At 52.0% G+C, this 57,671-nt stretch carries 53 protein-coding genes (2 of these 53 running past the window's edge); 30 read left to right on the forward strand and 23 right to left on the reverse strand.

Annotated features, from left to right (window positions below; translation table 11 throughout):
- Positions 1-123, reverse strand: partial view of a TetR/AcrR family transcriptional regulator gene (locus AB7038_RS05455; protein ID WP_368889381.1) — the 5' end (the start) only. Its footprint begins 507 nt before the window's first position; only the first 123 of its 630 coding nucleotides appear in the window; it begins with the start codon at positions 121-123; its stop codon lies off the left edge, out of view.
- 87 nt (positions 124-210) lie between these two features.
- Between AB7038_RS05455 and AB7038_RS05460 the strand changes: the two genes are divergently transcribed.
- On the forward strand, positions 211-915 hold the full coding sequence (locus AB7038_RS05460) for a DAPG hydrolase family protein (protein ID WP_368889380.1): 705 nt from the start codon (positions 211-213) through the stop codon (positions 913-915).
- Positions 916-965: 50 nt separating this feature from the next.
- Here AB7038_RS05460 and rdgC read toward each other — a convergent pair whose 3' ends face one another.
- Complete coding sequence (gene rdgC / locus AB7038_RS05465) at positions 966-1,874, reverse strand: recombination-associated protein RdgC (RefSeq protein WP_004240426.1); 909 nt, start codon at positions 1,872-1,874, stop codon at positions 966-968.
- Between the two features lie 179 nt (positions 1,875-2,053).
- Here rdgC and mak point away from each other — a divergent pair, with 179 nt between their 5' ends.
- Complete coding sequence (gene mak / locus AB7038_RS05470; protein ID WP_349418608.1) at positions 2,054-2,962, forward strand: fructokinase; 909 nt, start codon at positions 2,054-2,056, stop codon at positions 2,960-2,962.
- Between the two features lie 136 nt (positions 2,963-3,098).
- Here the strand turns inward: mak and AB7038_RS05475 are convergent, their stop codons facing one another.
- The 3 genes from AB7038_RS05475 to sbcD form a co-directional block, all read right to left on the reverse strand.
- Positions 3,099-3,701, reverse strand: coding sequence for a nitroreductase family protein (locus tag AB7038_RS05475; RefSeq protein ID WP_369452898.1), 603 nt, complete (start codon positions 3,699-3,701; stop codon positions 3,099-3,101).
- A gap of 195 nt (positions 3,702-3,896) precedes the next feature.
- Positions 3,897-7,583, reverse strand: coding sequence for an AAA family ATPase (locus AB7038_RS05480; protein WP_369452899.1), 3,687 nt, complete (start codon positions 7,581-7,583; stop codon positions 3,897-3,899).
- Positions 7,580-8,869, reverse strand: a complete 1,290-nt coding sequence (gene sbcD / locus AB7038_RS05485) for an exonuclease subunit SbcD (RefSeq protein WP_369452900.1) — start codon at positions 8,867-8,869, stop codon at positions 7,580-7,582. The genes AB7038_RS05480 and sbcD overlap by 4 nt, the downstream gene beginning before the upstream one ends.
- A 279-nt stretch (positions 8,870-9,148) precedes the next feature.
- On the opposite strand from sbcD, the gene phoB reads away from it, so the two are divergent.
- The 3 genes from phoB to brnQ all read left to right on the forward strand — a co-directional run bounded on the left by phoB (position 9,149) and on the right by brnQ (position 13,051).
- Positions 9,149-9,838: a phosphate regulon transcriptional regulator PhoB gene (phoB, locus tag AB7038_RS05490; protein WP_004236414.1), complete on the forward strand. Its 690-nt coding sequence runs from the start codon at positions 9,149-9,151 to the stop codon at positions 9,836-9,838.
- A gap of 30 nt (positions 9,839-9,868) precedes the next feature.
- Positions 9,869-11,164 (forward strand): phosphate regulon sensor histidine kinase PhoR, encoded by a 1,296-nt coding sequence (gene phoR / locus AB7038_RS05495; protein WP_369452901.1) that lies wholly within the window; start codon positions 9,869-9,871, stop codon positions 11,162-11,164.
- A 555-nt stretch (positions 11,165-11,719) separates the two neighbouring features.
- The gene (brnQ, locus tag AB7038_RS05500) at positions 11,720-13,051 is read left to right on the forward strand and encodes a branched-chain amino acid transport system II carrier protein (RefSeq protein WP_368889375.1); all 1,332 of its coding nucleotides are present in this window, start codon (positions 11,720-11,722) and stop codon (positions 13,049-13,051) included.
- Positions 13,052-13,163: 112 nt separating this feature from the next.
- Here the strand turns inward: brnQ and AB7038_RS05505 are convergent, their stop codons facing one another.
- Positions 13,164-13,766 carry a peroxiredoxin C gene (locus AB7038_RS05505; protein WP_072869437.1) on the reverse strand — a complete coding sequence of 201 codons (603 nt, stop codon included), beginning with the start codon at positions 13,764-13,766 and terminating at the stop codon, positions 13,164-13,166.
- A 204-nt stretch (positions 13,767-13,970) separates the two neighbouring features.
- Complete coding sequence (locus AB7038_RS05510; RefSeq protein WP_368889374.1) at positions 13,971-14,558, reverse strand: ACP phosphodiesterase; 588 nt, start codon at positions 14,556-14,558, stop codon at positions 13,971-13,973.
- 110 nt (positions 14,559-14,668) lie between these two features.
- Here AB7038_RS05510 and queA point away from each other — a divergent pair, with 110 nt between their 5' ends.
- From queA to thiL, 10 genes are all read left to right on the forward strand, one after another.
- Entirely contained in the window at positions 14,669-15,745 is a 1,077-nt protein-coding gene (gene queA / locus AB7038_RS05515) for a tRNA preQ1(34) S-adenosylmethionine ribosyltransferase-isomerase QueA (RefSeq protein WP_369452902.1), read from the forward strand.
- Between the two features lie 97 nt (positions 15,746-15,842).
- Positions 15,843-16,967, forward strand: coding sequence for a tRNA guanosine(34) transglycosylase Tgt (gene tgt / locus AB7038_RS05520; protein ID WP_368889372.1), 1,125 nt, complete (start codon positions 15,843-15,845; stop codon positions 16,965-16,967).
- 101 nt (positions 16,968-17,068) lie between these two features.
- Positions 17,069-17,404, forward strand: coding sequence for a preprotein translocase subunit YajC (gene yajC, locus AB7038_RS05525; RefSeq protein ID WP_004236424.1), 336 nt, complete (start codon positions 17,069-17,071; stop codon positions 17,402-17,404).
- Between the two features lie 35 nt (positions 17,405-17,439).
- The gene (gene secD / locus AB7038_RS05530) at positions 17,440-19,287 is read left to right on the forward strand and encodes a protein translocase subunit SecD (RefSeq protein WP_368889371.1); all 1,848 of its coding nucleotides are present in this window, start codon (positions 17,440-17,442) and stop codon (positions 19,285-19,287) included.
- Between the two features lie 10 nt (positions 19,288-19,297).
- Positions 19,298-20,266, forward strand: coding sequence for a protein translocase subunit SecF (gene secF, locus AB7038_RS05535; RefSeq protein ID WP_368889370.1), 969 nt, complete (start codon positions 19,298-19,300; stop codon positions 20,264-20,266).
- A gap of 111 nt (positions 20,267-20,377) precedes the next feature.
- On the forward strand, positions 20,378-20,827 hold the full coding sequence (nrdR, locus tag AB7038_RS05540; protein WP_004236428.1) for a transcriptional regulator NrdR: 450 nt from the start codon (positions 20,378-20,380) through the stop codon (positions 20,825-20,827).
- Between the two features lie 5 nt (positions 20,828-20,832).
- Positions 20,833-21,942 (forward strand): bifunctional diaminohydroxyphosphoribosylaminopyrimidine deaminase/5-amino-6-(5-phosphoribosylamino)uracil reductase RibD, encoded by a 1,110-nt coding sequence (ribD, locus tag AB7038_RS05545; RefSeq protein ID WP_368889461.1) that lies wholly within the window; start codon positions 20,833-20,835, stop codon positions 21,940-21,942.
- Between the two features lie 121 nt (positions 21,943-22,063).
- The gene (ribH, locus tag AB7038_RS05550; protein ID WP_025151762.1) at positions 22,064-22,534 is read left to right on the forward strand and encodes a 6,7-dimethyl-8-ribityllumazine synthase; all 471 of its coding nucleotides are present in this window, start codon (positions 22,064-22,066) and stop codon (positions 22,532-22,534) included.
- Positions 22,535-22,560: 26 nt separating this feature from the next.
- Complete coding sequence (nusB, locus tag AB7038_RS05555; protein ID WP_004240412.1) at positions 22,561-22,974, forward strand: transcription antitermination factor NusB; 414 nt, start codon at positions 22,561-22,563, stop codon at positions 22,972-22,974.
- Positions 22,975-23,071: 97 nt separating this feature from the next.
- Positions 23,072-24,061 carry a thiamine-phosphate kinase gene (gene thiL / locus AB7038_RS05560; RefSeq protein WP_368889369.1) on the forward strand — a complete coding sequence of 330 codons (990 nt, stop codon included), beginning with the start codon at positions 23,072-23,074 and terminating at the stop codon, positions 24,059-24,061.
- A gap of 69 nt (positions 24,062-24,130) precedes the next feature.
- Here the strand turns inward: thiL and dxs are convergent, their stop codons facing one another.
- Genes dxs through xseB form a run of 3 tightly spaced genes read right to left on the reverse strand, consistent with a single transcriptional unit; the run spans position 24,131 to position 27,270 of the window.
- Positions 24,131-25,999, reverse strand: coding sequence for a 1-deoxy-D-xylulose-5-phosphate synthase (gene dxs, locus AB7038_RS05565; protein WP_369452903.1), 1,869 nt, complete (start codon positions 25,997-25,999; stop codon positions 24,131-24,133).
- A gap of 57 nt (positions 26,000-26,056) precedes the next feature.
- Entirely contained in the window at positions 26,057-26,980 is a 924-nt protein-coding gene (gene ispA / locus AB7038_RS05570; protein WP_368889367.1) for a (2E,6E)-farnesyl diphosphate synthase, read from the reverse strand.
- A gap of 35 nt (positions 26,981-27,015) precedes the next feature.
- Complete coding sequence (gene xseB / locus AB7038_RS05575) at positions 27,016-27,270, reverse strand: exodeoxyribonuclease VII small subunit (protein ID WP_004236437.1); 255 nt, start codon at positions 27,268-27,270, stop codon at positions 27,016-27,018.
- Between the two features lie 212 nt (positions 27,271-27,482).
- Between xseB and thiI the strand changes: the two genes are divergently transcribed.
- Both thiI and AB7038_RS05585 read left to right on the forward strand, forming a co-directional pair.
- Positions 27,483-28,931 carry a tRNA uracil 4-sulfurtransferase ThiI gene (thiI, locus tag AB7038_RS05580; protein WP_004240408.1) on the forward strand — a complete coding sequence of 483 codons (1,449 nt, stop codon included), beginning with the start codon at positions 27,483-27,485 and terminating at the stop codon, positions 28,929-28,931.
- Between the two features lie 146 nt (positions 28,932-29,077).
- A complete protein-coding gene (locus AB7038_RS05585; protein WP_369452904.1) occupies positions 29,078-30,790 on the forward strand; it encodes a DUF7057 domain-containing protein in 1,713 nt (570 codons plus the stop codon).
- Positions 30,791-30,831: 41 nt separating this feature from the next.
- On the opposite strand, the gene yajL is transcribed toward AB7038_RS05585, so the two are convergent.
- Positions 30,832-31,449, reverse strand: a complete 618-nt coding sequence (gene yajL / locus AB7038_RS05590) for a protein deglycase YajL (protein ID WP_368889364.1) — start codon at positions 31,447-31,449, stop codon at positions 30,832-30,834.
- Positions 31,418-32,320 carry a 2-dehydropantoate 2-reductase gene (gene panE / locus AB7038_RS05595; protein ID WP_368889363.1) on the reverse strand — a complete coding sequence of 301 codons (903 nt, stop codon included), beginning with the start codon at positions 32,318-32,320 and terminating at the stop codon, positions 31,418-31,420. The genes yajL and panE overlap by 32 nt, the downstream gene beginning before the upstream one ends.
- Before the next feature lie 158 nt (positions 32,321-32,478).
- On the opposite strand from panE, the gene AB7038_RS05600 reads away from it, so the two are divergent.
- A complete protein-coding gene (locus AB7038_RS05600) occupies positions 32,479-32,970 on the forward strand; it encodes a YajQ family cyclic di-GMP-binding protein (protein ID WP_004236442.1) in 492 nt (163 codons plus the stop codon).
- Positions 32,971-33,012: 42 nt separating this feature from the next.
- On the opposite strand, the gene AB7038_RS05605 is transcribed toward AB7038_RS05600, so the two are convergent.
- The 9 genes from AB7038_RS05605 to AB7038_RS05645 all read right to left on the reverse strand — a co-directional run bounded on the left by AB7038_RS05605 (position 33,013) and on the right by AB7038_RS05645 (position 42,789).
- Positions 33,013-34,374: an MFS transporter gene (locus AB7038_RS05605; protein WP_369452905.1), complete on the reverse strand. Its 1,362-nt coding sequence runs from the start codon at positions 34,372-34,374 to the stop codon at positions 33,013-33,015.
- A 108-nt stretch (positions 34,375-34,482) separates the two neighbouring features.
- The gene (gene cyoE / locus AB7038_RS05610) at positions 34,483-35,367 is read right to left on the reverse strand and encodes a heme o synthase (RefSeq protein ID WP_024474585.1); all 885 of its coding nucleotides are present in this window, start codon (positions 35,365-35,367) and stop codon (positions 34,483-34,485) included.
- 11 nt (positions 35,368-35,378) lie between these two features.
- Positions 35,379-35,711 (reverse strand): cytochrome o ubiquinol oxidase subunit IV, encoded by a 333-nt coding sequence (locus AB7038_RS05615; protein WP_004236445.1) that lies wholly within the window; start codon positions 35,709-35,711, stop codon positions 35,379-35,381.
- Complete coding sequence (locus AB7038_RS05620; protein WP_107678502.1) at positions 35,711-36,325, reverse strand: cytochrome o ubiquinol oxidase subunit III; 615 nt, start codon at positions 36,323-36,325, stop codon at positions 35,711-35,713. The genes AB7038_RS05615 and AB7038_RS05620 overlap by 1 nt, the downstream gene beginning before the upstream one ends.
- Positions 36,315-38,306: a cytochrome o ubiquinol oxidase subunit I gene (gene cyoB, locus AB7038_RS05625; RefSeq protein ID WP_004240399.1), complete on the reverse strand. Its 1,992-nt coding sequence runs from the start codon at positions 38,304-38,306 to the stop codon at positions 36,315-36,317. Before cyoB ends, AB7038_RS05620 begins: the two co-directional genes overlap by 11 nt.
- Before the next feature lie 3 nt (positions 38,307-38,309).
- Positions 38,310-39,269: a cytochrome o ubiquinol oxidase subunit II gene (gene cyoA, locus AB7038_RS05630; protein ID WP_108656283.1), complete on the reverse strand. Its 960-nt coding sequence runs from the start codon at positions 39,267-39,269 to the stop codon at positions 38,310-38,312.
- Between the two features lie 357 nt (positions 39,270-39,626).
- Positions 39,627-40,385 (reverse strand): nucleoside-specific channel-forming Tsx family protein, encoded by a 759-nt coding sequence (locus AB7038_RS05635; RefSeq protein WP_004236449.1) that lies wholly within the window; start codon positions 40,383-40,385, stop codon positions 39,627-39,629.
- A gap of 241 nt (positions 40,386-40,626) precedes the next feature.
- Entirely contained in the window at positions 40,627-42,114 is a 1,488-nt protein-coding gene (ampG, locus tag AB7038_RS05640) for a muropeptide MFS transporter AmpG (protein ID WP_369452906.1), read from the reverse strand.
- Between the two features lie 93 nt (positions 42,115-42,207).
- Complete coding sequence (locus tag AB7038_RS05645; RefSeq protein WP_072869482.1) at positions 42,208-42,789, reverse strand: YajG family lipoprotein; 582 nt, start codon at positions 42,787-42,789, stop codon at positions 42,208-42,210.
- A gap of 178 nt (positions 42,790-42,967) precedes the next feature.
- Between AB7038_RS05645 and bolA the strand changes: the two genes are divergently transcribed.
- The 9 genes from bolA to AB7038_RS05690 all read left to right on the forward strand — a co-directional run bounded on the left by bolA (position 42,968) and on the right by AB7038_RS05690 (position 53,199).
- On the forward strand, positions 42,968-43,297 hold the full coding sequence (gene bolA / locus AB7038_RS05650; RefSeq protein WP_369452907.1) for a transcriptional regulator BolA: 330 nt from the start codon (positions 42,968-42,970) through the stop codon (positions 43,295-43,297).
- Between the two features lie 270 nt (positions 43,298-43,567).
- A complete protein-coding gene (gene tig, locus AB7038_RS05655; protein WP_072869487.1) occupies positions 43,568-44,878 on the forward strand; it encodes a trigger factor in 1,311 nt (436 codons plus the stop codon).
- A 265-nt stretch (positions 44,879-45,143) separates the two neighbouring features.
- Positions 45,144-45,764, forward strand: coding sequence for an ATP-dependent Clp endopeptidase proteolytic subunit ClpP (gene clpP / locus AB7038_RS05660; RefSeq protein WP_004240392.1), 621 nt, complete (start codon positions 45,144-45,146; stop codon positions 45,762-45,764).
- A 108-nt stretch (positions 45,765-45,872) separates the two neighbouring features.
- On the forward strand, positions 45,873-47,153 hold the full coding sequence (gene clpX / locus AB7038_RS05665) for an ATP-dependent protease ATP-binding subunit ClpX (RefSeq protein ID WP_072869489.1): 1,281 nt from the start codon (positions 45,873-45,875) through the stop codon (positions 47,151-47,153).
- 193 nt (positions 47,154-47,346) lie between these two features.
- Positions 47,347-49,704, forward strand: a complete 2,358-nt coding sequence (lon, locus tag AB7038_RS05670; protein ID WP_024474593.1) for an endopeptidase La — start codon at positions 47,347-47,349, stop codon at positions 49,702-49,704.
- 220 nt (positions 49,705-49,924) lie between these two features.
- Positions 49,925-50,200: a nucleoid-associated protein HU-beta gene (hupB, locus tag AB7038_RS05675; protein WP_004240390.1), complete on the forward strand. Its 276-nt coding sequence runs from the start codon at positions 49,925-49,927 to the stop codon at positions 50,198-50,200.
- A 157-nt stretch (positions 50,201-50,357) separates the two neighbouring features.
- Entirely contained in the window at positions 50,358-52,226 is a 1,869-nt protein-coding gene (gene ppiD, locus AB7038_RS05680) for a peptidylprolyl isomerase (RefSeq protein WP_368889357.1), read from the forward strand.
- A 152-nt stretch (positions 52,227-52,378) separates the two neighbouring features.
- Positions 52,379-52,711, forward strand: coding sequence for a ComEA family DNA-binding protein (locus tag AB7038_RS05685; RefSeq protein ID WP_368889356.1), 333 nt, complete (start codon positions 52,379-52,381; stop codon positions 52,709-52,711).
- Positions 52,712-52,788: 77 nt separating this feature from the next.
- A complete protein-coding gene (locus AB7038_RS05690) occupies positions 52,789-53,199 on the forward strand; it encodes an acyl-CoA thioesterase (protein WP_368889355.1) in 411 nt (136 codons plus the stop codon).
- A 51-nt stretch (positions 53,200-53,250) separates the two neighbouring features.
- Here AB7038_RS05690 and queC read toward each other — a convergent pair whose 3' ends face one another.
- Positions 53,251-53,949, reverse strand: coding sequence for a 7-cyano-7-deazaguanine synthase QueC (gene queC, locus AB7038_RS05695; RefSeq protein ID WP_369452908.1), 699 nt, complete (start codon positions 53,947-53,949; stop codon positions 53,251-53,253).
- A gap of 46 nt (positions 53,950-53,995) precedes the next feature.
- Positions 53,996-55,036: a PLP-dependent cysteine synthase family protein gene (locus tag AB7038_RS05700; RefSeq protein ID WP_369452909.1), complete on the reverse strand. Its 1,041-nt coding sequence runs from the start codon at positions 55,034-55,036 to the stop codon at positions 53,996-53,998.
- Positions 55,037-55,150: 114 nt separating this feature from the next.
- On the opposite strand from AB7038_RS05700, the gene AB7038_RS05705 reads away from it, so the two are divergent.
- The 3 genes in view from AB7038_RS05705 to AB7038_RS05715 are tightly spaced (at most 30 nt apart) and all read left to right on the forward strand, a layout consistent with a single transcriptional unit that may run on beyond the window.
- Entirely contained in the window at positions 55,151-55,627 is a 477-nt protein-coding gene (locus tag AB7038_RS05705; RefSeq protein WP_072869666.1) for an Lrp/AsnC family transcriptional regulator, read from the forward strand.
- 30 nt (positions 55,628-55,657) lie between these two features.
- The gene (locus AB7038_RS05710) at positions 55,658-57,397 is read left to right on the forward strand and encodes a SmdA family multidrug ABC transporter permease/ATP-binding protein (protein ID WP_368889353.1); all 1,740 of its coding nucleotides are present in this window, start codon (positions 55,658-55,660) and stop codon (positions 57,395-57,397) included.
- Positions 57,390-57,671 carry the 5' portion of a SmdB family multidrug efflux ABC transporter permease/ATP-binding protein gene (locus tag AB7038_RS05715; RefSeq protein WP_369452910.1) on the forward strand. Its footprint extends 1,515 nt past the window's final position, so 282 of the gene's 1,797 nt are visible here — the first part of the coding sequence; its start codon is at positions 57,390-57,392; its stop codon lies beyond the right edge, outside the window. The genes AB7038_RS05710 and AB7038_RS05715 overlap by 8 nt, the downstream gene beginning before the upstream one ends.

The raw sequence follows: 57,671 nt of genomic DNA on the forward strand, positions 1-57,671 counted from the left end.
AGAATATCCCTGTGATAACAACAGACTGAGTGATGCCTCCCGGATTTTTGTAATCAGTTCTTCTTCCGGAACAACCGGACGTCCCCGTCCCCGTGACTCTGCGGCCGGTTCATGATTAGCCATACGTGCGATCCTCAATTGACAAATGCCCGTTACAGGACAATATTAATTAGGAAACGAAAATCGTTTCTTAATTATGGAGTATACGATATGTCAGCGAAAAAACAAAACTTACCGTGGGCACTGAGTGATATTAATCAGTTATTATCCCCTGAGCCACTGAGAATGGAAATGGGTCTGGAACGCAGCGAAGAGGGGCTGCTGACGGTGTCTGTCAGAACAGATTTGCATGGTTGTAAAGGGCGGATGCTGGAGTGGTGGTTCACATTTTTTGAAACCACACAACATATCCGCTGGTGGCATCCGCATGATCATGTGGCACACCACGGCTGGGATTCTGTCTGGAAAAAAGGGGAGAGTTATATCGGGGCGACAATCCGCGCGGTTGAATCTCTCGGGCCGATCCCGCCGGTTGGTGCTACACTGAAATTCAATGATGCACAGGATTTCTTTGATGCGGATAAACTGGCTGCCGCGCGGCAGACTCATCAGATTTCCGGTGCGATTTGTGCTCATATCGGGTTCGGGGATGATGTGAAAACCGATACACTGGGTTACCCGATCGACGGCAAAATGCTGCATATAACCTATGATACAGAGTTCGGATGTGTATTACGCAGCCGGTTTTTACTCGGAGCGTCACTGGCGGATCCGCTGACGGAATTGCCGGATGAGATTGGTTTCGGGCTGATGAAGCATTGCTATAACGAGTTTACTTACTTGTCCCGTTTTCTGCCGTCACTCTATTATGGTGAGCACGGTAATGATGAAAAAGCGCCGTTACCGTGGGCATAACAGCGGATATCAGCGGGAGCCTGTTACCGGGCTTCCCGCAGATCTTATTTTCAGTGTTCCGCTTCACCGCCGAGGGCGGCGATAGTGTTGCTGATCAGCGCACTCAGTTCGCCGGTCATCAGGACAAAATCAGCATCAAACCGCTGAGCAAAATCCTCGCGGTCGATATCTTCATTTTTGTCTTTTAAATCATCGCTGTATTTCAGGCGTTTAAAGGAACCGTCGTCAGACATCAGGAACTGAATACGCTCTTCCCAGTCCAGTGCCAGTTTGGTGACACATTTTCCGGCTTCAATGCAGGTGGCGATTTCGTCTGATACCAGATCTTGTTTCTTACAGCGGATCACGCCGCCGTCTTCCAGAATGGCTTTCAGTTCTGCTTCATCCATCAGGGCAAAACCGGTTGGTAAATCACCGGAACGCACCCACTCGGTCAGCGTCAGCTCAATCGGATCTTTGGTGGTCAGCGGGATCACCGGCAGAGAGCCGAGTGTTTTCCGCAGCAGGGCAAGGTTATCTTCCGCCCGTTTGGCACTGGCGGCATCGACGATAATCAGGCCGCGTTCCGCATCGATCCAGATGGCGGTCTGGCTGAAACGGCTGAAGGCACGCGGCAGCAGCGCATGAACCACTTCATCTTTCAGGGAATCTTTTTCAGTTTTCTTCAGTTTGCGGTGCTGCTCATGTTCCAGCTTTTCAATTTTCGCCTGTAATTCCTGTTTAATCACCGGCGATGGCAGCATTTTTTCTTCTTTTTTGGCACAGATAAGGATCTGTTTACCGGCAGCGTGAGTCAGTGCATCACCCCGGGAGCCCATCGGCGAAACCCAGCCGGTTTTCATCATATCCTGACTGCCGCACGGCGTGAATGCCATGTGTTCCAGCTGTTTTTCCAGTTCATCGGCAGACAGCGGAAACGGTGAGCTAAGGCGGTAAACGAGTATATTTTTAAACCACATCGGACAGTCCTGTTTTATGATGCGCGGTCATTGCGCGGTGAGATTTGTATCCCGCTATGATAACGGATCTTGCCGCGTTGCTCTAATGCCTTCGCGCGGAAACTTGATTGTCAGGCCGCTGCCCTGCATTATCAGAGACATGAAAGACAGAGCGTAACTCCACAGCAGAAGGGGACAGTATGCGGATCGGTATTGATTTGGGCGGCACCAAAATTGAAGTGATTGCACTCAGTAATGAGGGGCAGGAATTATTCCGTAAACGGACGGATACGCCGCGTTTTGATTATCAGCAGACATTACAGGCGATTGCCGGGCTGGTACATGATGCAGAAACCGCCACCGGAGAAACCGGCACTGTCGGAGTGGGGATCCCGGGAACACTGTCGCCGGTCACCGGACGGGTAAAAAATGCTAATTCGGTCTGGCTTAACGGTCAGCCGTTCGATGCGGATCTCAGTGCATTACTGCAACGGGAAGTGCGGGTGGCAAATGATGCAAACTGCCTGGCGGTCTCCGAAGCGGTTGATGGTGCAGGCGCCGGGTTTCCGGTCGTTTTCGCAGTGATTATCGGTACCGGCTGCGGTGCGGGGATCGCGCTGAACGGCCGGGTTCACAGCGGCGGTAACGGTGTGGCCGGGGAGTGGGGGCATAACCCGCTGCCGTGGCAGGATGAAGCCGACCGGCTGTTTAAAGGCATGGCGGATTGCTATTGCGGCAAACAGGGCTGTACCGAATTGTTTATCTCCGGCACCGGTTTTATGGCTGATTATACCGCGCTGACCGGCGAGGTCTGCAAAGGTGCGGAGATCATCCGCCGTTTGTCGCAGGGCGATTTACCGGCTGAACAGGTGATGGTGAATTATGAGCAGCGGCTGGCAAAAGCGCTCGGCCAGGTCGTGAATATGCTGGATCCGGATGTGATCGTGCTGGGCGGCGGGATGAGTAACGTCGATCGCCTGTATCAGACGGTACCGGCGCTGATGCGCTCCCGTGTTTTCGGTGGTGAGTGCGATACGCCGATCCGTAAAGCGGTTCACGGCGACTCCAGTGGTGTCCGTGGCGCGGCGTGGCTGTGGCCGAAAGCCTGATAAAAAAAAGCCCGCACAGGGCGGGCAAGGCATATTTTAACACGATAACAGAAGGTAATAACGGCGCTTTATGACAGGTAAAGTGCCTGATGCGTCCGGGAACAGCCGCCGTTAATGCGCGGCTGAGTCCGGAAGATTAGTTGAAGATTCTGAAGCGGCTTTCATCATCCATAAAGGCTTTTTCACCGGCTTCCTGTTCAATGGAACCGAACACTAACTGCGCGCGCAGTTTCCAGTCAGCCGGGATATTCCAGGCTTTGCTGACCTGCTCATCAATCACCGGGTTGTAGTGCTGCAGGGATGCGCCGATATTTTCTTCAGACAGTGCAGTCCAGACAGCAAACTGAGCGATACCGCTGGCCTGTTCAGACCAGACCGGGAAGTTATCCGCATACAGCGCGAATTGTTCCTGTAAGCCTTTGACAACGGACTGGTCTTCAAAGAACAGTACAGTACCGGCACCGGACAGGAAGGCATTATCAATTTTACCTTCAGTCGCGGCAAATGCGTCTGCCGGTACAATGGCGCGTAGTGCATCTTTCACGATATTCCACAGTTTTTTGTGGTTCTCACCAAACAGCACCACGACACGTGATGATTGTGAGTTAAACGCAGAAGGGCTGTGTTTCACGGCTTCTTTGATGAGCGCGGCGATACGATCCTGAGAAACAGGCAGATTATTACCAAGGCTGTAAATTGTTCTGCGTTTTTTAATTAACTCGATAAATGAATTAGACATGTTACTCTCCGTTAAATTTTTTGTCGGAAAAACCGGTTTCCGCGCTCTCTTCAGTTCATGATGAACAGCATATAAGCAATGAATCAAAAAACATACCGAAAATATTTAACCTTATGTTTCAAAAAATTCGGCCAACAGAAAAATTTTCAATAAATATCATTGGATTAATCATTGCGTGCTGACGGAGCTAAAATGTCACGCCGTTGTAACACGATATTCCGGCGACAATTTACTGATCCCGAGTCCGTTCATTTTTCTGACAGAGATCTGCACCGCAATACGTTCTTTCATGGCTTCAATATGGCTGATAACGCCGATGGTTTTCCCGGTGGCGTTGAGGTTATCGAGTGCATCCAGCGCGATATCGAGTGTTTCCTGATCCAGCGTGCCGAAGCCCTCATCGAGGAACAGGGATTCAATCTGTGTCTTATGGCTGACGAGATCAGACAAGGCCAGCGCAAGCGCCAGGCTGACCAGGAACGTTTCCCCGCCGGAGAGGGTTTTGGTGTCACGCTGAGTATCTGCCTGCCAGGTATCGGTGATTTGCAGCTCCAGGCTGTCCGCTGTTTTGCGCTGCAATACGTAGCGGCCATGCAGTTTCTCCAGCCGGCGGTTCGCCAGATGGATCAGATAATCCAGCGTCAGCCCCTGGGCAAAGCGGCTGAATTTGGCACCATCGGCAGAGCCTATCAGCAGATTAAGACGGCTGCGGTCGGTGACGTCCTGCTGATGCCGGGTGATCTGATCCAGTAAATCGCGCTGCTGTACCCGCAGATTATCATCCGCCGTCAGCCGTCCGCGCAGTTCCCCCTGACGGCTGCTCAGTTCCCGCAGTTGCTGTACGGCAGCGGTATGTAATTCTGTCAGCTGCTGCCGGGACTGTTCACGGAACGGCTCCGGTTGGGCGGACAGATGCTGCTCCAGCGCGGTTCTGGCATCCCCGAGACTGGTGGCGGCTTTCAGCTGTGCCTGGTTAAGTGCGGTTTCCAGCGTCTGTAACTGCTGATGTTCCTCTTCACTGAGCAGGGCAGCGAGGAAATCATCCTCACCGGCAAACGGACTTTCTGCCAGTTGCTGCTGAAAAATCTGCTGATTGTGGTGCTGCTGCTCCTGTGCGTCCAGAATCTGCTGTTGCAGCCGCTTTTCCTCCCCTCTGAGCCCCGCGAGGTGCTGTTGCAGACTGTCGCGCTGCTGTGTCAGGGTTTTCAGACGGCTTTCCGTTTCCTGCTGCTGATTAAGCAGTTTCTGTAATTCCGTGCTGATATTTTTATCACCGAACAGTGCCTGCCGTTGTTCTGTGACGGCGTTGTGCTGTTGTTGCAGTGCAGCCAGTGCGGCAGATTGTTCTGCCAGCTGTGTGGCCAGTTTTGCCTGCTGTGCCTCCAGATTTTGCTGCTGTGCGGTCAGTTCCGCGAGTTGCTGTGCACTTTGCTGTATCTGCTGTTCATTTGCGGTGAACTGATCACTCTCCTGCTGACGCTGTGCCAGCCACTCAGTGGTTTCTGCCGGCGAAGGAATGGTGTAACCAAAGGCGGTCACTGTTTGTGTCAGCGAGGTTTCCAGCGTCTGTTGCTGCTGATAAAGCTGTGTCAGCCGGGTGGCCCGTTCCGCCTGCTGTTGTGTCAGGAACTGCTGTTCCTGAGTGTTGCGCTGTAATGCCTGTGACAGCCGCTCACACTCAGCTTCTTCCGCCTGTAACCGGTTTTGCAGTGTTAATACTTGTGTTTCCAGGACGCGGCGGGCTTCCTGAGCCTGCTGTTGCTGCTGATACAGCCCGTCATAATGCTGAGCGATGTCATTCAGCGATGCCGGGGAATCTGTCAGGGAGTCAAATTCGCCCTCAAGACAGATTTTCTGCCATTGTGCGGTATTAGCCGCGAGGGTTTCTCCGGTTTCCTGCAGTGTACTGCTCAGTTTTTCGTGTTGTGTACGGGTAAAGGCCAGCTGAGATTGTTTCGCTGCCAGTGTTTTCTCCGACTCTCTGATAGTGTGTGTCAGTGTTTCCAGGCGCTGCGCGGTTTCATCCGGTGTTACCTGCTGATAGTCCGTGACAGCAGGGTGATCGGTACTGCCGCACAACGGGCAGGGCTCTCCGGCCTGTAAACGCTGACGTTCCGTCTCCAGCCGGACAATGGTCTGCTCCAGCTGATAACGGGCTGTCAGGTCACGCAGATGTGTCTGCTGGTCGGCCAGGACCGGTTCCTGTTGTGCAATCCAGTCTGTCAGGACCTTAATTTCTTCCTGAAATACCTGCTGTTGTTGCAGAAGACTTTCCCGGTTACGGGTCAGCAGGGCGATTTCCGGTGCCAGTGATGCCAGCTTTTGCAGTAATCCGCGTTTTTCACCGATCTGTTGCAGTTGTGTGGTTAACTGCTGATCCGGTTCCGTTTGCCGGGCCTGCTGCAATGTGGTTTGTAAGGCGGTAAGCTCTGTTTTCAGCGGCAGAACAGACTGATTGCGGGCAGCCAGTTTATCTGTAATTTCTGTGTGTGCTGCAGTCAGTGATTGTTGCTGAATCTCACCCGCCTGCTGCTGTTCTGTCAGTGCAGAAATCTGAGCACGGTATTCCTGCCGGGTGTGCAGCTCATGTCGCCACTGAATAATTGCCGACGGAAGCTCTGCTTTCTGCACATTTTCCTGCCTGAACTGTGTGCTGCGTGCATAACTGTCACGGGTTTGCGCCAGTTGTTGCTGAAGTTGTGCTGACTGGTTTTGCAGTGCCTGCTGTTCCTGCAGCTGTGTCTGATAGTGTTGTTTCAGTGTATCAGACTGACTGTTCAGCAACTGCAGCCGGTTATCCAGCGGCCTGATGTCGTTCTCTGCCAGTGTTTCCAGTTGCTGATACTGCTGTTTCAGCCCGCAGAGTAACTGTTGTTGCTCCTCACACTGTTCGGCCAGCGGCTGCAGTGAGCGGGTGGTGCTCTCTGCTGTCTGTGCCAGTTCCTGCATACGGGCGGTCAGCTGAGTACATAACGCCGTGCTGCTCAGCACCGCTTCTTTGGCCGGGCGTAATTTTTCCGCCGGTTTGGCGCGGGCAAGACGGTCAAGCTGCGGCTGTGCATCCTGAATCTGCTGCAGAACAGCGGCATGCTGCTGCTGCCGCTGTTCTGTTTCTGTGTTCAGTGTGTCGCGGTGCTGCCACCACTGCAGCGCGGTCTGTAGCTGTGTCTGGCGGATAAGCTGAGCCTGCTCGTCCGTCTGCAGAGCAGTCAGTTCAGCCTGACATGCAAGTCGTTCATCATCTGTCATCAGCCGGATAGCTCCGGTCTGCGCTTCCAGCAGAGACAACGCCTGTTGCGCGGCTTTGTAGTCTTCATAAACCTGACGGGAAATCAGCCGGTAAATTTCCGTGCCGGTGAGTTCTTCCAGCAAATCTGCCCGTTCATTATCATCGGCATTCAGAAAGGCGGCGAAATTTCCCTGTGATAACAGGACAGAACGGGTAAAGCGGGCAAAATCCAGGCCGGTTATCTCAATAATACTCTCCCTGACCTGCGTCAGTTTGTCAGAGAGGATTTTTCCGGTGGCGCACTCAGCCAGTTCGGCCTTCGGCGGCTGAAGATTACCGTCGGCTTTATCTCTGGCGCGCCGCTGGCTCCAGAACGCGCGGTATGCCTTTCCTTTGACGGAAAATTCCACTTCGGCCAGACATTCCGCAGTATGGCGGGTCATCACATCATTCTGGGATGCGGATGTTTTTACGCGCGGGGTTTCATGGTAGAGCGCGAGACAGATAGCATCGAGTAAAGTAGTTTTCCCGGCACCGGTCGGGCCGGTGATGGCAAACAACCCGTTTCCGGCAAAGGGTTCTGCCGTAAAATCAATCTTCCATTCGCCCTGCAGTGAATTGATATTTTTAAACCGTAATGTCAGGATCTTCATTCACTTTTTCCTTTCCGGCTGTCTGTGCGGGGACTGTTTTTTCCGCTGATACCGGTGCTGATTTCACTGCTGTCATTCGCCTGGTCACGAACCTGTTCACACACGCGGCGGAAAAGGGTGGTGAGACGTGGAATATCCTCTTCTTCGGTATCACTGAGTGCCAGACGCCGGGCAAAAACATCATCCGGAGTCAGTTCATTCAGGGTTTCACGCAGGGCTTCGCTGTTGTCTGCGGTTATCTGCCTGCGCTCTCGCCGCAGCAGGATCACTTCTGCGGCCAGCGGCTCTGTCAGTGCCTGAATGCGTTTCTGAATGTCCGGCAGGTAATCCCGCCCGGCAATTTCGATGTCCAGCCAGACCGGCTGTGTATGTTCATCACGGGGCGGAAACTGTTCAAGCGCCTGACTGATGGCATCAAGATCGCCTTTCAGACAGACCATCGGCTGAAAACAGGGCACCGGTACCGCATCAATCACTGTAATGCTGTCGTTATCCAGCGTCAGCAGGAAGACACTTTTTTCCTGTCCGGACTCATCAAAACTGAGCGGGACGGGGGAACCGCTGTAACGGACAGTTCCGCTGTCACCGATGGACTGTGCGCGGTGAATATGCCCGAGGGCAATGTAATCCGCCGGCGGGAAAGCACCGGCGGGGAAGGCATCCAGTGTGCCGATATAAATATCACGGACAGATTCCGATGTTTTGGCACCCACTGTTGTCAGGTGGCCGGTCATAATGATTGGGACATCCGCACACAGTTCAGTCCGTTTTGCCACCGCTCTGTCATAAAGGGACTGATAATGTGTCTGTATCGCGGTCAGCAGTGCCAGTTGTTTCTCTGCTTCGGATTGTCCGGCCTGACTTTCCAGAATATCGCGCGGCCGCAGAAACGGCACGGCACAGACAATCGCGCCGGGCTGATTCTGCTTATTATAAAGTACGATCAGATCCCGCGCCGGATCCGGCCGGGCAATCACATCCGCATTCAGGCAGGCCATCAGTTCGCGGGATTCATTCAGCGTGGCAACGGCATCATGGTTACCGGCAAGCACAATCAGATGACAGCCTGTCTGTTGCAGTTGTGCAACAAAACGGTTATACAGCTCACGGGCATAACTCGGCGGGGAGGCGGTATCAAACACATCTCCGGCGACAATCAGGGCATCTGCCTGCTGTTCTTTTATCAGGTTTATCAGCCAGTCTGAAAACTGCAGATGTTCCTGTAACCGGTTTTTAGTGTAAAAATATTGTCCGAGATGCCAGTCTGATGTGTGAATGATTTTCATATATACGGTTATTCCTGCCGGGCGAACTGAATGCGCATTACGTTAGGCGGTTTACTGAAAACAGAGTATAACGGAAATCAGGCGGTAAAAATAAATATTGGATGAATATCCAGTATTTTACGATCTGACACGCATTTTGTGTGTAGTATGTCAGTTTAATGACATTATCTCTGCGGTGCAGGCTGAGGTATCGGCTGATATTCATAAATCTGTCACAAAAGTGACGCATAATCGCGGCACTGTCTGATGAAATGAAATTAACGGTAAACAGGGAACGCCATGGCAAGACGAATTTTAGTCGTTGAAGATGAAGCACCTATCCGTGAAATGGTCTGTTTTGTACTGGAACAGAATGGCTATCAGCCTATTGAGGCTGATGATTATGATGCGGCCATTGCCCGGCTGGTGGAGCCTTTCCCTGATCTTGTCCTGCTGGACTGGATGATCCCGGGCGGTTCCGGTATTCAGGTTATCAAACATATGAAACGGGACAGTCAGCTGCGGGAAATACCGGTGATGATGCTGACGGCGCGCGGTGAAGAGGAAGACCGGGTCAAAGGTCTGGAAACCGGTGCAGATGACTATCTGACCAAACCCTTCTCACCGAAAGAGCTGGTAGCCCGTGTTAAAGCGATTCTGCGGCGCATCTCCCCGATGGCGGCGGATGATCTTATCGCCATGAACGGCCTGACTCTCGACCCGGCATCCCACCGCGTGACCAGTAATGAGAATCCGCTGGAAATGGGGCCGACCGAATTCAAACTGCTGCACTTTTTTATGACCCACCCGGAGCGGGTTTACAGTCGTGAACAGCTGCTCAACTATGTCTGGGGCGAAAACGTCTATGTTGAAGATCGCACGGTGGATGTGCATATCCGCCGCCTGCGCAAAGCGCTGGAAGCGGACGGACATGATAAAATGATACAGACAGTCCGGGGAACGGGTTACCGCTTCTCTGTCCGTTACTGATAATAATGTTAAACCGCAAGAGGATCGCGCGTGCTTGAGCGTCTTTCGTGGAAAAAAATTGTACTGGAATTACTGGTTTTCTGCCTGCCGGCACTCTTTTTGTCGCTTTTTTTCGGCTATACCGGCTGGTTTCTTGCCGGTGCCCTGTTTGCCGCTGCCGTCTGGCACAGCTATAACTTACTGAAACTATCCGACTGGCTGTGGCTGGACCGCAGTATGCTGCCGCCGCCCGGCCGCAGCAGCTGGGAGCCGATTTTTTACGGTATTTACCAGCTTCAGCAGCGTAACCGTAAGCGCCGCCGCGAACTCGCCACTCTGATCAAACGCTTTCGCAGCGGGGCGGAATCCCTGCCGGATGCGGTGGTGATGATGACAGAAGACGGCAATATTTTCTGGTGTAACAAGCATGCCCAGCACCTTCTCGGTTTCCGCTGGCCGGATGATAACGGGCAGCACATCTTTAACCTTCTGCGTTACCCGGATTTCAGCCGCTATCTGACCCAGGGCGATTATACCCTGCCGCTGACGCTGGAACTGAATAACGGCAGCATGATGGAATTGCGCATCATGCCGTATTCAGAAGGGCAGTTACTGATGGTCGCCCGTGATGTGACGGAAAAACGCCGTCTCGAAAACTCGCGGCGTGATTTCTTTGCCAACGTCAGTCATGAACTGCGCACGCCGCTGACCGTTTTGCAGGGCTATCTGGAAATGCTCGCGGATCAGGATTTTGATAATCCGATGAATAAAAAAGCGATTCTGACCATGCAGGAGCAGACCCGCCGTATGGACGGCATGGTTAAACAGCTTTTACAACTGTCAAAAATTGAAGTGGCGGTGAAAAGCGGGCTGGATCAGGTCGTGGATGTACCGGGGATGCTGATAATGCTTCAGCAGGAAGCCGTGACGCTCAGCCGCGGTAAACAGGAGATCCGCTTTACAGTGGATGACAAACTGAAGATTTTCGGGGATGAGGAAGAACTGCGCAGCGCCATGTCGAACCTGGTGTATAACGCGGTGAATCACACGCCGGAAAACACACGGATTGAGGTCAGCTGGATGCTGCGGAACGGCAACGCGGTGTTCAGTGTGAAAGATAACGGCCCGGGTATTCCGGCGGAACATCTGTCCCGTCTGACCGAGCGTTTTTACCGCGTGGATAAATCCCGTTCGCGGCAGACCGGCGGCTCTGGTCTGGGGCTGGCGATAGTAAAACACGCTTTACAGCATCACCACACCCATCTGGATATTACCAGCAAACCCGGGCAGGGAACGGAGTTCAGTTTTACCATTCCTGCGCGGCTTATCTCCAAACCTTCCCATTAAAGCGGCTTTTGCCGCTTTAATATTGCTGACAAAGCAGGATAAAACGTGGTTTTTCCTGCTTTGTGTTATCAGCCGAAAATCAATAAATTGATTTTCCTGGTTTATTTTTACAACCTCTGTCGGACGTCTCCAATCCCTGCGGGTTTGTCAACGACCAGAAAGCGGCGTTTGCCGCTTTCTTCTTTTAAATTGCTGCTAATTTCAGCAGATTTAAAATGTCTGATTAAAATATAAACAAATCATATAGTGTTTATTGAAGCTTACATAACAGCAATCGCTGCTTTGGAAATATACTTCGGTATATAGTTCTGGTTTTTGCTTTGACTATTGCCTTTCTGCACTATAAAAGTTTTACTTGTAGTGAGTTATTGGCAATTATCACTGTTTTTTAAATATAATCACTATAGTTATTAACTTAATATGAATAACGTAGTGCTAACAGATTGTTAAAACAGCAGGAGATGCCGCCGATGACAGATCAGGGAGTTGGATTTTTATTTCCGATATTTTTATTGAATATTTCACATTAAATTAACAGTAACAGACAAAAATAATATGGCGCATCGTTTAACTTCACGAGATATTTTAGCCTTAGGTTTCATGACCTTCGCGCTGTTTGTCGGGGCGGGAAATATTATATTTCCGCCAATGGTCGGCCTTCAGGCCGGCGAAATGGTCTGGACGGCGGCTGCCGGGTTCCTGATCACCGGCGTTGGTTTACCGGTTCTGACCGTGATCGCACTGGCAAAAGTCGGCGGCGGTATTGAGGCACTCAGTACACCAGTCGGTAAATATGCCGGGTTGCTGCTGGCCGTTGTGGCCTATCTGTCCGTCGGGCCGCTGTTTGCCACGCCGCGTACAGCCACCGTTTCCTATAAAATCGGGATTGCACCGCTGGTGGGCGGGGAATCTGATATTTCTCTGCTGATTTACAGTGTGATCTACTTTGCCTGTGTGATCGGCATTTCCCTGTATCCGGGTAAATTGCTGGACAGCGTCGGTCATGTACTGGCACCGGTTAAAATGCTGGCTCTGGCTATCCTCGGGGTAGCTGCGGTAATGTGGCCGGCCGGTGATGCTATTATGGCAACGCCGGAGTATAAAGAAATGGCATTCTCCAACGGGTTTATTAATGGTTATCTGACCATGGATACCCTTGGTGCGATGGTCTTCGGGATTGTTATTGTTAATGCCGCCCGTTCGCGCGGAGTGGAAAACTCTTCACTGCTGACCCGCTATACCATGTGGGCCGGGCTGATTGCCGGTGTGCTGCTGACACTGGTCTATCTGGCACTGTTCAAATTAGGGGAAAACAGCGGGTCGATTATCCCGAACCCTGCCGATGGCGCGGAAATTCTGCATGAGTATGTCCAGTATACCTTCGGTAACTACGGCAGTTTCTTCCTTGCAGTGCTGATTTTTGTTGCCTGTATGGTGACGGCGATCGGCCTGACCTGTGCCTGTGCGGAATTCTTCAGCCGTTATCTGCCGATCTCTTACCGTAAACTGGTGTGGATCCTCGGTGCGTTCTCCATGGTGATTTCCAACCTGGGGCTGAGCAAACTGATCGCGTTCTCCATTCCGGTACTGGTATCCATTTATCCGCCGTGTATTGTGCTGATCCTGCTGAGTTTCACACTGCGTTTCTGGAAAAAACCGGGACGGGTGGTTGCGCCGGCAATGCTGGTCAGCCTGATCCTCGGGACGATGGGGGCGCTGAAAGCCACTAAAATGTTCGGCCCTTATATGCCGTCATGGATTGAGTCACTGCCGTTCTTTAAATATGACCTGGCATGGCTTGCGCCGTCACTGGCAGTGCTGGTGGTTTCCATTGTGGTTGATCGCCTGATGGGCGCTGAGCAGGAAGTGAATCACAAACACGCCTGATAGTCCGGATTATAAAAATACCCTGTCATGTGCGGGGTATTTTTTTGCCCGTGATTCAGGTACAAAAAAACCAGCCCGCAGGCTGGTTTTTGTATCTATTAACTGCCGGAACTTACAGTTTGCCGGAGTTCTTTTTCAGGAAGTCAGCAACGCCTTTCGGAGATGCATTCATGCCTTCCTGACCTTTTTCCCACTGTGCAGGGCACACATCGCCGTGCTCTTCGTGGAATTGCAGTGCGTCAACCATACGCAGCATTTCGTCTACGTTACGGCCCAGCGGCAGATCGTTGACGACCTGATGACGGACAACACCGTTTTTGTCCACCAGGAAAGAACCGCGCAGAGCAACACCAGCTTCCGGAAACTCAACACCGTAAGCTCGCATGATGTCATGTTTGATATCCGCAATCATCGGATACTGAACCTGACCGATACCGCCATCGTCGATAGCAGTGTTACGCCATGCGTTATGAACAAACTCAGAGTCCATAGACACACCAATCACTTCCACACCGCGTTTTTTGAATTCTTCATAGCGGTGATCGAATGCGATCAGCTCAGAAGGGCAGACGAAAGTGAAGTCCATCGGCCAGAAGAAGATAACAGCCGGACGGCCGTTCAGGTGTTTTTTCAGATTGAAGTTATCAACAATTTCACCGTTACCCATAACGGCTGCAGCTGTAAAATCGGGGGCTTGACGGGTTACCAGAACCATAATTTACTCCTGTAAGATTATATAGAGTATGGCAATAAACAACAGACAGAATAAAGAATCCGGGGATGGTATTAAAGCTCATAATACCGATTAATATAATAGGTTTTACCTATCAATAGTTCATTATTCTATCTGCTACCCGAATAAGATAGAGTTATTTGAGTAAAGTTCAAGTGTTAATTGTGTGAATGAACGTAAAAACCGTTACTGACCTGTAAACGGCTTTGTCACACTGTCCATCATCTGCGGATAGAAACGGAAGAAGATACTTTCAAGAAACTGATAATTATCGGTAAAATCCTGATTTGTCTCCCGGAGCGCGGCAAGTTTCGGACGCCGTTTTGCCATCCCTGCCAGCACCTGTCCGATATAGGGTATCTCCTGATAACGGATTAACCAGCGCTGCGGCCACATGAATTCATTCAGCTCCTGAAATTTCACCGGTGTAAATGCCAGCTGCGGTTCAATCACTGTGCGGACGTGCTGTGTGAACTCGGTCAGTGAAGTTCTCGGTTCAAACTGAGACCAGTGCAGGGAAAGAAAATGATCCCAGACCACATCCAGCGTGATCGGCGCGTAGCGGCGGTATTCCGGGCGGAACAGCTGACGGGCTTCCCGTACCAGCGGGTGTGAGTCGGTCAGGGTATCAATACGCCGGTGCAGCCGGATCCCCGCCGCAACCGGTGCGCTGTACTGTTCTTCCGGTGCACCGCGGACAAAATCGGCCATCAGATTGCCGAGAAAACTGCTGTTTGCCAGTGAGGCAAGGTGGAGATGTGCGAGAAAATTCATAATACCGCAGCCTTTTATTCCGCCGTTGGCGGGTTATTTCTTGCGCCCTGCTTACCGGGGCACTAGACTATTGCGCCTGTTTTTCTTTTTGAGATGAAACCGAGAATCTCATGCGTGTTGCCGATTTTACTTTTGAACTGCCGGACGAACTGATTGCCCGCTACCCGCAGGCGGAGCGGAGCAAGTGCCGTCTGTTATCGCTTGATGGTATCAGTGGTGAACTGAACCACGGTATCTTCACCGATGTGCTGAATAAACTCAATCCCGGTGATCTGCTGGTATTTAATGATACCCGTGTGATCCCCGCCAGAATGTTCGGCCGCAAAGCCTCCGGCGGAAAGATTGAAGTGCTGGTGGAACGGATGCTGGATGAGCATCGTGTGCTGGCACATGTCCGCGCATCCAAAGCACCGAAAGAGGGTGCAGAGTTGCTGCTGGGCGAAGATGAGAGCGTGAAAGCCACGATGGTGGCGCGTCACGATGCACTGTTTGAAATCTGTTTTGATGATGATCGCGATGTGCTGACCATTCTCAATCAGATTGGTCATATGCCTCTGCCGCCTTATATTGACCGCCCTGATGAAGAGTCGGATCGCGAGTTATACCAGACCGTGTATAATGACCGCCCGGGCGCGGTGGCCGCACCGACCGCCGGGCTGCATTTTGATGAGCCGCTGCTGGCGGCACTGCGCGAAAAAGGCGTGGAAATGGCCTTTGTTACCCTGCATGTCGGGGCGGGAACGTTCCAGCCGGTGCGTGTGGATAATATCGAAGATCACATCATGCACTCCGAATATGCCGAAGTGCCGCAGAATGTGGTTGATGCCGTGCTGGCGTGTAAAGCGCGGGGTAATAAAGTGGTTGCGGTCGGCACAACATCTGTGCGTTCCCTCGAAAGTGCAGCGAAAGCGGCACAGGATGCACTGATTGCGCCGTTCTTTGATGATACCCAAATCTTTATTTATCCGGGATATGAGTACCAGGTGGTGGATGCGCTGATCACCAATTTCCATCTGCCGGAGTCCACGCTGATTATGCTGGTTTCCGCGTTTGCCGGTTATCAGCACACTATGCAGGCGTATGAAGCGGCGGTGCGTGAACGTTACCGTTTCTTCAGCTACGGGGATGCGATGTTTATTACCCGCAACCCGCAGGCAAAATTTGAAAAAGTCGGTCACGACGACTGATATACTACAGATTATTGATCCGGCAGATTTCAGCGACTGCTGACTGACTGCCGCTAATTACACATCATCAGACTGTTTTTCTGATGCCGGAGGTTTTGTGAAATATGAACTGCAAACGACAGACGGCCGTGCGCGCCGTGGTCGCTTAATTTTTGATCGTGGCGTTGTTGAAACCCCTGCATTTATGCCGGTGGGGACTTATGGCACAGTGAAAGGGATGACACCGGAAGAAGTGAAAGAGACCGGTGCGCAAATCTTATTAGGCAACACGTTCCATCTGTGGCTGCGTCCCGGTCAGGAAATTATGAAACTGCACGGCGATCTGCATGATTTTATGCAGTGGAAAGGCCCGATTCTGACTGACTCCGGCGGTTTCCAGGTGTTCAGCCTGGGTGCGATGCGCAAAATCAAAGAAGAGGGTGTCCATTTCCGTAACCCGATCAACGGGGAAAAAATTTTCTTAAGTCCTGAAAAATCGATGGAAATCCAGTACGATCTCGGGTCTGATATCGTGATGATTTTTGACGAGTGTACGCCGTACCCGGCGGACCGGGATTATGCGAAAAAATCCATGGAAATGTCTCTGCGCTGGGCTAAACGCAGCCGCGATCGTTTCGATGAGCTGGGTAACCCGAATGCGCTGTTCGGTATCATCCAGGGCAGTGTTTACGAAGATTTACGCGATGTGTCTGTGAAAGGACTGGTGGAAATCGGATTTGATGGGTACGCTGTGGGCGGTCTGGCTGTCGGCGAGCCGAAAGAAGATATGCACCGGATTCTGGAGCATGTCTGTCCGCAGATCCCGGAAGATAAACCGCGCTATTTAATGGGCGTGGGTAAACCGGAAGATCTGGTGGAAGGTGTGCGCCGCGGTATTGATATGTTCGACTGCGTGATGCCGACCCGTAATGCCCGTAACGGTCATCTGTTTGTGACGGACGGCGTGGTAAAAATCCGTAATGCGAAGTATAAATCAGATACATCGCCGCTGGATGCGGAATGTGACTGCTATACCTGCCGCAATTATACGCGCGCTTATCTGCATCATTTGGATCGCTGTAATGAAATCCTTGGCGCGCGCTTAAATACCATTCATAATCTGCGCTACTATCAGCGTCTGATGGCGGGTATCCGGCAGGCAATTGAAGAAGGCCGTCTGGAAGCATTTGCCGCTGAATTTTATCAGCGGATCGGGAAACCCGTTCCGCCGTTAAGTGAGTGATTTCCCCGAAACGGGATCACCCGGTGGTGTATAACATAGGCGATACACCACCGGCAGGTTTATCTGCCTGATAATTATGTGAATAACAAGAGGATAGTTTGATGAGTTTTTTCATTTCTGACGCAGTAGCATCAACCGGTGCGGCCGCTTCTCAGGGCAGCCCGATGTCTCTGATTGTTATGCTGGTCGTTTTCGTGCTGATTTTCTACTTCATGATCCTGCGCCCGCAACAGAAACGTGCTAAATCACACAAGCAATTAATGGACTCCATTACCAAAGGTGATGAAGTGTTAACTACCGGTGGTCTGATCGGTCGTGTGGCTAAAGTGTCTGACACCGGCTACATCGTTCTGGAACTGAACGAAACAACTGAAGTAACCATCAAACGTGATTTCGTCGCAGCAGTTTTACCGAAAGGTACACTGAAGGCGCTGTAATCTTCCTGTAGTATGATTTTCCCGAAGGGACTGCCGTGTTAAATCGTTATCCTTTGTGGAAGTATCTGATGCTGATCGCTGCGATCCTCATCGGTTTGCTTTATGCACTTCCAAACCTGTATGGTGAGGATCCGGCTGTTCAAATCACTGGCGCGCGGGGAACCGCCGCCAATGAACAGACCCTGGATCAGGTCCGAACCATTTTAGAAAAAGATCAGATCGCGAGTAAGTCGATCGCACTGGAAAATGGTGTGATACTTGCCCGTTTCTCAAATCCGGATATCCAGTTACGTGCCCGTGAAGAGCTGGTGAAAGGCCTGGGTGAGCAATATGTTGTTGCCCTGAACCTTGCGCCTGCGACACCGAAATGGCTGACCGCCGTGGGTGGCGAGCCGATGAAACTGGGTCTCGATCTGCGTGGTGGTGTGCACTTCCTGATGGAAGTGGATATGGAAACCGCGCTGGGTAAACTGCAGGAGCAGAACCTCGACGGTATTCGCTCGCTGCTGCGTGAGAACAGCATTCCGTTCGCGTCTGTCCGCAAATCAGCGGATTACGGCGTGGAAGTCCGCTTCCGTGATGATGCATCACGTTCCGAAGCCAGCTCACTGTTATCAAAACGCCTGCGCGATTTAGTCTTCAAAGATGGTACAGATAACACGCTGACCGCCGTGATGAGCGACCAGCGCTTAAGTGAAGCGCGCAGTTATGCTGTCATGCAGAACATCACTATCCTGCGTAACCGTGTTAACCAGCTGGGTGTTGCCGAGCCGCTGGTACAGCGCCAGGGTGCGGACCGCATCGTGGTGGAATTACCGGGTATTCAGGACACCGCCCGGGCGAAAGAAATCCTCGGGGCAACTGCCACCCTGGAATTCCGTCTGGTCAACAGTACTGTTGACCCTGCCGCTATCGAAGCAGGCCGTATTCCGGGTGACACCGAAGTGAAATACACCCGTGACGGACGAAAAGTCGCCCTGTACAAGCGTGTGATTCTGACCGGTGACCACATTACTGACTCCACTTCACAGAGTGATGAGTACGGTCAGCCGCAGGTCAGCATTTCGCTGGACAGCGCCGGTGGTAACACCATGTCCGATTTCACCAAGGATAATCTGTATAAGCCGATGGCGACCCTGTTTGTCGAATATAAAGACAGCGGGCGTAAAGATGCCGCAGGCCGCTCAATCCTTGAGAAAAACGAAGAAGTTATCAACATTGCCAATATCCAGTCCCGTTTAGGGTCGAACTTCCGTATCACCGGGATTGATAATGCCAATGAAGCGCGTCAGTTATCTCTGCTGCTGCGTGCCGGTGCCCTGATTGCACCAATCCAGATTGTGGAAGAGCGCACCATCGGGCCGACTCTGGGTCTGCAGAATATCGAGCAGGGCCTGGAAGCGTGCCTGTGGGGGCTGATGGCCTCAATTCTCTTCATGGTGATCTACTACCGTAAATTCGGTCTGATCGCGAGCAGCGCGTTACTGGCGAACCTTATCCTGATTGTCGGGGTGATGTCGCTGTTACCGGGTGCTACGCTGACCATGCCGGGGATTGCGGGGATCGTGCTGACCCTTGCGGTTGCGGTTGATGCGAACGTTCTGATCAACGAACGTATCAAAGAAGAACTGCGCAACGGCCGCTCTGTTCAGCAGGCAATCCATGAGGGCTACAAAGGAGCCTTCTCAAGTATTATCGACGCAAACTTAACTACACTGATTACCGCTGTCATTCTGTACGCGGTCGGTACCGGTTCAATTAAAGGGTTTGCGATTACGACAGCCATTGGTGTGGCAACCTCCATGTTTACAGCGATTATCGGTACACGTGCCATCGTGAACCTGCTGTATGGCGGTAAACGTATTAATAAGCTGTCTATTTAAGGAGCACGTTGTGGCACAGGATTATACTGTTGAACAATTAAACCACGGCCGCAGAGTCTATGACTTTATGCGCTGGGACAACGTGGCATTTACCATCTCGGCACTGCTGCTGATTGCCTCCGTGGCAATCATCGGTATGAAAGGGTTTAACTGGGGTCTGGACTTCACCGGCGGGACCGTCATTGAAGTTAACTTCAGCCAGCCGGCTGATCTGGATAAGATCCGTGATACTGTTTCGCAGGCCGGGTTTAAAGATCCGCTGATCCAGAACTTCGGCAGCAGCCGTGACATCATGGTGCGTCTGCCGCCGGCAGAAGGTGTTGCCGGTCAGGAACTGGGTAAAACCGTTATCAATGTGATCAACAAAAATATTGATGAAAGTGCGGTGGTCAAACGTATCGAGTTCGTCGGACCGAGTGTGGGTGCGGAACTGGCTCAGACCGGGGCAATGGCGCTGATCGCGGCATTAATCTGTATCCTGATCTATGTGGCGATGCGGTTTGAATGGCGTCTGGCGTTAGGTGCGGTTATCGCGCTGGCGCATGACGTTATCATCACCCTAGGTGTACTGTCGCTGTTCCATATTGAGATTGACCTGACCATTGTGGCATCCCTGATGTCGGTGATCGGTTACTCACTGAACGACAGCATCGTGGTATCTGACCGTATCCGTGAGAACTTCCGCAAAATCCGCCGTGGTACCTCGTATGAGATCATGAACGTTTCCCTGACTCAGACGTTAAGCCGTACCATTATGACATCGGCAACCACTCTGTTAGTGGTTCTGATGCTCTATATCTTCGGTGGTGCAATGCTGAAAGGCTTCTCGCTGGTCATGCTGATTGGTGTGTCTATCGGTACCATTTCCTCAATCTACGTGGCGTCCGCGCTGGCCCTGAAACTGGGTATGAAGCGTGAGCACCTGATTGTGCAGAAAGTGGAAAAAGAAGGCGCGGATCAGGAATCTATCCTGCCGTAATTTCTGCCGTGAAAAAACAGAAAACACCCTGTATGTGCGAGCATGCAGGGTGTTTTTTATGTGTAAACAGGGTAAACTACCGCAACAGTTCATTGACCCGCAGGATAATTTATGCATTGCCCGTTTTGCTCCGCCGTTGATACCAAAGTCATCGACTCACGCCTGGTGGGTGATGGTTCTCAGGTCCGCCGCCGCCGCCAGTGCCTGGAATGCCACGAACGTTTTACCACGTTTGAGGTCGCCGAGCTGGTGATGCCGCGTGTGGTCAAAAGTGATGACAGCCGCGAACCGTTTGATGAAGAAAAGCTGCGCCGCGGTATGCAGAAGGCGCTGGAAAAGCGCCCCGTCAGCTCTGACGATATCGAAACCTCTCTCAGTCACATCAAATCGCAGTTACGGGCTACCGGCGAGCGGGAAGTCTCTGCTAAGTTTGTCGGCGAACTGGTGATGAGTGAGCTGAAAAAGCTGGATAAAGTCGCGTATATCCGCTTTGCCTCGGTTTACCGCAGCTTTGAGGATATCCGTGAATTCGGCGAGGAAATTGCCCGCCTGCAGGACTGAACATGATGCATTCTGATGAATTTTATATGGCCCGCGCCCTTGAACTGGCGGCGCTGGGTCGTTTTACCACTGCACCGAACCCGAATGTCGGTTGTGTGATTGTCCGTGACGGTGAAATCGTCGGTGAAGGTTACCATCAGCGTGCCGGTGAACCGCATGCGGAAGTGCATGCACTGCGTATGGCCGGTGATAAAGCCCGTGGCGCCACCGCGTATGTCACACTGGAGCCGTGCAGTCATCACGGCCGCACACCACCGTGTGCTGAAGCGCTGATAAATGCCGGCGTCAGCCGGGTGGTGGCTGCCATGCAGGATCCGAATCCGCAGGTGGCCGGACGCGGACTGTTTAAACTGCGCGAAGCCGGTATTGAAGTCAGCCACGGCGTACTGATGCAGGAAGCGGAAGCACTGAATAAAGGCTTCTTTAAGCGGATGCGTACCGGTTTCCCGTATATTCAGCTGAAAATGGCAGCCTCGATCGACGGCAAAACCGCATTAGCCAACGGCGAAAGCCAGTGGATCACCTCAAAATCCGCGCGGCAGGATGTCCAGCAGTTCCGCGCACAGGCCGGGGCGATTTTATCCACCAGTGCCACGGTTCTGGCAGATGATCCCGGTCTGACTGTCCGTCATGCGGATTTACCGGCATCGCTGCAGCAGAGCTACCCGGAGGCGGATATCCGTCAGCCGGTGCGGATTATCACAGACAGCCGTCAGCGGGTGACCGCTCAACACCGCGTCACACAATTGCCGGGCAGTTGCTGGCTGGCGCGGACCGCTTCTCAGCCGGATAACTGGCTGGGCGATGTTGAGGAAATGATCCTGCCGGAGAACGGCAGTGGTGTGGATCTGGTTCTGCTGATGATGCAGCTCGGCAAACGCAATATTAACCATATCTGGACAGAGTGCGGCTCACATATGGCGGGTGCACTGCTGAAAGCCGGACTGGCGGATGAAATTGTGCTTTATCTGGCACCGAAGATTCTGGGCAGTGATGCACAGGATCTCTTTACACTGCCGCCGCTTGCCCATCTGCGTGATGCGCCTCAGCTGCGGATAGACGACTGCACGATGGTCGGGCCGGATCTCCGCCTGCGGCTGATCCCGGTTTATTAACCTCTGAATTTACGCCGGAATTTAATTTTTATTCCGGAGTTTGAAAAACACAGGCGCGGTGACGGAAAGAATGTGATAAAATCCGCGCCCCGCAGTATGAAACTCGTAAGAAGGAAAGGCTATGAACGTCATTAAAGGTGTTGTCAGTGCGCCGGGTGCGCGTATCGCCATCGCAATTGCCCGCTTTAACAACTTCATCAACGACAGCCTGTTAGACGGTGCGGTTGATGCGCTTGAGCGTATTGGCCAGGTCTCCTCTGAGAACATTACAACGGTCTGGGTGCCGGGTGCTTATGAACTGCCGCTGGCAGTGAAAACGCTGGCTGATACCGGAAAATATGACGCTATCATTGCGCTGGGTACTGTTATCCGCGGCGGCACCGCACATTTTGAATATGTGTCCGGTGAATGCAGCTCCGGGTTATCTGCCGTTGCGATGAACAGCGCGATTCCGGTCACTTTCGGGGTGCTGACCACCGAAAATATTGAACAGGCCATTGAACGTGCGGGAACCAAAGCCGGTAACAAAGGGGCGGAAGCCGCGATGACCGCGCTGGAAATGATCAATGTAATTAAAGCCATCAAAGGCTGAATCCGGATTTTAGTAAGGGGATATGTGTGAAACCTGCAGCTCGTCGTCGTGCTCGTGAATGTGCCGTTCAGGCGCTTTATTCGTGGCAGTTATCCGGCAATAATATTGCGGATGTTGAATCAGAATTTCTGTCAGAGCAGGATGTCAAAGACGTTGATGTCGCCTATTTTCGTGAGCTGTTCTTCGGTGCGGCAACGAATGCGGTGCGCCTTGATGCACTGATGGCTCCGTACCTCTCCCGCCAGCTGGAGGAGTTAGGTCAGGTGGAAAAAGCGGTTCTGCGTCTGGCGATGTATGAATTAAGCTACCGTGAGGATGTCCCTTACAAAGTGGTTATCAACGAAGCGATTGAACTGGCGAAAGTGTTCGGCGCGGAAGAGAGCCACAAGTTTGTCAATGGCGTGCTCGATAAAGCCGCGCCGAATGCCCGCAGAAAGTAATCATCTGATACTTTTATGCACGGACATAAATGACATGATATAAAAGAGGCCGGTTTAACCGGCCTTTTGTCTTTATCTGATTGCGGAATTTCTGATTATGGCTTGTGGTGAATTTGATCTCATCCGGCGTTTTTTTGACCGGCAGCACTATTACCGCCGGGACGTTGAACTGGGTATCGGGGATGATTGCGCTCTGATGACCGTAGCGGAAAAACAGCAGGTTGCTGTCAGCACGGATACCCTGGTGTCCGGTATTCATTTTCTGCCTTCCGTTTCTGCCCGTGATCTGGCGTGGAAATCCCTTGCGGTGAATTTAAGTGATCTGGCCGCTATCGGTGCTGATCCGGCCTGGGTTTCACTGGCGCTGACACTGCCGTCCATTGATGAAGCGTGGCTGGGCGAATTCAGCGACAGCTTCTTTGAGCAACTGAATTATTACGGCATGCAGTTAATCGGCGGTGATACCACACGCGGTCCGATGAGCCTGACACTGACGGTTCATGGTCTGGTCCCGGCAGGACGTGCGATGAAACGCGCCGGTGCCCGCAACGGTGACTGGATCTATGTCACCGGCACGCTGGGCGACAGCGCCGCCGGACTGGCGATTTTGCTGGGTGAATTGCAGCCTGAAGACCCGGCACATCAAGAATATCTGCTGAAACGCCATCTGCGCCCGCAGCCGCGTATCTTACAGGGGCAGGCGCTACGCGACCTCGCATCCTCAGCAATTGATATTTCTGACGGACTGATTTCCGATCTCGGCCACATCCTGAAAGCGAGCCGCTGCGGTGCCAGGATTGAGCTGGATAACTTACCGATGTCTGAGGCACTGAAAGCCTGTTCATCACCGGAGCAGGCACTCGCCCGTGCGCTGGCGGGTGGTGAGGATTATGAACTGTGCTTTACCGTTCCGGAAATTAACCGTGGCGCGCTGGAAATGGCACTGGCACACACTGGCGCACCTTTCTGCTGTATCGGGCAGATGAAACCGGAGAGTGACGGTATCCGCTATTTCAGCAAAGGTGAGGAAGTAAAACCGGCCCTGAGCGGGTTTGATCATTTTGCGGTGAAAGCGGTGGCTGAGTAAGCGGCAAAGACATTCTTGATGACATAAAAAACCCTGCGTCAGCAGGGTTTTTTATGTCCGGAAGGATAATCAGGCTTTTGCCAGATACGCTTCGATGGACTTCTGAATATGCTCTGCATCCAGGCCCATATCGCTGCGGATCTCTTCCTGGTCGCCCTGCGGCACATAGCTGTCCGGCAGGCCGATATTGAGCACAGGCACCGGCTTGCACTGTGCCATCAGGAATTCGTTCACACCACTGCCCGCACCGCCCATAACGGCGTTTTCTTCGACCGTTACCAGGGTGTCATGGCGTACGGCCATCTCCAGGATCAGGGCTTCATCCAGCGGTTTGACAAAACGCATATCCACCACGGTGGCGTTCAGATTTTCCGCTGCTTTCAGCACTTCTTCCAGCAACGTACCGAAGACCAGAATTGCGGTTTTTTCCCCTTCACGGCGCACAACGCCTTTACCGATCTCCATCAGAGCCAGTGGCTGGAGTGTGGCACCACAACCGCCGCCGCGCGGATAACGTACCGCAACAGGGCCTTTGCCGTAGTGATAGCCGGTGTGCAACATCTGACGGCACTCGTTTTCATCACTCGGGGTCATGATCACCATGTTCGGCAGGATGCGCAGGAAGGAGAGATCAAACGCCCCCTGGTGTGTCGGGCCGTCGTTACCGACAATCCCGGCGCGGTCGATAGCAAACAGCACCGGCAGTTTCTGGATCGCGACATCGTGGATCACCTGGTCGTAGGCGCGTTGCAGGAAACTGGAGTAAATTGCGACAACCGGCTTGTAACCGCCGATAGCCAGCCCGGCGGCAAAGGTGACGGAGTGCTGTTCAGCAATTGCGACATCAAAATACTGATCCGGGAAGGATTTGGAGAAGCGTACCATACCGGAACCTTCGCGCATGGCGGGGGTGATCGCCATCAGTTTCGGATCGTGTTCTGCTTCTTCACACAGCCAGTCACCGAAGATTTTTGAGAAGGTCGGCTTGGACGATTTGCTTTTCGGCAGTGTGCCGGTTGACGGATCAAACTGCGGCACGGCGTGCCAGCTGATCGGATCTTTTTCAGCCGGTTCATAACCGCGCCCTTTTTTCGTCATAATATGCAGGAACTGAGGGCCTTTCAGGTCACGCATATTTTTCAGCGTCTGGATCAGTGCCAATACATCGTGACCGTCCACCGGCCCGATATAATTAAAGCCCAGCTCTTCAAAGAACGTGCTCGGCACCACCATCCCTTTGATGTGCTCTTCGGTTTTCTTCAGCAAATCTTTGATTGGCGGCAGGCCGGAGAACACTTTTTTGCCGCCTTCACGCAGCGTGGTATAGAGCTTGCCGGAGAGCAGTTGCGCCAGGTGGTTATTGAGGGCACCGACGTTTTCCGAGATAGACATTTCGTTGTCGTTGAGGATCACCAGCATGTCGGATTTGATATCCCCGCCGTGGTTCATTGCCTCAAAGGCCATACCGGCGGTGATCGCGCCGTCACCGATCACACAGACGGTTTTGCGGTTGCGTCCTTCGCGGGCTGCGGCCACCGCCATCCCGACACCGGCACTGATGGAGGTGGAGGAGTGTCCGACACTGAGGACATCATATTCACTCTCTTCGCGCCACGGGAAGGCGTGCAGCCCGTTTTTATGGCGGATGGTGTCAATGCGGTCACGGCGCCCGGTCAGGATCTTGTGCGGATAGGCCTGGTGGCCGACATCCCAGATCAGGTTATCAAACGGCGTCTGATAGACATAATGGAGTGCCACAGTCAGTTCAATCGTGCCGAGACCGGAGGCAAAATGCCCGCTGGAACGGCTGACACTGTTTAACAGATATTGCCGCAGTTCATCGCAGAGTTTCGGTAAACTCTCTTTTGGTAACAGACGCAAATCATCGGGCGTCTCAACGAGTGCCAAAGTCGGATATTTAGCGATATCAATACTCATGTAATGCTCACTAATTCTTATTAAAGTTTCTGAAAATACCGGAACGTGCCGGACGGATTAGCTGTTACGTTCAATCACAAAATTAGCAAGTTCACGCAGGGTTGCTGTGTTGTAATGATGTTCTTCAAGCTGTGAAAGCGCAGCCAGTGATTCCTGATAAAGCGCCTGTGCTTTATCCTGCGCCGCTTTCAGCCCGAGCAGTGACGGATAGGTGCTCTTCCCGTGAGCGGCGTCACTGCCCTGGCTTTTTCCGATCACATCCGTATGACCGATAACATCCAGAATGTCATCCTGAACCTGAAACGCCAGGCCGATCGCCTGCGCGTAAGTGTCGAGAGCCGGTAATACAGCATAGCCTGCTTCACCGGCACTCATCGCGCCCATACGGACGGAAGCACGGATTAAAGCACCGGTCTTATGGTTGTGTATTTGTTCCAGCGCATGAATACCGATGTTTTTTCCTTCCGCTGCCAGATCAAGCGCCTGGCCGCCGCACATTCCGCCAAGACCGGCGGCATCGGCCAGTTCGGCGATCATCGCCAGACGGTCTTCCGGGCGGACATCCGGCATCGGCCGGGCGGCAAGAATGGCAAATGCCTGGGTTTGCAGGGCATCCCCCGCCAGAATTGCATTCGCTTCACCAAAGGCGACGTGGCAGGTTGGTTTGCCGCGGCGCAGTGTATCGTCATCCATAGCAGGTAAATCGTCATGGATCAGGGAATAGGCGTGAATACACTCAATCGCTGCCGCCGGGGCATCCAGGTTTTCAGCCGTCACACCAAACATCTCACCGGTGGCGTACACCAGGAACGGGCGCAGACGTTTTCCGCCGAGCAGGGCACCGTAATGCATGGCTTTACCCATGTCGGTGGCGGCAAACGGCAGTGTGGTCAGGATCTCATCAAGAACGTGATCAACACGCTCTCTGGCCTGTGTCAGTTGGTTGCGGAATGTTTCGGGAGTTTGTTCTGGCATGGTCATTCTCGTTCACACAGGGAACCGCCGGATCCGGGCGGTCAGTCGTTTTCAGGTGTAAAATCGCTCAGCGGGGCGTTTTCATCATCATTAAGCAGGATCTGAACCCGCTGTTCGGCTGCCATCAGGGTTTTCTGGCTGGTGCGCGTCAGTGCGATACCGCGTTCAAACTCGGCCAGGGCTTCTTCCAGTGGCAGGTTACCCGCTTCCAGGCGGGTGACGATCCCTTCAAGGGCATCGAGTGATGCTTCAAAGCTCAGTGCATCGGTTTTTGTTGCGGATGTTTTTTTGGTCATGGTCTGTTTTTCACTGATGTTGCATTTATGTCGCAAATAATTCCTAGTTTACACTTTTCAGTGAAAATTGTGCCTTTCATTTACGATTTTTACGGGGCAGATCGAGATATGGTGATATACTGCCGCCTTTCAATTTCATCAACGGGGATTGCCGCTGCCTGACGCCGGCTGCTCCGTCCTTTGCAAATCAAGCCGATAGCCAGTAAACCGTTATGAAGTTTATCATTAAATTATTTCCTGAAATTACCATCAAAAGCCAGAGTGTCCGCCTGCGCTTTATTAAAATTCTGACCAGTAATATCCGCAATGTGCTTAAGGATCTGGCCGAAGACGTGGCGGTTGTCCGTCACTGGGACTATCTTGAAGTCCGCGTGAAGAAAGAAGAACTTGGTGAGGGGGTGGCTGACCGCCTGACCCGCATTCCCGGCATTCACCATATTTTACAGGTGGAAGAGCGCGCGTTTACCGATCTGCATAATATCTATGAGCAGACGTTTGAGATGTATGCCGCATCACTGGAAAATAAAACCTTCTGTGTCCGCGCCAAGCGCCGTGGTAAGCACCCGTTCAGCTCCATCGAACTGGAGCGCTATGTCGGCGGCGGTCTGAACCAGCATATTCCGTCCGCGAAGGTGAAACTGACGCATCCTGATGTGACGGTGAATCTGGAAGTGGAAGATGACAAACTGATCCTCGTGGTACGCCGTCTGGAAGGGATCGGCGGTTTCCCGATCGGGACTCAGGAAGATGTGCTGTCTCTGATCTCCGGCGGTTTCGATTCCGGTGTCTCCAGCTATATGCTGATGCGCCGTGGTTGCCGTGTTCATTACTGCTTCTTTAATTTAGGCGGTGCGGCACATGAAATCGGTGTGAAACAGGTGGCGCATTACCTGTGGAACCGTTTCGGCAGTTCGCACAAAGTCCGCTTTGTGGCGGTGAATTTTGAGCCGGTCGTGGCGGAAATTCTGGAAAAAGTGGATGACGGCCAGATGGGCGTGGTGCTCAAACGGATGATGGTCCGCGCGGCATCCCGTGTCGCGGAACGTTACGGCGTACAGGCGATTGTGACCGGCGAGGCGCTGGGACAGGTTTCCAGCCAGACGCTGACTAACCTGCGCATGATCGACAACGCAACAGACACCCTGGTGCTGCGTCCGCTGATTTCACATGACAAAGAAACCATTATCAATCTCGCCCGTCAGATCGGTACTGAAGATTTCGCCCGTACCATGCCGGAATTCTGCGGCGTGATCTCGAAAAACCCGACTGTGAAAGCGGTGAAAGAGAAAATCGAGGCCGAAGAAGAGAAATTCGATTTCGCGATTCTGGATGATGTGGTGCTCAACGCGCAGAATATGGATATCCGTGTGATCGCGCAGCAGAGTGAGCAGCAGGTCACTGAAGTGGAAATGGTGTCTGAACTGTCTGCCACCGATGTGGTGCTGGATATCCGCTCGCCGGATGAACAGGAAGCGCATCCGCTGAAAATTGAGGGAACGGAAGTGCGGACACTGCCGTTCTACAAGCTCAGCACTCAGTTCGGTGATTTACCGGCGGAGACCACTTATCTGCTTTACTGTGATCGCGGGGTGATGAGCCGTCTTCAGGCACTTTACCTGGCAGAGCAGGGTTATACCAATGTGAAGGTGTATCGTCCCTGAGCCGTGATATATTCTTTGTTGCTGAACCCCGCCTCTGAGGAGCCGGGGTTTTTTATTGTCTTTTTTCAGAGTATAAGGGATACCGTTGTGCCCGTTCCGGCACTATGCTGTCCGGCAGCAACATCCATTACTGACGGGGTTTCAGAATGAAAAACAGTGCGGTTCAGGCACCGGCAAGCCGTTTTATCTATTTTATTGTTATTGTGGTGGCGCTCCTTCAGGGGGTTACACTGAATGCAACATCCGATTACCTTATCCGCAGTTCGTGGCAGGTGCCGGGGTCGCTGGTCTGGCTGCCGATGCTGCTGGCGCTGTTTGTGCCGTCGGTATTCAGTTATCTGATTAACTTGTTTTCCTCAGCGGCACTCTGGGCCGGGCTGCTGCTGACAGCCGTTCTCTGTGTCTGGATGAATTTCTGGTATCTGAGTGAGGCAACGGCAGGTCACACCCGTGAGCTCTCTTCACTCATTCCTCTGCTGGTACTGCTGTTCTGGCTGATTCTGCCGTGGTTTCAGCTGCGGCAGTTGTCCGGTTCGTGGAACCCGGATTATGCGCTGCTGACAGAGCAGTATGTCAGAAATACCGTGCTGGGTGCGCTGGCGGGGTTTATCGGCCTGCTGGTGATGGGGATGCTGTTTCTGGCGGTTTATCTGTTCCGGATTGTGAATCTGGAATTTCTCAGTAACTGGCTGAATGATTCTCTGTATTTCTGGATGAGTTTCTGTCTCGGGTTCAATATCAGCCTTGTGTTTATCCGGACTGTGTTTACGTTCAGCACCGGAAAAATCGCCGGGTATGTGGCGCGGGTACTGTTACCGCTGCTGACCGTTATTGGTGTCATTGCGGCAGGCGGATTGTTGTTATCCGTGGTCACCGGTGTTCGTGTCAGTGGTCTGGGTTCATTCACCATGATCTGGTTTGTCGCGCTGAATATCATTCTGCTGAATCTGGTTTACGGTAATGCATGTGTGCCGCGTTTCCGCTCCTGGCTCAACGGCGTGGTGCTGGCCGGTGTGCTGCTGTTGAACGTTTTTTCACTGTCATCAGTTTACGGCATTCTGGTGCGGGTTAATCAATACAGCTGGAGTATGGATCGGTTATACGGATTTTGTATCGCGCTGTTTCTGGCGGTGGTCGTGCTGGCGTACAGTGCGGCGCTGTTATGGAAACGCAGCGGATGGGCCGTATTGCTCGGGCCGGTCAACAAAGCCGGATTACTGACGCTGATGGCGGTTATTCTGGTGATCAGCAGTCCGCTGGCGGATTTTAAACAGATCACGGCAAACAGTATTCTGGCGGGTATTGAAAAGGGCAGAATCAAAGTCACTTCTGATATCCGTTATACCCTGGAAGACCTGGGGAAACGGGGAGAGGCGGTACTCGCGGTGCTGAATGAAAATCCGGAATACAATAAAGCACTGACATACTCCTCTTATGATCAGGATAACCGCCGGACACTGCGGGAGGTCATGCTCACAGTACCGGGCAGCCCGCCGCTGCCGGAATCCTGGTGGGAAGGAAAACCGGATGTGACACGCGGCTGGTTCTGTACGGAATCCTCCGCGAACGGAGAGTGTCTCGGTTTTATGGCGGATGCGGACGGCGACGGACAGGATGATGCGCTGGTCTGTGTTAACGGTTATTCTGATTTATCGTTCTATTGTCAGGTCTGGCAGCGAGCCACAGAAGTTACAGATGGTCAGCCGGATAAACAGGTCTGGGAAGAACGTGATTACCAGGATATTCAGTATGCCTCTGAAGAAGAGAAGCAGGCGGCCTGGGCGGCGCTGAAAGCGGGACATTATTCACTGAAACCCAAAGTCTGGATGATGGTGACACCGGAACCACAGGTACAGTAAATATGAAAATGCCCGGCATCACAGAGCGCCGGGCGTTTTTATCAGTTATCTGCCAGGGAGCGGTAAGGGGTGTCCTGATAATCCCATATCCCCGGTGGCAGCACTAATTCCGCCGCGACTTTCGCGGCGGTTTCCTGTCCGCAAAGGCGCTCTGTCAGACGCAGGGCAAAATCGATGGCGGTGGCGGGGCCCTGGCTGGTCAGCAGATTAACGCGCTCATCAAAATAGACCCGCTGATTGACCCACTGTTTTGCCGGTATTTTATCTTCCAGTGCCGGATAGCCGGTCATATTGCCGAGCGGAAACAGATTGTGGGGCACCAGAATGACAGACGGTGCCGCGCAGATAGCGGCAACAATGTGCCCGTCACAATGCATGCGGCGGATTTTTTCAATCACCAGCGGGCTGTCACGCAGATTCTCCGCACCTTTCAGGCCGCCCGGCAGCACAATGGCATCAAACGGGGTGTCCGCCACCCGCACCAGCGGGATATCGGCCATAATGCGGATCCCGCGTGAACCGGTGACCAGGCAACTGCCGTCATCATTGGCACTGGCGAGTGTGACCGTCACACCGGCACGGACCAGCAGATCAGCGGTGGTGACGGTTTCGGTTTCTTCGCAGCCGTCAGCGAGACAAATGAGAACTGAAGGGGGCATTTTGTTCCTCTTTTTGTTTGACGAGGCTGTAAACGTGAATATGTTCCGGCAGCAGGATCCCGTGATAGCGGGCGCGTTGCAGCAGATAGCCGGTGATGTAATCAATTTCGGTATAACGGCCGTAAAGGATATCCCGGCGCATGGAGGAACTGTGATCGGCGGTTTTTTCAATCACATGAAGAATGTATTCATAGATATCATCACCGTCAGTGTGGATCCCCTCACGCAGCATCACTTCTGCCACTTCATCACACAGCACGCGGATTTGCGGCAAATGTGCCATCAGTTCGCCGTTTTTGCAGTCATAGATAACGGTGAGCGGGGAAATGACACAGTTTACGGCGAGTTTTTGCCAGCTGGCTGCATCAATTTCATCATGCCAGGCTACGTCCGGCAGTGCATCATGCAGAATATCCGCCAGATGGCCGTAATGACGGGCGCGTTCATTCACCGGACCGATGTGGGTCAGTCCCCGGCGGCTGTGATGCAGCAGGCCGTTTTCTTCAAATGCGCCGTGGGAGGTGATGCCGGTCAGCAGCGGGTTCGGGCAGAGGGATAATTCACGCGCCACACCCATGCCATTGTGCAGCAGTAACACCGGGCAGGATTCCGGTATCTGCGGCAGCAACTGATTCACAGCTTCGGAGGTTTGCCACGCTTTCAGGCAAACCAGTAATAATTCGGTTTGTGCGAGGAATTCCGGATCGTTTGTGGTAAATTGCCCGTAAAACGGCTCTCCGTTCAGAGAGTCAATATTCACATTCAGGTAGGGCCGGGGAATACGCATCCATCCCTGCACCTCATGATTGCCTGACAGTGCAGCGAGCCAGAGTTTCCCGATTGCGCCGCAACCCAGTACTGTTATTTTCATAAGGACTCCGGACAGCGAAAAAGATGTGAGCAATATCACTGAATAATACCACTTTTTGGCCGTTTGCACCTTAGTAAATATAGCGGGAAATATAGTGCTTTTGTTGGTTTGATAAACCCGGTATTATGCCGGTCAGTTGAATATAGGGAGGTCTTCCGATGCCATCATTTGATATTGTTTCTGAAGTTGAATTACATGAAGTGCGCAATGCCGTGGAAAACGCACAGCGTGAAGTGACCAGCCGCTGGGATTTCCGCAACATTACCGCCACAATTGAGCTCAATGAGAAAAATAACAGTGTTAAAATGACCAGTGAATCTGATTTCCAGGTCAATCAGCTGGTTGATATTATGCGGGAAAAACTGGCGAAACGCGGAATCGACGGTGCGTCTCTGACTGTACCGGATGAGATTGTTCACAGCGGTAAGCTGTACAGTGTGGAAGCAACCCTGTTACAGGGGATCGATGCTGCACTGGCGAAAAAGATCGTCAAGCTGATCAAAGACAGCAAACTGAAAGTGCAGGCACAAATCCAGGGTGAAGAAGTCCGGGTGACCGGCAAATCCCGTGATGATTTACAGTCTGTCATGGCACTGGTACGCGAAGGGAAACTGGGGCAGCCTTTCCAGTTCAAAAACTTCCGCGACTGAGTGTTATCCGGCAACCTGCATCAGTACGGTTGCCGGTTCTTGTCAGCCCTGTAAAACGGCTTCGAGTTGTTTGCGGTTTGACAGTCTGGTATCCGTTTTCACATACACCGCCCGCTCCTGCGTAATAATCACCACATCACGCACACCCGGTTGTTCGCGTAATTTCACTGCAATATCCGGATTATTCACGTCATTTTCCGGTAAATCCAGGCGCAGGCTGCTGACATACGGCGGCTGACGCAGTGTCAGGCTGACGGCCAGCCAGATAAGTGTCAGTATCAGGCCTCCGCCGAAAACCGTTACCGCACCATTGATGCCGTAGAGCAGTCCGCCGAGGCTGCCACCCAGCGCCACTCCGATAAACTGGCTGGTGGAGTAGATCCCCATCGCCGTTCCTTTATAGCCAGCCGGCGCTTCTTTGCTGATCAGTGACGGCAGAATCGCTTCCATCACATTGAAGGCGATAAAGAAAATCTGTAACCCGCCGTACAGCAGCCACAGGTTTTTGCCTGCCAGCAGAAACACGATTTCCGCCAGCGCCATCATAACTACGCAACTGACAAAAACCTGCTTCATTTTGCGGTACTTTTCCGCATAAATAATAAACGGCAGAACAGACACGAAGGCGATCAGCATCGTGTACAGATACGCTTTCCAGTGAGATTCCCGTGCCAGCCCCGCATCACTCATCACCAGAGGAAGGGCGACAAAGGTGGCCATCAGAAGTGTATGCAGGGCGAGGATCCCGAAATTCAGCCGCGCGAGCTGCTTATCCATCAGCACCTGCTTAATCGCGCCTTTTACCACGGCGGTTTCCCGGTTCTGGCGGTGCTCCTTGTTGTCCGGCACCACATACAGGGTGACGAGGATCCCGAGAAAGGCGAGCAGGGCAATGCCCCAGAACAGGCCGGACAGGCCGACGATATCCGCCAGTACCGGGCCGAGTACCAGGGCAACGGCAAAGGTGATCCCGATACTGATACCGATAAACGCCATCGCTTTGGTACGGTTCTGCTCGCGGGTGGTATCGGACAGTAATGCCATGACGGCAGCGGATATCGCACCTGCGCCCTGGAGTGCCCGTCCGGCAATCACGCCGTAGATGGAGTGGCTGAGTGCGGCAACAATACTGCCCGCCATAAAGATAATCAGCCCGCCGACGATCAGCGGCTTGCGGCCGATTTTGTCAGAAAGCAGGCCGAAGGGGATCTGGAAGATAGCCTGGGTCAGGCCGTAGACACCAATGGCAAAACCTATCAGGGTGCTGGTGGCGTCTTTAAAATCGAGTCCGAACGTGGTGATAACAGGCAATACCATGAACATGCCGAGCATGCGCAGAGAAAATACCGAGCCTAACCCCCAGGTCGCGCGACGCTCAACCGGGGTCATTTTATTATCGTTCATGGGATAACCTCAAAAAAACAGACACCACATTCTAATGAGATTTGTGGTTTTTGCTAAACACAAAATGGCAGGGGAGCCCTGCCATTTTGTTATTACAGAAAGTGTGTGTTAACGACTGTAAGCCAGCAGAACATCACCGGAGACACTGGGGTCAACAGACATCATCACACTGAGTGACGTGATAGCGACAATGGAGAACACGAACAGCTTACGCGCCCAGACACGATCATTCGTTGTCTTATAGCCCGATAACGCCATGCCCAGCCACCAGACACTGACTGCCGCGGCGACAATCAGGTACTTATATCCCGCATACCCGCTGATGGCGAGCATCAGTGTGGCAAACATAAAGGCGATGATGTACAGGATAATGTGGTTTTTCGCCACAGAAATACCTTTAATCACCGGCAGTACAGGGATATTGGCTGCCTGGTAATCTTTGAAACGGAAGATGGCGATCGCGTAGGAGTGCGGCATCTGCCATAAACTGAAGATTAACAGCAGGATCAGGGCACCGGTATCAAACTGACCTGTTACCGCGCAGTAGCCGATAACCGGCGGTGCGGCACCGGACAGACTGCCGACCAGTGTGCCGTAGACTGATTTGCGTTTCATGTACAGGCTGTAAACCCCGACATAAACCACAAAGCCGACAACAGCAATCAGCATTGCCACTGCATTGGCGGCCACTAACAGCAGCACCATGCCGGCAATACCCAGCACAGAGGCATAAACCAGACTGATTTTCGGGTCAATAAGCCCTCTTACCAGAGGGCGGTTTTTCGTGCGTTCCATGACGGAGTCGATGTCGCGGTCGATGTAATTGTTAAAAACACAACCGGAGGCCACGACCAGCGAGACACCGAGCAATGTCGCAATGAACAGGGGGTAATCAATGTCACCTTTGGAGGCGAGCAGGAATCCCCCGACCACAGAAATTAAATTTCCGAAAATAATTCCCGGTTTGGTCACTTGCAGGTATTGCTTCATCATATCGGCAACTCTTAATCAACCATCATATTGATGTTCAGGTTGTACATAATCCACAGTGAACCCACGACCACGATACCGATAATGAGGAGCGTGAACAGGAACGCAATCAGGTTCCAGCGCTCTTCAGACGCGGTATTCATGTGCAGGAAGCACACCAGGTGAACAAGAATCTGAACAACAGCAGTAATCACAACAGTCGCCAGCAGCACAGATGTTGAGGCGGTTCCCTCAATCACCATATAAAACGGGATGACTGTCAGAATGACCGACAATATAAAGCCGATCAGATAGGTTTTCACACTACCGTGGCTTGCCCCGGTACCGGCTGTATTTGAATGACTCATTACAGTGCCCCCAACAGATAAACAACGGTGAACACACAAATCCAGACCACGTCCAGGAAGTGCCAGAACAGGCTTAAGCAGTTCAGGCGGGTTTTATTCACTTCGGTCAGGCCGCGGCGGCTGGTCTGGATGATCATGATGATGATCCAGATAAGACCGGCTGTGACGTGAAGACCGTGTGTTGCCACCAGGGTGAAGAAACCGGACAGGAAGCCGCTGCGGTCAGGGCCGTAACCTTCGCTGATTAATTCATGGAATTCATAGATTTCCATCGCCACGAAGCCGAGGCCGAACAGGAAGGTGACAAATAACCACAGATTAACCTGACCCACCTGATTGCGGTTCATTGCCAGCATGGCAAAGCCGTAGGTGATACTGCTGAATAACAGCAGGAAGGTTTCCACCAGTACAAACTGTAAGTTAAAGATTTCTTTGCCCGACGGGCCGCCGGCGGTGCCGTCTTTCAGCACCACATAAATGGCGAACAGACTCGCAAACAGAATCAGGTCACTCATCAGGTAGACCCAGAATCCGAAGACCTTGGTCGCACCTGCATCGTGATGCCCATGATTATCATGGGCGTTATTATGTTGAGTCAGGGTATTAGTTGACATTATCCACACCTGCCTTGCTCAGTTGTTCGTAGTGGGCGTTTTCGATTTTTTCGACTTCAGCCACAGGAACATAGTAATCCACATCTTCGTCGAAGCTTTTTGCAATCCAGGTGACGATCATGCCGGCGAAACCGACAATCGCGAGCCACCAGATATGCCAGATCATGGCGAAACCAAAGATCAGGCTGAAACCGGCGATAATCACACCTGCTGCCGTGTTTTTCGGCATATGAATTTCTTCATATTTTGCAGGACGTTTATGCGCGGTGCCTTTTTCTTTCATATCCCACCATTCATCACGGGACTGAACATCCGGTACTTCAGCAAAGTTATAGAACGGAGGTGGTGAAGAGGTTGCCCACTCCAGCGTGCGGCCGCCCCACGGATCCCCGGTAAGGTCGCGGTTCTGGTCGCGGTCACGGATACTGACGTAGAACTGAATAACCTGGCACAGAATACCGACACCGATGATAGCCACGCCGACAGCTGCGATTAACAGCATGGTGTGGAAGGTCGGGTCAATGTTCTGGCTGATACGGCGGGTCATTCCCATGAAGCCCAGCACGTAAACCGGCATAAAGGCAACAAAGAAACCGATGAACCAGCACCAGAATGCGCGGACACCCCATTTTTCGTTCAGGGTGAAACCGAAGGCTTTCGGGAACCAGTAAGCGGTACCGGCGAAGCAACCGAAGACCACACCGCCGATGATGACGTTATGGAAGTGTGCAATCAGGAACAGGCTGTTATGCAGGACAAAGTTTGCCCCCGGCACGGCCAGCAGAACCCCGGTCATACCACCGACGGAGAAGGTGATAATAAAGCCGACCGTCCAGAGCATCGGGGTTTTGAATTCGATACGCCCCTGATACATGGTAAACAGCCAGTTGAATATCTTCACCCCGGTCGGAATGGAGATGATCATCGTGGCGATACCGAAGAAGGCGTTGACGTTAGCGCCGGAGCCCATGGTAAAGAAGTGGTGCAGCCAGACGATAAAGGACAGTACGGTAATCGCGATAGTTGCCCATACCAGTGAGGTATAGCCGAACAGGCGCTTTTTCGAGAATGTCGCAGTGACTTCAGAGAAGACCCCGAAGACCGGCAGAACCAGGATATACACTTCCGGGTGGCCCCATGCCCACACCAGGTTGATGTACATCATCATGTTGCCGCCCATATCATTGGTGAAGAAATGGGTGCCCAGGTAGCGGTCTAATGTCAGGCCGGTTAAGGTGACAGTCAGAATCGGGAACGCGGCGATAATCAGGATGTTGGTACAGAATGCCGCCCAGGTAAAGACCGGCATTTTCATCATTGACATGCCCGGTGCGCGCATACGCAGTACGGTGGCGAAGAAGTTCACCCCGGTCAGCAATGTACCGATACCGGATATCTGGAGACTCCACAGCCAGTAATCGACCCCGACGCCCGGGTTGTATTCCAGTCCCGACAGCGGCGGATAGGCCAGCCAGCCGGTCTGTGCAAATTCCCCGATACCCAGAGAGATATTCACCAGCATCACGCCGACCACGAAGAACCAGAAGCTCAGGGAGTTCAGGAACGGGAAGGCAACGTCACGGGCGCCGATCTGTAACGGCACAACCAGGTTCATCAGGCCGACAACAAACGGTGTCGCGACGAAGAAGATCATAATAACGCCGTGGGCGGTAAAGATCTGGTCGTAGTGTTCAGGCGGCAGGAATCCGGCTTCACCGGCAGACGAAAGGGCCTGCTGGGCGCGCATCATAATGGCGTCAGCAAAACCACGGATAAGCATCACCATCGAAACGATGATGTACATAATACCGATTTTTTTATGGTCAACGGTGGTCAACCATTCAGTCCATAACCACGTCCATTTGCGGAAGTAGGTGATAAGACCGACAAGTGCAGCACCACCCAGAATGATACCCAGTACCGTAATTACAACGATAGGCTCATGCAGGGGGATGGCATCCAGTGTTAATTTTCCGAACATGCTTTACCCCTCATTCCCGGCATGAGCTGCAGGCATATGGCTGCTGTGTTCATCTGCGCTCATGTTCATCATTGAATGGCTTTCGCCTTCGTGTGTCTTCCCCGCACCGTGACCGCTGTGACCAAATTTGTTAATGGTCTCAACATACAGGTTTGGTTTGACAGCGGAGAAATAGACAACCGGGTTGTTCACACTCGGTTTTGCCAGTGCGTCAAACGCTTCGGTGGTGGTCAGGGTGTCCGGTGAGGCTTTCACCTTCGCAACCCACTCATCGAAGGCTTCGCGTGTCGGGGTGGCAGTGGCGGTAAATTTCATGTCAGAGAAACCGTGGCCGCTGTAGCTGGCAGAAATGCCTTTGTACACGCCCGGCTCTTCCGCAATCAGATGCAGTTTGGTCTGCATACCTGCCATCGCATAAATCTGGCCGCCTAACTGCGGGATGAAAAACGAGTTCATCACAGAATCAGAGGTGATTTTGAAATTGACAGGAACACCGACAGGGAATGCGATCTCATTGACAGTGGCAATGCCCTGATCCGGATAGATAAATAACCATTTCCAGTCCATTGAGATAACCTGGATGGTGACAGGCTCCTGGTCACTGACCAGCGGCTTGTACGGATCCAGCTCATGGGTGGTTTTCCATGTAATGGTACCCAGGATCAGAATGATAATGATCGGAACAGTCCAGACGACCAGCTCGATTTTATTGGAATGCGCCCAGTCAGGACGGTAAGTTGCTTTTCTGGTTTCCCGGTAACGCAGGGCAAAAACGATTGCCATGATAATGACCGGAATAACCACAATGAGCATCAGACCAATGGCGGTTAAAATCAGTGTTTTTTGCTCAGCACCGATAGTGCCTTTCGGGTTCATCAGTGCCATATCGCATCCGCCCAGCAAAAGTGCAGATGCGAGCAGCGAGATTACCCCAATACTCTTTTTGTAGTTCATAAGTCTCATCCAACGACCCCAAAAACAAAGGTACTCAAGTACTCTTGTCGTTTCATCAGTCCGCACATATTACGGCAAGGTAAGATCAGTGTAAATATATGTAATAAGATTGGTTGGTTTGTTGCCTCTTTATGTTAAAAGGATCACAAGTGAGCCAAATTTTATGAAATCGTGAAATAAAAATAACGATTTTAACAATCAGGAGACAAATTTATATTTAAGCTTAGATTAGGGAAGGAAATACCGAAAGGATGAAACACTGATTATTACACTTTATGTGATGTAATGGTGAAATTTTTTTGTTCAGAAACAGTTTCCTGGTAAAAATACGGGGGGTTTTTGCCCCCCGCAGCGGAAAAATGTGATCTAGAAGTTATATTTTATGCTGTAAACCACAGCCTGCTGGTAAAAATCTTCACCCAGTTTGTTATCCGCATAGCGGTACTGAATGCCGGTTGTCACTGACGGAACCGGTGTCCACCATAAGGCCAGTGCGCCGTTGACGCCGTCACGCCCGCCGTTACCGTAACGATCGTTGCGGTTAAGCTCGATTTCGTTCCAGTTGGTGACGCTGAATTTTTCATTCCACAGGTTGAAGTCATAACCGGCAACCCAGCCGAGGACATAGCCGTTGTTGCCGCTGTAAAACGTTTGATCAACATAGTGCAGGGCAGCAAATGGTTTGAACCATAAGCCGTTGAATTCGGTGTTATAACCGATACCGTACAGGGTGTTCACTTCATGGAAATTACCGCCGTTACCCGGCAGAGAGTAAGTACCGTAGACATGGCCGTAGGCGTTGAAACCGGTATCACCGAGGTAGATACGCGCGGTGGTTTTGAAGGTGTAACGCTGGTTATCACCGGCATCGGAATCGTTTTTACTGTTAAACGCGTTCTCGAGGTCGAAGAAACCATAGAGCTCACCCCAGCTGAAACCGGCACCGCCTTCAAGCTCCAGATACGCAAAGTCATCCTTGTGCGTGCTGTTGCCGCTTTTGTGAGTGGTATGCGGGGTCCAGTCCAGATAGTTCATGCTGACGTTAGCAAAACCCCACTGATATTCAGCCTGCGCAGAAAACGCGGCGGTTGCAGCGATCAGGGCTGCAATAGTCGTTTTTTTCATAATTTATTAGCTGTTTATTTGGTCGTTAAAGAATACAGAAGTCAGAAGTAACAGCGCGAATATAGGGTGAAGGCACAAAAAGGAAAATGGGTGATGTGACGTATTTGTGGTTTTGAATGTAATTTTGGGAAATAAATTACAAAAATTGTGACTTATATCTAAAATTAACAATAAAAAAAGCCGGTAAAAACCGGCTTTATAAACTTTTGATTGAATTTTTTCTGATATTCGTAGCAGCCTGTCAGGCCAGTTTATCGCGGCGGAGTGCACAATAATCGAGCAGTCCGCCGAGGAACAGCCCGGCAATACCGATATTCAGGCCGTAAATAAACAGATCGCCTTTCAGCGTGTCAGGAATAAAGCCCGGTGTCAGTTCAAATACCCCGGTCAGCAGCAGGATCAGGCTGGCCGTGAACAGCACCGCTGTAATACCCAGCAGCGACATCGCTGTCCGGTAGCCGTTGCGGAAATGCCGCCTCGGCAGAAATTGTTCTGTTTTCTGGGTGTAGAGCAGTGTTTTGCGGCACAACATCAGCAGCAGCAATCCCGGAACCGCAGCAAACACGGTGAACAGATAGAACCAGCTCCAGCCGTAGGCTTCCACCATCCAGCCGGCAAACGGGCCGGTATAGACACGACCGACAGCAGACAGAGCTGACAGCAGCGCAAACTGTGTGGCAGAAAATGACCGGTTGCAGAGTGTCATCAGCAGGGCGACAAAGGCCGCCGTACCCATCCCGCCGCAGATATTCTCGATGAATACCACACCACCCATCATATAAATATTTTGCGGCGTGACAGACAGCACCCAGTAGCCGAGGTTGGAAAAACCCTGCAGGATCCCGAAGAACATCAGGGACTTAAACAGGCTCCAGCGCTGCATCAGATAACCGCCGTACAGCGCACCGACGATCGTGGCAGCCAGTCCCAGGGTTTTGTTGATAAGCCCCACTTCATCCGGACCGAACCCGGCTCCGCGGATCAGAAACGGTGTGCTCAGTGTCAGGGCAAAGGCATCCCCCATCTTATAAAGGACAATCAGCAGTAACAGCAGCCAGGTATTGTTGCGGGAGAAAAACTCCGCCAGCGGCTCCCGGACAGCCTCACGCAGCGTGCGCGGCGGCGGGGCATCGGTTTCCGGCTCTTTCGCTCTCAGTGTGGCAAACACACCAATCAGCATCATTCCCGCCATCAGCAGGTACATATTCTGCCAGCCGGTATAACGGTGGGCGATAAACAGTGCCAGGCCGCCGGAGAGCAGCATAGCCAGCCGGTAACCTAAGGTTGATATCGCAGCCCCGGTACCGCGATCTTTCGCGGACAGCAAATCTGTTTTATAAGCATCAAAAATGATGTCCTGTGAGGCTGAGCAGAACGCAACAATCGCGGCAGCTGCAGCCAGCCACCAGAGGTGTTCCGTCGGTTTGAGCATCCCCATGCCGGCAATACTGACAACCAGCAGAAGCTGTGTGGTGATCATCCAGCCGCGGCGGCGTCCGAGGAACGGCAGCTGGTAGCGATCCATAAACGGTGCCCACAGGAATTTAAACACATAGGCCTGGCTGACAAGGGTGAAAAACCCGATGGTCCTGATATCCACGTTTTCGACGGTGATCCAGGCCTGGAGTGTGCCGCTGGTCAGTGCCAGCGGTAATCCGGATGCGAAACCGAGCAGTAAAAGAATACGGGCATTACGCTCGCTGTATGTCGCCCAAATACTCCGGAGCATGATTATCCTCACACGCCGCAGGCTGCGGCGCATTGACAGTGACTGAAAACAACAGGCCGCCCGGCGTTATCCGGCTGCGGGCGGCACAGCAGATTAGTAGCGGGTGTTCTGTTTAATGAACTGGCTGATTTGGGTATCCTGAGCCATGTCCGCGACGATATCGCTGAGTGCGCGGTTAAAGGCGTCAGTGATTTTTTCATTGCTGGCGCTTAACGGGCCCTGCACATTATAGCTGGTGCGGAAAGTCCGGCTCTTTGTACTGTTATTCTGCGCGGTGGCGAGAACAGTAATATCAATATTGACGGTGATATTATGGCGCAGGCTGCCTTCCTGAACATCCGCCTTAAAGGTATTGATGGAAATCTGCACATTGGCATTTGCCGGTGAGCCAATCATAAAACCGCGCGCGGTCATCTGTTTTTCCAGGGTTTCCTGCATCAGGAAACGCAGATCACGGGACGGGCGCAGCTGTGCCAGCTGGCCGTTACGGCTGAATTCGGCCAGAGTCTGTGACGGGCGTTTATCCACACCGGTGATAGAGATGGTGGCGGCACCGAGCGTCGGATCCGCAGACGGTAATTTCATCACCGGTTCAATGGACAGGGTGTTGGACGGTGCCTGACACCCGGCCAGTAAGAGCATTGCGAACAGCGGGAGGAGGTATTTTTTCAACATAATATGAATCCGTTACAAGTTGTTGAAGTCAGTCACAGCACCGGATAAACGCCGGGGCGTGAGTGTTCGGCTTAACGCATGATGATAATCGGCTTTATCCGCGAATGGTATGGATTTTGATAAAAAACTCACTACACTGAGCTTTCTCTGAAAGCCAGTATTGACCGGAAGGATAGTTATGTCGGCATCATTTCCTGCTGTAATGCAGCAGCGTATTGAAAAAAAACTGAATCACGCGCTTATCCCTCATTATATTGATGTAGTGAATGAGAGCAGCCAGCACAATGTTCCGGCGGGATCGGAAACCCATTTTAAGGTGGTGGTGGTCAGTGAGACCTTTGCGGGCATGCGCCCGGTGGCCCGTCACCGTCATATGTACACGCTGCTGGCTGATGAGCTGGCAGGCGGGGTTCATGCTCTGGCGCTGCATACTTATACCCCGGATGAGTGGAATCACAGTCAGGGCCCGGTGAATCCGTCCCCGCGTTGTCACGGTGGCGGAAAGTAAGCCGCTGTTTGAGTGAAAAAGCAGCGCACAGCACAAAATTTAACAGAAAAAGGGTGAAATTCAGACTCTTTTGTCTGCACTTCTCGACGCGGCCTGTCAGCATCGCTATAATGTCGCGTCTGAAATTCCGTATGGTTTCGGGACGCTTCTGAATATAAGGGAACTCGGTTTTTAAATGCGACCGCCCCGGTTCATTATCGTTTCACACAGGCATCGGGCCGGTGTGAGATATGGAGTTGACCGAGCAATAGACTTTTTTGAGGTAATAAGATGCAAGTTTCTGTTGAAACGACTGAAGGCCTTGGGCGTCGTGTATTAATCACCGTTCCTGCAGCCGATATTGACAAAGAAGTAACTAAACAATTAGCTGAAATCGCCAAGAAAGCACGTATCGACGGTTTCCGTAAAGGTAAAGTGCCGCACAACATCATCAAACAGCGTTACGGCGATGTGGCGGTTCAGGATGCACTGAGCGACCTGATGTCACGTAACTTTGTCAGCGCTATCATCGAAAACAAAATCAACCCTGTCGGCGCGCCTGACTACAAAGTTGATGAGCCGTACAAAGAAGGTCAGGATTTCACTTACACTGTTGAGTTCGAAGTCTTCCCTGAAATTGAGCTGAAAGGTCTGGAAACAATCGAAGTTGAAAAACCGGTTGTTGAAGTCAAAGACGAAGACATCGACGGCATGGTTGAGACTCTGCGCAAACAGCAGGCTGAGTGGAAAGTGATTGAAGGCGCAGCTAAAGCTGACGATCGCATCACTATCGACTTCACCGGTTCTGTTGACGGCGAAGAGTTCGAAGGCGGCAAATCTTCTGATTTCGTCCTGGTCATGGGCCAGAACCGTATGATCCCGGGCTTCGAAGACGGTATCGTGGGTCACAAAGCCGGTGAAGAATTCGACATCGAAGTAACATTCCCGGAAGATTACCACGCTGAAAACCTGAAAGGGAAAGCAGCTAAATTCGCTATCAGCCTGAAAAAAGTGGAAGAGCGCGAACTGCCGGAAATGACTGAAGAGTTCATCAAACGTTTCGGTATCGGCGACGGTTCCCTGGAAGGTCTGAAAGCGGAAATCCGCAAAAATATGGAACGCGAACTGAAAAACGCAGTACGCAACCGTATCAAATCCCAGGTTATCGATGGTCTGCTGAAAGCAAACGAAATCGATGTACCGAAAGCAGCTGTTGACAGCGAAATCGAAGAACTGCGCCGTCAGGCGGCACAGCGTTTCGGCGGCTCTGAAAAACAGGCGATGGAACTGCCACGCGAACTGTTTGAAGGCCAGGCTAAGCGCCGTGTAATGGTTGGTCTGCTGTTAGGCGAAGTGATTTCTTCTAACGAACTGAAAGCTGAAGATGATCGCGTTAATGCACTGATCGAAGAAATGGCATCAGCGTACGAAGATCCGGCTGAAGTTGTAGAATACTACAACAAAAACAAACAGATGATGGATGGTATCCGCAATCTGGCACTGGAAGAACAGGCTGTTGAAACTGTTCTGGCGAAAGCAAAAGTGACAGATAAAGAAACCGGCTTCACTGATCTGATGAACCAGGTTCAGGCAGCAGGTTAATCCTCTCTTTGTGAACGGCCGAAGGCTGTTTATCTGATATAAAACCGCAGGCAATGTGTATTGCCTGCGGTTTTTTCGTCATTTCTGACAATATTCCTTGAAAACTGCGGTGGTTATCCCCCATATTTGCCATACAGGGTATCTGCCGGACAGTATATGCTGCTTATATGACCGGATCGCGTATAGCGCATGGTCATCGCACCGGATCTCAAGTAAAATAACCGGTATCCGCCAGGCACCAATAAAATTCAATCAGGAGATGGACATGTCATATCACGACAATCAGGATACTTTCGCACCCAACATGGCGCTGGTGCCGATGGTTATCGAGCAGACTTCACGCGGTGAACGCTCCTACGATATCTATTCCCGTTTATTAAAAGACCGTATTATCTTTTTAACCGGCCAGGTTGAAGATCATATGGCAAACCTGATCGTGGCACAGTTACTCTTCCTGGAAGCTGAGAACCCGGAAAAAGACATCAGTCTTTATATCAACTCACCGGGCGGCGTGATCACCGCAGGGATGTCCATTTATGACACCATGCAGTTCATCAAGCCGCAGGTCAGCACCATCTGTGTGGGCCAGGCCTGCTCAATGGGCTCTTTCTTACTGGCGGCAGGTGCGCCGGGCAAACGTTACTGTCTGCCGAACTCCCGGGTGATGATTCACCAGCCGCTGGGCGGCTATCAGGGACAAGCCACTGATATTGAAATTCATGCTCAGGAAATTCTGAAAGTGAAAGCACGCATGAATGATTTATTAGCTCACCATACCGGTAAATCCGTTGAGGAAATTCAGCGTGATACCGAGCGTGACCGCTTCCTGTCCGCGAAAGAAGCGCAGGAATACGGTCTGGTTGACCATATTTACACACACCGGTAAGTAACACAGGCACTGACCGTATCCTGCCGGGCGGCAGGGTACTGCGGTGCTGTGACATTTTTTGCGGCTCACAGGCGGTGAGCTGTACTGATTAAGTGAGGTTTACTGATGACAGACAAACGCAAAGACGGTTCAGGAAAGCTGCTGTACTGCTCTTTCTGCGGAAAAAGTCAGCATGAGGTTAAAAAACTGATTGCCGGCCCGTCAGTGTATATCTGTGATGAATGCGTTGATTTATGCAACGATATTATCCGTGAAGAAATTAAAGATCTGATCCCGGCCCGTGGCAGTGAACGCAGTGAACTGCCGACGCCTCATGAAATTCGTCAGCACCTCGATGACTATGTCATCGGTCAGGAACTGGCTAAAAAAGTGCTGGCAGTCGCGGTATACAACCACTACAAACGTCTGCGCAACGGCGATAAAACCGCTGACGGCGTGGAACTGGGTAAAAGTAACATTCTGCTGATCGGCCCGACCGGCAGCGGTAAAACCCTGCTGGCTGAAACTCTGGCCCGCTACCTGGATGTGCCGTTCACTATGGCAGATGCCACCACACTGACCGAAGCCGGTTATGTGGGCGAGGATGTGGAAAACATCATTCAGAAGCTTTTACAGAAATGCGACTATGATGTGGAGAAAGCACAGCGCGGTATCGTCTATATTGATGAAATCGATAAAATCTCCCGTAAATCAGATAACCCGTCGATTACCCGTGATGTGTCCGGTGAAGGCGTTCAGCAGGCACTGCTGAAACTGGTTGAAGGGACTATCGCTGCCGTTCCGCCGCAGGGCGGGCGCAAACATCCGCAGCAGGAGTTTTTACAGGTTGATACCTCGAAAATTCTGTTTATCTGCGGCGGGGCGTTTGCCGGTCTGGATAAAGTGGTCGGTCAGCGTCTGAACACCCGTTCCGGTATCGGCTTCGGTGCGGAAGTGCGCGGCGAGAAAGACAAAGCGACAGAAGGCGAATTACTGGCTCAGGTTGAACCGGAAGATCTGATCAAATTTGGTCTGATCCCGGAATTTATCGGCCGTCTGCCTGTCGTGGCAACGCTCGGTGAACTGAGTGAGGATGCGCTGATTCAGATCCTTCAGGAGCCGAAAAACGCGCTGACAAAACAGTATCAGGCGTTGTTCAGCATTGAAGATGTTGAACTTGAGTTCCGCCGTGAAGCACTGGTTGCCATTGCGAAAAAAGCAATGAACCGTAAAACCGGTGCCCGTGGTCTGCGTTCCATCGTTGAGGCTGCGTTGCTCAACACGATGTATGATTTACCGTCGATGGAAAATGTCGAAAAAGTGGTTATCGATGAAAACGTGATAACCAATCAGACAGAACCGATGCTGATTTACCGCAAACCGGAAGCTCAGGTTTCCGGCGAGTAACGGAAAGTTAGCGCAGTTGTTATCAATATTAACTAAATGAGGGAATTTTCCCTCATTTTGCTTTTCTTACTAAATAAAGTGTTGAATGTGAGAAATGCATCCCCATATATTGATTATTCTATGGAGTGGAACCCGTGATAACGCGTTTCACGACGTTCCCAACAAGGCGTAAGCTAAACGAAGAGAGTGCTCTATGAATCCTGAGCGTGCTGAACGCATTGAAATCCCGGTACTGCCTTTGCGCGATGTGGTGGTCTACCCCCACATGGTTATTCCTTTATTTGTCGGGCGCGAAAAATCTATCCATTGTCTGGAAACAGCGATGGATATGGATAAAAAAGTGCTGCTGGTAGCACAAAAAGAAGCGTCAACGGATGAGCCGGGCGTCAATGATTTATTTTCCGTCGGGACAGTCGCGTCTGTATTACAGATGCTGAAACTGCCGGACGGCACCGTCAAAGTGCTGGTCGAAGGCCTGCAACGTGCGCATATCAAAACATTAAGTGACAACGGCGATTTCTTCTCTGCCCAGGCAGAACTGATGGAATCCCCTGTCGTGGACGAGCGTGAGCAGGAAGTGCTGCTGCGTACGGCAATCAATCAGTTTGAAGGCTATATCAAGCTGAATAAGAAGATCCCGCCGGAAGTCCTGACATCTCTGCACAGTATCGACGATGTCGCCAAACTGGCTGACACTATCGCTTCCCATATGACACTGAAATTACAGGACAAACAGTCTGTTCTGGAAATGTCAGATGTGGTTGAGCGTCTCGAATATCTGATGGCGATGATGGAATCGGAAATTGACCTGTTACAGGTTGAAAAACGCATCCGTAACCGCGTCAAAAAGCAGATGGAAAAAAGCCAGCGCGAGTACTATCTCAATGAGCAGATGAAAGCTATCCAGAAAGAACTGGGTGAGATGGACGACGCGCCGGATGAAGCTGAAGCGCTGAAACGTAAAATCGAAGAAGCGCAGATGCCGAAAGAGGCGAAAGAGAAAGCCGAAGCTGAATTACAGAAACTGAAAATGATGTCGCCGATGTCAGCGGAAGCAACGGTTGTCCGCAGCTATATCGACTGGATGATTCAGGTTCCGTGGGTCAAACGCAGTAAAGTGAAAAAAGATCTGCTTAAAGCGCAGGAAATCCTCGACAGTGACCATTACGGCCTGGAGCGGGTGAAAGAGCGTATCCTTGAATATCTGGCGGTACAGAGCCGTATCAGCAAAATCAAGGGACCTATCCTGTGTCTCGTCGGACCGCCGGGGGTGGGTAAAACCTCGCTGGGGCAGTCCATTGCCCGTGCAACCGGCCGTAAATATGTCCGTATGGCGCTGGGCGGCGTGCGTGATGAAGCGGAAATCCGTGGTCACCGCCGTACCTACATCGGTTCTATGCCGGGTAAACTTATCCAGAAAATGGCAAAAGTCGGCGTGAAAAACCCGCTGTTCCTGCTGGATGAGATCGACAAAATGTCATCGGATATGCGCGGCGATCCGGCTTCCGCACTGCTTGAAGTGCTGGATCCGGAACAGAATATCGCGTTTAACGATCACTACCTGGAAGTGGATTACGATCTGTCCGACGTGATGTTTGTCGCGACATCCAACTCCATGAATATTCCGGCACCACTGCTGGATCGTATGGAAGTGATCCGTCTGTCCGGTTATACGGAAGATGAAAAACTCAACATTGCCAAGCGTCACCTGCTGCCGAAGCAGATTGAGCGCAACGCACTGAAGAAAACCGAACTGCATATTGATGACAGCGCGATCCTCGGCATTATCCGTTATTACACCCGTGAAGCGGGCGTGCGCGGACTGGAGCGTGAAATCTCCAAACTGTGCCGTAAAGCGGTGAAACAGCTGCTGATGGATAAAACACTGAAACACATCGAGATTAATCAGGATAACCTGAAAGATTATCTGGGTGTGCAGAAAGTGGATTACGGCCGTGCTGATACTGAAAACCGCGTGGGCCAGGTTACCGGTCTGGCGTGGACAGAAGTCGGCGGTGACCTGCTGACCATCGAAACAGCAGCGGTTCCGGGTAAAGGAAAACTCTCCTACACCGGTTCACTGGGTGAAGTGATGCAGGAATCTATCCAGGCAGCGTTAACCGTGGTGCGTGCCCGTGCGGATAAATTAGGGATCAACAATGATTTCTATGAAAAACGTGACATTCACGTCCACGTTCCGGAAGGCGCAACACCAAAAGACGGCCCGAGTGCCGGTACCGCAATGTGTACCGCTCTGGTTTCCGCACTGACCGGTAACCCGGTACGTGCTGATGTGGCGATGACCGGGGAAATTACCCTGCGTGGTCTGGTGCTGCCAATCGGCGGTCTGAAAGAAAAACTGCTGGCAGCACACCGCGGCGGTATTAAGACTGTTCTGATTCCGGACGAAAACCGCCGTGATCTGGAAGAAATTCCGGATAACGTAAAAGCGGATCTGGATATTCATCCGGTTAAAACGATAGATGAAGTTCTTTCACTTGCCTTAGTGAATCCTGCTTTCGGTATGGAAGTGGTAAGTAAAAAGGCGTAGGAAATAGTGACCTGCGTCAAGAAGTTCAGATAAATAAAGGGCTGACAGGTACTTTAGGACTTGTCAGCCTTTTTTTGTCCCGCTAATTTAGCGAACATTCTTACGAAACATGCGAAGTCTGCAATCTTGCCAAGAGCGAAAAGGCTTGATATAACGGCTGTGGCTGTCAGGAACATACTTCGTAAATCCGGGCCGAAAATTCTGAAAGGGGATGATAATAGTGAATAAGTCACAATTGGTCGATAAAATTGCTGCAGACGCTAATATTTCTAAAGCTGCGGCTGGTCGCGCGTTAGATGCAATTATTGGTTCAGTAACCGATTCTCTGAAAGGCGGGGATGATGTGGCTCTGGTTGGTTTCGGTACTTTCACTGTTCGTGAGCGCGCAGCACGTACAGGCCGTAACCCGCAGACCGGCAAAGAGATCAAAATCGCCGCAGCGAAAGTCCCGGCTTTCCGTGCAGGTAAAGGTCTTAAAGACGCAGTAAACGGCTGAGTTTTTCCTCAGGCACCGGGATATTTATCTGTCCCGGGCACAAAAACCGTATAAAGCTAAACAGGAAGCGCATCAGAATGATGCGCTTTTTTTTGTTTTAGGGCATAATTTCCCCTGACCTGATTTTTCTTTTACCAAAGCGGAGTTTGGATTTCTTATGATGGAAAACCTGCGCACAGCGGCGAACAACCCTGTGATTAAAATTATCTTCGCCATCATTATCCTGTCATTTATTCTGACAGGTGTGGGTGGTTACCTCGTCAGCGGTTCTAACTATGCTGCCAAAGTGAACGATACTGAAATATCGGTCCAGCAGTTAGAGCGCGCCTTCCAGGAAGAGCGTAACCGCCAGCAGGCTCAGCTGGGTGATCTGTTCTCGCAGTTAGTCAGCACCGAAGAGGGTGTTAAACAAATCCGTTCTCAGGCGCTGAACCAGATGATTGACACCATTCTGCTGGAACAGTATGCACGGAAATTAGGTATCACTGTCAGTGATGACCAGATTATCAGCGCGATTCGTCAGGAGCCTGACTTTCAGGTTAACGGTCAGTTCAGCCAGCAGGCGTATGAGACATTCCTGTCCCGTAACGGTATCACCGGTGACAACTACGCAACTTATCTGCGCAAGCAGATGATTCAGGCACAGCTGGTTCAGCCGTTTGTGCGTGACTCATTTGTGCTTGATTCCGAAGTGACCAACGCGGCAGCTGTTTTACTCCAGTCACGTACCATCCGTACCGCGACACTGGATCTGGCTTCTGCTCAGGCAAAACAGACTGCAACCGATGAAGAGCTGCAGGCTTATTACGCGAAGAATAAAAACAGCTTCATCGCGCCGCAGTCCTTAAAAATCAGTTTTGTTGAGCTGGATGCCGCGAATATCCAGGACAACACATCAGTCACTGAAGAACAGATTCAGGACTATTACGACAAAAATATCCCGCGTTTCACTGTGCCGGCAAAAGGCGAGTACAGTCAGATCACCCTGGCGACGGAAGATGATGCCAAAGCGGTACTGAATGAACTGAAAAACGGGGCGGATTTCAAAACCGTGGCGAAAGAAAAATCCACCGATAAACTGACTGCCCGTAACGGCGGTGTGATCGGCTGGATGGAAGACGCTGCGCTGATCCCTGAAATCAAAGGTGCCGGGCTGACAACCGCCGGTCAGATTTCAGATGCTCTGAAAGTGGATAACGGCTACGCGATTTTCCGTCTGGATGCGTATGAGCCGGAAACCGTCAAACCACTGGCGGATGTGAAAGAAGAAGCGACCCGTCTGGCTAAAGGCGAAGCGGCCAGCAAAGCCTTCTTTGACCTCCAGCAGAAAGCCAGTGAAGCCGCTGCGAACGATAACGAATCCCTGATGGGCGTTGAGCAGGCAACCGGCGTTAAAGCCGTACAAACTGACTGGTTTGCCCTGAACAATCTGCCGGATGCGGTTAACTATCCGGAAGTGTTAAAAGCATTAACGGAAAATAAACTGTTTGATGAGAAAGGACCTTCCGGTGCTAACTCTGACATCATCACCGTTTCCGGTGACCGTGCCTTTGTGATCCGTGTTGATGAGTATCGTCCGGAAGCAGTGGAATCCTTCGAAAAAGTGAAGTCAGACATTGACGCACTGGTGAAGCGCAGCAAAGCGGAAGCCGCGCTGAATGCGGAAGCGGATAAACTGCTGACGGCACTGAAAGAAGGAAAAGGCGACACCGCGTTAACAGAAGCTGGTGTGAAATTCGGTGCAGAGCAGACTGTTCAGCGCCTGAATCCGTCAGATCCGGTTATCAATGCGGCCTTTACCCAGCCACATCCTGCGGACGGTAAACCGACCTACAGCCGCACCATTGACGGCAAGGGTAATATTGTTCTGGTACAGCTGGATAAAGTGACAGCCGGTACGGCAACGGATCAGGAAAAAACTGAGCTGCGTACAGTACTGCGTCAGCAAATGGCATCCACTGAGCTGGAATCATTACTGCTGAACCTGCGTGCTAACGCAGACATTGATGTGAGAAATATGGACTAAAATTTTTCGATCTGTACCGAAAAATAAAATGTCGTTTTACATCCCCTGAAAGGCTGCGTTCGCAGCCTTTCGCATTTCTGTTCTGAAAATTCCCCGGCAGAAAAAATTCTTGCGACACTCCGTTTCGTGCTAAACACAAAAGGAGAAATAGCATGAAAACAAAATGGACATCTGCATTATTATTAACATCAGCATTGTTAACAGGCGGTTTTTTCAGTACTTCCGCACTGGCTCAGGCGGCACAACCGGCAGACAGTGCGCAGGTTCAGTCGTCTGTTGCACAGGAAACAAACCGTATCAGCATTAATACCGCGACAGCGGAAGAGCTTGCCCGGGAGCTCAGTGGCGTCGGGCCGAAAAAAGCACAGCGGATTGTGGAGTACCGCACGGAAAACGGACCATTTACTTCTGCGGAACAACTGAAGGATGTATATGGTATTGGTGAACGTATTTTTACGATGAACAGCGATAAAATAGCGTTGTAATATCAGCAGAGGCTGATTTCCCTTCCCCGGACTGACGGGGAAGGGAATACCGGAAACAGAGTAAAGGGAGAGATATTATGAGCACCACAATTAAAGTGATTGGCTACCATATTGATGCCTTCGGACATGTTAATAATGCGCGTTATCTGGAGTTTCTGGAGGCCGCCCGCTGGGACTGGCTGGAAAGCTACGATGCTTACCGCTGGTTTAAACAGATGGATATCGCCGTGGTGGTGGTGAATATCAATATTAACTACCGGCTGCCGGTGTATGTGGGAGAACGGTTGGTGATAGACAGCTATTTACAGCACGCGGGGCAGAAAAGCGGTGTTCTCAAACAGATCATTACCCGTCAGGAAGATAAGCAGGTTGTGGCGGATGCGGAAGTGACCTTTGTCTTTGTAAATATGAAAACCGGTAAAGCGATCCCGATTGAAGGGGAGATCCGTGATAAATTTGAGTTGCTGGCGGCGCCGAAAGAGAGCTGATCACCGTCAGAACAGAAAAACGCCCGGCGGGGTGCCGGGCGTAACAGGCACTTATTGCAGGCTGGTGATTTTTTTCATGGCAGCCATAACAGCGCTGCGATCAGCAAGATAGTTGTCGAGTCCGTTGCGGCGCAGATGGCAGGCCGCGCATTCCCCGCAGCCATCCCCCTGAATACCGTTATAGCAGGTCAGTGTTTCTGTGCGGACGGTATCCAGTTGTCCGTAATAATCAGCCAGCGCCCAGGTCTGTGCTTTATCCAGCCACATCAGCGGAGTTTCAAAGCGGATATCACGGGCAAGACCAGCGTTAACGGCTTTGTTCAGTGCTTTGACAAACTCGTCCCTGCAATCCGGATAACCGGAAAAATCGGTTTCACAGACACCGGTGATAATCGCTTCTGCATTGACCTGATAGGCATAAATCGCCGTCAGGGTGAGAAACAGGATATTACGGCCCGGGACAAAGGTATTCGGAATATCACTTTGTTCACTTTCACTGAACCCGGGCACCGGGATGTTATCACGGGTCAGACTGCTGACCGCCAGTTCATTCAGCAGAGAGACATCCAGTACCTTATGTGCCGCCGCACCCAGTTTCAGGCTGAGTTTACGGGCAACGTCTATTTCCTGACTGTGGCGCTGTCCGTAATCAAACGTCACACAATGCACTTCATCATAGTTGCGGAGTGCCTGAATCAGGCAGGTTGTGGAGTCCTGCCCGCCACTGAATACGACCACAGCACGTTTCATCGCTAAACCTCATTATAAAAAGATAAGGTTTATGGTAACGGCTGCATCACCATTTGGGTAGTGTTGCCTGTGCGTCTGTCAGATCGCCGATATTGTCCGCTACCCACTGCGGGTTGTAATAGGTGTCCGGATAGCGTTCGCCGCTGTCGCAAATCAGTGTCACAATCGAGCCGGTCTGTTGCTGTTCATGCATCTGTTTCGCCAGTTGCAGCGCGCCCCAGACATTGGTGCCGGTAGAGGCACCGGTACGGCGGCCGAGCAGTTTTTCCAGCCAGTACAGGGTGGCGATACTGCACTGGTCACTGACTTTGATCACATCATCAATCACACCCGGAATAAAGGACGGTTCCGCGCGCGGACGGCCGATGCCCTCAATCTTACTGCCGGTATCGCAGCGCAGATGTGAGCATTTCTGATGGTAGCAGTCATGAAAAACGGAGTTTTCAGGATCGACGACGACCAGTTTTGTGTCATGTCCCTGGTAGCGGATAAACCGGCCGAGGGTGGCAGACGTACCGCCGGTACCCGCGCTCATCACAATGTAACGCGGCACCGGATGAGTTTCCCGTGACATCTGGCGGTAAATACTTTCGGCGATATTGTTGTTACCGCGCCAGTCCGTGGCACGCTCGGCATAGGTAAACTGATCCATATAGTGGCCACCGGTTTCGCGGGCCAGACGCTCGGATTCCGCGTAAATCTGCGCGCTGCTGTCCACAAAGTGGCACTGTCCGCCGTAGAACTCAATCTGTTCAATTTTACGGCGGGCTGTACAGCGCGGCATCACGGCGATAAACGGCAGGCCGAGCAGGCGGGCGAAGTACGCTTCTGAAACAGCGGTGCTGCCGGAGGAGGCTTCAATCACCGGTGTGCCTTCGCGGATCCAGCCGTTACACAGGCCGTACAGGAAAAGCGAACGCGCCAGGCGGTGTTTCAGACTGCCGGTCGGATGAGTACTTTCATCTTTGAGATATAATGAAACCCCCGGGTAAACGGGTAATTCCAGCGGGATCAGGTGGGTGTCAGCACTGCGCTGATAATCGGCCTGAATGGCATTAATGGCGGATGTGGTCCATTGGGTTGTCATGTAGTATCTCCTCACGGTCTGTTGATGCATCTTAACAATTCTGTGAGAGAAAAGGCTTTTTCTATTTTCTGTATCATGCATGATATGGAGAAATTTATTCTCTCTGGTGGTGATATGTTAGATAAAACAGACCGTAAATTGTTACAACTTTTGCAGGAAGATGCTTCATTATCACTGAATACCCTGTCCGAAGCGGTGAACCTGACATCCACTCCCTGCTGGAAACGGCTGAAACGGCTGGAAGATGAAGGATATATCCGCAAACGTGTGGCGCTGCTGGACCCGGAAAAACTCGGGCTGGGACTGACGGTGATCGTCATGATCAAGACACAGCACCACAGCAGTGAGTGGTATACTCAGTTTGTGGAGTTTGTTCAGCAGATGCCTGATGTGGTGGAGTTTTACCGGATGGCCGGGGAATTTGACTACATGCTGCAGGTCGAAGTGGTGGATATGAAATGCTTCGATCATTTTTACAAAAAACTGGTTAACGGTGTGCCCGGTTTAATTGATGTGACTTCCAATTTTGCGATGGAGCGCATAAAGTACACCACCGCGTTGCCGATACCGGAGAAATGCAAAGCGGACTGATTATTAACCTGAGATGTTATACGGGATCCTGTGAGATTATTTGCCCAATTAAAATGGTATTTCCTCAGTGAATGGCGGCGCTATACCGGTGCGGTCACTTTTCTGATCATTATCGCGGTGTTACAGATCCTGCCGCCGCGCTTTGTCGGCATCATTGTTGACGGCGTGACCAAAGAGACGATGACCACCACCACGCTGTGGGGCTGGGTCGGCGTGATGCTGCTTATCGCGCTGGTGATTTATATTCTGCGCTATATCTGGCGGGTCTGGTTATTCGGTGCCTCCTACAAGCTGGCGGTGCGTCTGCGGCAGGATTTTTATCAGCAGTTCAGCCGCCAGTCGCCGGCCTTTTATCACCGTTACCGGACCGGTGACCTGATCGCCCGCAGTACCAATGACGTGGACAAAGTGGTGTTTGCCGCCGGCGAGGGCGTGCTGACACTGGTGGATTCGTTTGTCATGGGACTGGTGGTCCTGCTGACGATGAGTATTGAGATCAGCTGGCAGCTGACGCTGCTTTCCCTTCTGCCGATGCCGCTGATGGCTCTGGCTATCAAACGTTACGGGCAGCAGTTGCATCAGCGCTTTAAAACAGCGCAGGGCGCGTTTTCCTCACTGAATAACCATGCGCAGGAAAGTCTCAGCAGTATCCGGATGATTAAAGCTTTTGGCCTGGAAGATCACCAGTCTTCCCGGTTTGAATCCGTTGCGGCAGAAGCCGGACGCAAAAATATGCATGTGGCGCAGATAGATGCCCGTTTCGACCCGACCATTATAATGGCGATCGGGATGTCAAATCTGCTCGCGGTTGCCGGCGGCAGCTGGATGGTGATGCAGGGCACACTGACGCTCGGCGGGCTGACCAGCTTTATTATGTATCTCGGGCTGATGATCTGGCCGATGCTGGCATTAGCCTGGATGTTTAACATTGTGGAGCGCGGCAGCGCGGCCTACAGCAGGATCCAATCCCTTCTTGAAACCCCGCCGGTACTGGCGGATGGTACAGAATCCCCGCAACCGGGACGCGGCGAACTGGCTGTTGCCGTAAATGAATTCTGCTACCCGGAAAGCCGCCGGGCGGTTCTGCATGATATCCGTTTTACCCTCAGACCGGGCCAGCTGCTCGGGTTGTGCGGCCCGACCGGCTGCGGGAAATCCACGCTGCTGGCACTGATCCAGCGTCATTATGATGTGACAGCGGGAAATATCTGTTTTCAGGGCAAACCGCTGCCGGAACTGACCTTCGCAGGCTGGCATGCCCGGCTGGCGGTGGTGAATCAGACGCCGTTTCTGTTCTCCGATACTATCGCCAATAATATTGCGCTGGGCCGGCCCGGTGCGACACAGGAAGAAATTGAACACGCGGCCCGGCTGGCCAGTGTTCATGATGATATTGAACGATTGCCGCTCGGTTATGAGACTCAGGCCGGTGAGCGGGGCGTGATGCTGTCCGGCGGGCAGAAACAGCGGATCTCCATTGCCCGCGCATTGCTGATGGATGCGGAGATCCTGATCCTCGATGATGCACTTTCAGCAGTGGACGGGCAGACGGAATACCGGATCCTGCAGAATCTGCGGCGCTGGGGGGAAGGCCGTACGGTGATTATCAGTGCGCACCGGCTTTCGGCACTGACGGAAGCCGACAATATTCTTGTGCTGCAACAGGGCGGTATCAGTGCTCAGGGGCGTCATCAGGAGCTGATTAATCAGAACGGGTGGTATCGCGAAATGTATCATTATCAGCAGTTAGAGGCCGCGCTCGATGAGTGAACAGACCCGCCCGGAAACGGCAAAAAACCTGTGGCCGTCGCTGAAACGTCTGCTCGGCTATGGCCGTAACTACCGCCGTCCGATGGCAGTCGCCATTGTGATGCTGTGGCTGACCGCCATTGCTGAAGTCGCGGCGCCGGTTCTGGTGAGCTATTTTATCGACAATATGGTGGCGAAAAACCAGATTGTCCTGCCGGTGACGCTGCTGCTGGTGGCCGGGTTTATCGCCTTACAGATTGCCGCATCGCTGCTGCACTATTTTCAGCTTATTTAT

The sequence above is a fragment of the Morganella morganii genome (assembly GCF_041099235.1).
In the GTDB taxonomy this organism is placed as follows: domain Bacteria; phylum Pseudomonadota; class Gammaproteobacteria; order Enterobacterales; family Enterobacteriaceae; genus Morganella; species Morganella morganii_E.

Excerpts from the sequence above, each read along its gene's own strand:
- ampG (WP_369452906.1), bottom strand. The coding sequence starts at position 42,114 with ATGCTCCGGAGTATTTGGGCGACATACAGCGAGCGTAATGCCCGTATT.
- AB7038_RS05460 (WP_368889380.1), top strand. The coding sequence starts at position 211 with ATGTCAGCGAAAAAACAAAACTTACCGTGGGCACTGAGTGATATTAAT.
- clpP (WP_004240392.1), top strand. The coding sequence starts at position 45,144 with ATGTCATATCACGACAATCAGGATACTTTCGCACCCAACATGGCGCTG.
- AB7038_RS05600 (WP_004236442.1), top strand. The coding sequence starts at position 32,479 with ATGCCATCATTTGATATTGTTTCTGAAGTTGAATTACATGAAGTGCGC.
- AB7038_RS05505 (WP_072869437.1), bottom strand. The coding sequence starts at position 13,766 with ATGGTTCTGGTAACCCGTCAAGCCCCCGATTTTACAGCTGCAGCCGTT.
- ppiD (WP_368889357.1), top strand. The coding sequence starts at position 50,358 with ATGATGGAAAACCTGCGCACAGCGGCGAACAACCCTGTGATTAAAATT.
- AB7038_RS05480 (WP_369452899.1), bottom strand. The coding sequence starts at position 7,583 with ATGAAGATCCTGACATTACGGTTTAAAAATATCAATTCACTGCAGGGC.
- ribD (WP_368889461.1), top strand. The coding sequence starts at position 20,833 with ATGCATTCTGATGAATTTTATATGGCCCGCGCCCTTGAACTGGCGGCG.
- nrdR (WP_004236428.1), top strand. The coding sequence starts at position 20,378 with ATGCATTGCCCGTTTTGCTCCGCCGTTGATACCAAAGTCATCGACTCA.
- lon (WP_024474593.1), top strand. The coding sequence starts at position 47,347 with ATGAATCCTGAGCGTGCTGAACGCATTGAAATCCCGGTACTGCCTTTG.
- cyoE (WP_024474585.1), bottom strand. The coding sequence starts at position 35,367 with ATGATGAAGCAATACCTGCAAGTGACCAAACCGGGAATTATTTTCGGA.
- queC (WP_369452908.1), bottom strand. The coding sequence starts at position 53,949 with ATGAAACGTGCTGTGGTCGTATTCAGTGGCGGGCAGGACTCCACAACC.
- AB7038_RS05690 (WP_368889355.1), top strand. The coding sequence starts at position 52,789 with ATGAGCACCACAATTAAAGTGATTGGCTACCATATTGATGCCTTCGGA.
- thiI (WP_004240408.1), top strand. The coding sequence starts at position 27,483 with ATGAAGTTTATCATTAAATTATTTCCTGAAATTACCATCAAAAGCCAG.
- AB7038_RS05620 (WP_107678502.1), bottom strand. The coding sequence starts at position 36,325 with ATGTCAACTAATACCCTGACTCAACATAATAACGCCCATGATAATCAT.
- panE (WP_368889363.1), bottom strand. The coding sequence starts at position 32,320 with ATGAAAATAACAGTACTGGGTTGCGGCGCAATCGGGAAACTCTGGCTC.
- mak (WP_349418608.1), top strand. The coding sequence starts at position 2,054 with ATGCGGATCGGTATTGATTTGGGCGGCACCAAAATTGAAGTGATTGCA.
- ribH (WP_025151762.1), top strand. The coding sequence starts at position 22,064 with ATGAACGTCATTAAAGGTGTTGTCAGTGCGCCGGGTGCGCGTATCGCC.
- yajL (WP_368889364.1), bottom strand. The coding sequence starts at position 31,449 with ATGCCCCCTTCAGTTCTCATTTGTCTCGCTGACGGCTGCGAAGAAACC.
- AB7038_RS05605 (WP_369452905.1), bottom strand. The coding sequence starts at position 34,374 with ATGAACGATAATAAAATGACCCCGGTTGAGCGTCGCGCGACCTGGGGG.
- AB7038_RS05685 (WP_368889356.1), top strand. The coding sequence starts at position 52,379 with ATGAAAACAAAATGGACATCTGCATTATTATTAACATCAGCATTGTTA.
- rdgC (WP_004240426.1), bottom strand. The coding sequence starts at position 1,874 with ATGTGGTTTAAAAATATACTCGTTTACCGCCTTAGCTCACCGTTTCCG.
- queA (WP_369452902.1), top strand. The coding sequence starts at position 14,669 with ATGCGTGTTGCCGATTTTACTTTTGAACTGCCGGACGAACTGATTGCC.
- ispA (WP_368889367.1), bottom strand. The coding sequence starts at position 26,980 with ATGACCATGCCAGAACAAACTCCCGAAACATTCCGCAACCAACTGACA.
- AB7038_RS05700 (WP_369452909.1), bottom strand. The coding sequence starts at position 55,036 with ATGACAACCCAATGGACCACATCCGCCATTAATGCCATTCAGGCCGAT.
- AB7038_RS05585 (WP_369452904.1), top strand. The coding sequence starts at position 29,078 with ATGAAAAACAGTGCGGTTCAGGCACCGGCAAGCCGTTTTATCTATTTT.
- bolA (WP_369452907.1), top strand. The coding sequence starts at position 42,968 with ATGTCGGCATCATTTCCTGCTGTAATGCAGCAGCGTATTGAAAAAAAA.
- xseB (WP_004236437.1), bottom strand. The coding sequence starts at position 27,270 with ATGACCAAAAAAACATCCGCAACAAAAACCGATGCACTGAGCTTTGAA.
- AB7038_RS05645 (WP_072869482.1), bottom strand. The coding sequence starts at position 42,789 with ATGTTGAAAAAATACCTCCTCCCGCTGTTCGCAATGCTCTTACTGGCC.
- yajC (WP_004236424.1), top strand. The coding sequence starts at position 17,069 with ATGAGTTTTTTCATTTCTGACGCAGTAGCATCAACCGGTGCGGCCGCT.
- dxs (WP_369452903.1), bottom strand. The coding sequence starts at position 25,999 with ATGAGTATTGATATCGCTAAATATCCGACTTTGGCACTCGTTGAGACG.
- sbcD (WP_369452900.1), bottom strand. The coding sequence starts at position 8,869 with ATGAAAATCATTCACACATCAGACTGGCATCTCGGACAATATTTTTAC.
- cyoB (WP_004240399.1), bottom strand. The coding sequence starts at position 38,306 with ATGTTCGGAAAATTAACACTGGATGCCATCCCCCTGCATGAGCCTATC.
- clpX (WP_072869489.1), top strand. The coding sequence starts at position 45,873 with ATGACAGACAAACGCAAAGACGGTTCAGGAAAGCTGCTGTACTGCTCT.
- AB7038_RS05615 (WP_004236445.1), bottom strand. The coding sequence starts at position 35,711 with ATGAGTCATTCAAATACAGCCGGTACCGGGGCAAGCCACGGTAGTGTG.
- AB7038_RS05510 (WP_368889374.1), bottom strand. The coding sequence starts at position 14,558 with ATGAATTTTCTCGCACATCTCCACCTTGCCTCACTGGCAAACAGCAGT.
- tig (WP_072869487.1), top strand. The coding sequence starts at position 43,568 with ATGCAAGTTTCTGTTGAAACGACTGAAGGCCTTGGGCGTCGTGTATTA.
- phoB (WP_004236414.1), top strand. The coding sequence starts at position 9,149 with ATGGCAAGACGAATTTTAGTCGTTGAAGATGAAGCACCTATCCGTGAA.
- AB7038_RS05705 (WP_072869666.1), top strand. The coding sequence starts at position 55,151 with ATGTTAGATAAAACAGACCGTAAATTGTTACAACTTTTGCAGGAAGAT.
- AB7038_RS05475 (WP_369452898.1), bottom strand. The coding sequence starts at position 3,701 with ATGTCTAATTCATTTATCGAGTTAATTAAAAAACGCAGAACAATTTAC.
- cyoA (WP_108656283.1), bottom strand. The coding sequence starts at position 39,269 with ATGAGACTTATGAACTACAAAAAGAGTATTGGGGTAATCTCGCTGCTC.
- thiL (WP_368889369.1), top strand. The coding sequence starts at position 23,072 with ATGGCTTGTGGTGAATTTGATCTCATCCGGCGTTTTTTTGACCGGCAG.
- AB7038_RS05635 (WP_004236449.1), bottom strand. The coding sequence starts at position 40,385 with ATGAAAAAAACGACTATTGCAGCCCTGATCGCTGCAACCGCCGCGTTT.
- brnQ (WP_368889375.1), top strand. The coding sequence starts at position 11,720 with ATGGCGCATCGTTTAACTTCACGAGATATTTTAGCCTTAGGTTTCATG.